The organism is Photorhabdus sp. RM322S (assembly GCF_042879395.1).
Lineage (GTDB): Bacteria > Pseudomonadota > Gammaproteobacteria > Enterobacterales > Enterobacteriaceae > Photorhabdus > Photorhabdus khanii.
This window is the reverse complement of sequence record NZ_JBHFKW010000022.1, coordinates 1-57,671: the sequence shown is the minus strand read 5'-3', so window position 1 is coordinate 57,671 and position 57,671 is coordinate 1. Positions and strand designations below refer to the sequence as shown.

Below are 57,671 nucleotides of genomic sequence, written 5' to 3'. Positions count from 1 at the left end.
CAATGAACGCCGGTATCGGGTATTAGGTGGTAAACCAGTATTGGCGCTGGTATTTGCCTGTGGTGTTGCTGTGATAGCAATTCAGATCGCGCTTGTGAGTGGGGTGCTGCCGAAAGTGGGATGAACATGCTGTTTTGAAGATAAGTTCTTTTTTGACCCAGAATGTATTCTCTGACAAACTGCCATATGAATTATTTGTATGGCAGGCCTATTAGTGGGGGCAGTTATGAATCATACACGTTACGAAACTGATGTAGTCGCCTGGGCAAATGAGCAGGCGGCATTATTGCGTGCCGGTAAATTTTCTGAGATTGACATAGTCAACATTGCTGAGGAAATCGAAGACGTAGGTAAGAGTGAGCAGCGTGAATTGGCTAGCCGCATGGGAGTATTAATTGCTCATTTACTGAAATGGAAATATCAGCCAAGTTATAGAGGAACAAGTTGGGAAAGAACAATTAAAGCGCAAAGAAAAGAAATTCTTTATGGCTTAAAAGAATCACCCAGTTTAAAGACGAAATTAAGCGATTCAGATTGGATTGATGTTGTTTGGTCGAAAGCCGTCGCATCAGCAATGAATGAAACGGGGTTGGATGAGTTTCCTGATGTATGTATTTGGAGTATTTCCCAAATCCTGTCTTCTGAGTTTTACCCTGATTAAGATTTGTGACGCTGAAAGCAAGATAAGCATTTTAAAAACAAAAAAGAAAAATTAAAAGTTATGATAACAATCAGTGTTTGACCTTACGAAAAACGAATGTTGATTATAAGGAGTTGGATCATGGCGAAAGAACTATTTACTGCCACAGCAAAATCTGTAGCTGGATTGAAAGTTGAATGTACATCAAGAGATTTCTCCTTTTGTTTAGATGAGCCACGTAATTTAGGTGGCACTGACCAGGGGATGAATCCTGTTGAGGCTCTGCTCTGTTCCTTGGGGGCCTGTAAATGTATCGTGGCAAAAGCCTTTGCTAAAATGCATAAAATTAATTTAATTGATATTCACATTGATCTGGAAGGTGAGCTTGATACTGATGGTTTCACTGGTAGAAATAAACAAGCGAAATTAGGTTTTTCTAAAATAGTGACAAAATTTTATATTAAAGCTGACAATAGTGAAGAAGAAATTCATGCTTTTGTCGATTTTATTAATAAAACTTGCCCGGTTCATGACACCATTGAGAATACGCCAAGTTTCGCCACTGAAATATATTACGAATAATAGGTGCCGTATTTAAATAATTACATAAAGGAAAGATTGTTTAAGTTAATTTAAAAATCCTCTACTATGAAGTGGAGGATTTTTAACTCTTTATCCTGTTGATAATAATATAATAATTAATTACTGTTGTTTAATAACGTAAACCGTAGTGATATTACAACTTACATTCTCTATGCCAACTTTAATATTTAAACCCTGTGCATAAGCTTGGCTTAATAGTTTATTAACGTTTTCAGAGCTTGATCCTGACCAAATATAACCTGGTCTTCCACAATTACCGACTAAATTTCCGCTGAAGGTATAAAGATAATGTGCAGGATTGTCCCAATCAGCTTTCATTTCTGCAACTTTGACAACGCCACTGTTCGTTTCCGCTGAGAATGCGGGGGCACTCATCATACCAATAAAAATAAATAGCATAGATATCAATTTTTTCATACTCAACTCCTGGTTAATAATAAAGAAAATTTGGTGTTTTGAAGTGTAGAGTATGCGAATAATCTTTGCACCAATTTACTGCCAATATAAAAGATATTTGTTTTAACAAATAATATAAGAATGATTTTTTGTTGACTTTATTGAAATTAACTAATAACCCACTCTTTTTTAGAATAGAGGGGGTTATTATAGAGCAGGGGCGCTAATTATGCCAATAACTTAGCAGGCCGTAATATTAATCTAATAAAAAATATCCCATAGGTTTATAATATTTTGGTGGAACATAAAGATCATAGCCATTTTCTTTACAAAATAATCTTAACTCCATAACTGATCCAACAGAAAGTTTCTCATAGATATCTTCGAAATATTTTTCCACAGTACGGCATGAAATACCCATTTTGACCGATATATCTTTATTACTGAGACCACAACAAAACAGGAAAATAACCACCCATTCTTTCTCTTTCAATATATCGTTTGGTGGCTTAAATTTAACAGGGGAAAATATATGATGTTTAATATAATGAGCCATTGCAAAATATTCTATTTCTCTGGCATGAGAAACCACACCAATACATTGATTATTTTCATCCATTAATGGGAATTTGTTATAAAAATAAGATCTAAATTGTTTACCTTTCCCCTTTGGGTAAATCCCTATGGCTGATATTCTCTGCATATGCTTTAAGACCTGACTGTCGTGTTCTTCAAACAAGTGGGCAAAATGACTAAATAGCGTCAGCAATTCTTTTTCAGAATACCCGATAATATCAAGGTTTTTAGGGAGTTTATTAACTTTAATAAATGCCTCATTTCCATAAATTAAACGGAACTCTGTATCTTTTACAAACCACAGTTCAGAACTTCTATCCCACATATTTGTTAGCTGACGAGTAATCAAAGGAAAATTTTTGCATCTCGGTTGATTCATATATAGGTAGTCCCCTTAAGGCGTTATCTTTCTATGCCAGCCAAACTCATAATTATCTGAAGTTTCAGTATCGTAAGACTTTCTATCGTTGGCGGAGGAGACAATATTATTGAATCCACCGGGTTTGTATCCTTTAGTGGCAGAGAGATAGAAACGGGTATCTGGCGTCAATTGCCAGCCCAAGGCCGCCTTAGGAGTGAATTCATTGCTGGAGACCTAGTTATCAAAAGCTTCGACCGCCATCATGCCAGCACGGCCTGAATAGTCTATCTGCGATTTTTCATGTGATAAACGACCACCAAGGGTAAGATCCCATTGAGAAGCAACCGGTAATTTAACTTCACCAAACAGTGCCAGCGATCTTCCTTTTATTGTGTTAAAGGCATCACCATAGTAACCGGGATAGCTGCTGGTATGATGTTTATTACTTTCATCTGAAAACCAACCACCGAGCACGCTGGTAACCCCATTTGAAAAGTCGGAGTTTAAACGCAGTTCCTGGGTTGTGGCGTGATGTTTCTCTTTCCATTTACCACCGATGAAATCACGGTAAATGTCGCGATCTTGATAAGAAGTCACACTGGTCAATGTGCTGCTGCCGAAATTGTATTCAGCCTTAAGCGCATAACTGTCAACCTGTCGTGTCAGATCAGGAATAGGGCCATCATATTTCTTCTGACGAAATTGCTCGTCAGTTAAATAAATCTCTTCATGGGCAAAGCTAAACTCAGCGCTGAAAGGAGAATCTTCTGGCGCAAATGTCAGTTGCCCTTTACCGAGCCAGGTTTTGCTGGAGTCGATATTTTTACCACCATGATTTAATGCATCAATTTGTCCGGGTTCTTTCACCCAACGCAAGGAGGTACTTCCATAAAGGAGATCTTCAATAAGTGGAATTGAACCACTGAAAGAGCCTCCTTGTTTCAGCTTAGAGTAATTACCGGAGAGGTTAAGCCAGGGACCTGCTTTCGGTGAGCGGGTAATAATATTGATAACACCGGCTTGCGCATTTCCGCCGTATAAAGTGCCTTGAGGACCGCGTAATAATTCTACACGTTCTACGTTGATCAACTCTTGTGTTAAAAACTGGTGATCTTGAGGAACACCATCAACATAAATACGAATATACGATTTATAGCAGAAAATTGAAAATTTTCACTGCTGGTCATTGTATGAATTCACATGAGGAGGAAAATGAAGCAAATTCACCGTTTCAAACAGAAGAATTATCTGACGGAATTCATATAAACCGAATTCATTTTGAGATTAAGCAAGATATTATAGAATACTGTGAGGGACCACCGACCGTATCAATTGCTTTTGTTCTAAGTGGGAAAGGCAAGATGGCAATTGAAAATGGCGATGTTTTAGACATAAATTCAGGAACAATGCTGTTTTTCTATTCTCCTAAGATAACGCGTGGCATGAATTTCTTTGGCTGTGGAGAATGGCATATTCTCGATATTCGTTTTTCATTGAGCGAAATTGCAGCTCAGGAGTTACCGTCTTTCACTCAATTAGCTGCTGGTTTTGAGAAAAACGGTAGTTACAGTGATGTATTGATGATGGCATGCCCTATCTACCCACCATTTATGCAGATAGTCAATCAAATAGAAAAGTGTCAATTAAAGGGTAGTATAAGGAAGATTTATTTAAAGGCGAAAGCATTAGAGATACTCGCTTGTGTAGCGGCTCAAATTTATGATTGTCAATATGATGTGATCAACAGCTTGCAGCGCCGCGCCGTTTACAATGCAATAAAAATAATTAACAGTGATTATCATTATCCCTGGACGATAAAATCGCTATCAAAAGCGGTTGGTTTAAATGAGCGGAAATTAAAAGAGGGATTTCGTGCTGTTGTTTTTTGTACTTTTCATCAATATCTGGAAAATGTCCGTATGACGACCGCAGAAGATTTATTAAAAAAAGGGATGAGTGTCACTGATGTTTCTACCGCCGTGGGTTATGCCAGCCCAAGTCATTTTTCTAAACGCTTCCGGCAACATTACTTGATCAACCCTAAAGCATGGCAGGTGAAATATGCGGTGGTTCACACACCATTTACCGAACATATGGCCGCGGAAATTAAGTAAAAACGCCTGTTTTGCCAAAAGGTGGCCATGAAGAATGGCCACGTTATGGATAGGGATATCGCACGATTTTTGTGTTATGCCAATATTATATTGTCTGCGAACAGGCTATCCATACTGACGCCAACCAACGTGACTGAGTTTTGTCCAAAGGTAAACACCACATTATTGTCCACCATCTTAGCGTGATCCAGATAACTACTTTTTTCGTCACTGCTGCCTTCTGTGCCCAGAAATACCAGTTTGTCGGTTTTATTGTAGCCGTAAACAATATCTTGTCCAAAATCGCCGTTGAACAGGAAGGTATTGTTATTACCCTGACTTTTTAGCACATCGTTACCTTCACCGCCGACAAAGACATTGTTGTTGCCGAAGCCAATCAGAGTATCGTCACCCTCCAGACCGAACAGCCAGGAGCCGGAGGTTTTGGAAGTGAGGGTATCATTCCCATCATTACCGGTTACTGAATTGGCGTACTGCTTCACCCCTTGGTTGGAGTGCAAACCGTCGGCTCTGACCTGCGAATTCACTTCTTTGGTCAGAAACAACCAGGTACTTTCCTTGCTTCTTATCGTGGCGATATCTGTGGCGATAGTGATATCACCGTGTGCATCGCGCAGATACAATGTTCCCGCCTTGTCATAGGCTATTTCCGCGCCTTTTAACGACTTCTGTAAGTCAATAGTATTGTGGCCTTTCCCTCCGGCAATCATGTTAAATCCACCGTCATCGCGGAATATATCATTACCGTCGAGACCTTCCAGATAATCGTTTCCTTTGCCGCCTTTAATCAGATCATTGCTGTTAGTACCGATAATGAAAGTACTGCCGGTATGTTTCTCCGCGTTCCGGTTTAAATCTTCCACCCAGGTATTACCACGGGTGACGTTGGAAAGATTGCTGACGACAATCGTGGAGTCTTTGTAGGTCAGGTCGTAGAACGTTGAATCCATAACCCGTTGCATACCACTCTGATAGAAAGGTGTGACATGAGAAACCCAGGTTGACAGGTTGGCAATAGAGAAGGGAAGCAGATTCCACGCGGTTGATGCGTAGTGATCGTTAAAGTTGACAATATTATTTGTCGCCGAATCCTTTGGAGCATCGTGCACGCCCACTGACGCCGCAGTAGTACTGGTGCCAGTCAGTACACGGAATACCGGGTCATTCTCATATCCCACGTTCAGCACCTTGTTACCTTTCTCATACTGCGATGGCGAGGCGAAGGTTATATAGTTCGACTGAGAGTAAAACCCACCCCATTTCGTCTCGCTGGATCCCGCCATGCTATTCGCCGCTAACCCACCCAAACTATGGCCGCTGACCAGAACATCGCTCCCTGTCAGACCATGAGCTTTGGCGTAGTTGGCTACGTGATCTAACAGTCGGCCAAAAGCGTTTGGTGTATAGTTATTCGAATATTCTGTTTTCCCTAAACCTACCAACACATTATTAATAATATCGCCGAATGTATCGGTGATTATTGATTCCCGGGGGCCACTGGTGCCACGAAATGCAATACCAATTGATGTTAGGTTACCGTCAGCGTCATATTTTCCCATCACTTCAGCTTGAGCAGTGGAATGACTTGATTTTTCGCCATAAAAGGTACCACGAGCATCCGTTTTACCCTTATAGCCTAATTCATCGGCGCTAATAGTAAACCATCCCGCTTCGTTTAGTTTATCTCGTGCTTGTTTTTCCGCATCTGGGTTCCAGGGCAATTTAGTCGAGACGCCCTGTGAGGTCGTACTACCGATAAGTGCAGTCACCAGCGTTAATGGCATTCCCAAACCATAACCATAGTTGTAATACCCTTCGGCAAATCCACTGCCTAGATTATGGTAAGCATACCCGGAAATAGCTTTAGCGTCAGAAAATAACTCTTTAGAAGTCGTGTCATCAAAATCTTTATACTGAAAAACACCCATGATGCATATCCTTGTGAGGTTAAAATAAGGTTAAAAGAGTGTTCTAAAAATATTAACGAACTAGGTAAGTATAGATCTATGTGAGGATTTTAAAGAGTAACCATCTGCTAATTTATAAATTAGTGAGCCATCATGAAAATTTGATATTTTTACAAACTATATATTGCAAAAATATTGTTTATATGATAAATGGCCGCGCGGATGAGAATAAATCTTCTGACATTTTTATCATCAGTGACTAAAAGATAGATAGTGAATAGTCCACGCCATTATAAATAGAGATCTATTAATTCCATTTAATACTTATAATAAAAGTATGGATATGTGAATTCTGGTGGAGAAATTCTATCGCTGATTCACTCAATTGGTTGACGTAAAGTAAACTTCTATTTGTTAGAATAATGAGATTATAGCGTAAATATTATTAATTTAATCAATGTTTTCTTAAAAATAGGTTTATTTAATAGATTTAAATCTGGTTTTAAAACTGTTTTTATTTATTTTTTATCTGGGTTTTTATGGAAAAACATAATGATAAGATTATTATTATGTTTTTGTTTTAATTAAAATTAAATTATCAAAACAAATAATAAATTTTCGTTTTAATATTTGTTGTGCGAATTTTTATACAGTCTTACAGACGAATCTATCATGGATAAGTTGTTGCTGTTAGTGCGATAGATTCTTTTTCTCTCTATAATGTATTTTTCCCACGTAGTTCCACCATTTATCTACGAGATCTAAACATGAAACACTCCCCATTGCGACGTTCGCTGTTATTAGCAGGTATTACTCTTCCTTTGGTCAACTTCACTTTTCCAGCATGGGCTGGTGCGATTCCTTCATCACTGCATCAACAACTTGCTGAGTTGGAAAACAGAACAAAAGGTCGTCTGGGGGTGACATTGATTAATACTGCGAATGGTCAGGAGATCCAGTACCGGGGGAATGAACGTTTCCCTTTCTGTAGTACTTTCAAGCTGATGCTGGTGGCAGCGGTGTTGCATAAAAGCATGTCCCAATCAGAACTGTTAGCAAAACATATCAATTACAGTGAGTCCGACTTACAGTCTTATGCTCCAATTGCCCGCAAGAACCTGAATCAAGGTATGAATATCACACAATTATGTGCCGCAACATTGCAATACAGCGACAATACTGCGGCGAACTTGTTAATTAAAGAATTGGGTGGGTTAGAGGCTGTAAACCGCTTTGCTCAAGGCCTTGATGATAGAGCGTTCCGGCTCGATCGCTGGGAGCCTGATTTGAACAGCGCTATTCCCGATGATCCCAGAGATACCACAACACCAGCGGCAATGGCGACCAGTGTGAAGAAAATCGTGCTTGGGGAGACTCTGGCTACACCACAACGTGAACAATTGGTTGTCTGGCTCAAAGGGAATACCACCGGAGATGCCAGTATTCGAGCCGGAACACCGGACGGTTGGGTCGTTGGCGACAAAACGGGTGGCGGTGATTACGGCACCAGCAATGATGTCGCCGTACTTTGGCCACCAGAGGGGGGATCACCTGTAGTTCTGGCGGTTTATTTTACCCAACATCAGAAAGACGCTGAGTCACGCCGTGATGTACTGGCTTCAACTACGCGGTTGGTGATGGAGCATTTAGCGTGATTTTTTCTGGAATACAGGTAATTGTGCTAAGAGTGTCAGTAACACCAAAGTTGCCCCCTTGATAATTATGTAGTAACGTACCTACATAAATTGATTGTTATATTAGGAGGTACTATGTTAATCACAACCTTATCAAGCCGAGAACTCAACCAGGATGTTAGTAGGGCAAAGAAGGCTGCCAAAAGTGGTCCTGTGTTTATCACAGATCGCGGCAAGCCAGCGCATGTCCTGCTGACTATTGAGGAATATCAACGGATCACGAAGCAACGCAGAAACATCGCTGATGCTTTGGCAATGCCCGGTGTTGAAGATATTGAATTCAATCCGGCGCGAGCTACCATTAATAGCCGTCCGGCTAATTTCTCATGATGTTTGTTCTTGATACCAATGTCGTGTCCGAGCTTCGGAAAGTTCGGGCGGGTAAGGCTAATATAGGGGTTGCCTCATGGGTTGAAGGTGTTGATGCAGCGGAGCTTTTCCTATCGGCCATTACCATTATGGAGCTGGAAACCGGTATCTTACAGATTGAACGGCGAGACATAATCCAAGGGGCATTATTGCGTTCATGGTTTAACCACCATGTCATACCGGAATTTACTGGGCGGATCTTACCGGTAGATACGGCTGTAGCGTTGCGGTGCGCCCGGCTGCATGTACCTGATCCATGCTCAGAGCGTGATGCACTTATCGCGGCAACCGCACTCGTTCATGGTATGACCGTCGTCACACGGAACGTGGCCGATTTTGAGTTGACTGGAGTGCCAATATTGAACCCTTGGATTTAGTTAGTTTTTGTATGTGGACGTTATCTTTCGGGAAAGTAGCCTCTGCCACATAGAAGAAATTTAACATTTCCACCCCAAAATACATTAAAATTATTTATAAATATTATCTGGTATCTTATAATGCCGAGTATGAAATATTTGCCAATATAGAAGAAAGTATCTCAGCTCAAAGATACTTTTTTGCTAAATTAAGACTATTACCCGTGATGAGTTTTGCACTTTTATCGAACTTCTCAAATTGCCAAAAAAAGCCATTAACACTACAAAATATCTGGCCTTTTAGGTGGATAAGGCTCTCTATGAATCTGACAAATTACTCAGTATTTCAAGGTTATTGAAATCATGAAAGTGAGAGTGAGGATAGTCATCGATGAACTCGATTTTCATTATATGATTTACATCACAATGTCAATAAAAAAACAATTAATTTAATTGCAACATTAAAGTAGATTTGTTATTTTATTGTTGCGCAAAAGTTATGGGCGCAAGGTGAGTTTGTTCGGTGGAGGTTATCATGCGCGAAGATAGAAATACGGTAATGGAAAGCAATGGTGATCAGGTAGGGGCTAACGTCGAAGATCTCGGCTTAGAAGTTGTAGAAGACATCCCCCAGATTTCAGAGGCGTGTCCTGTTCGTCAAATTTGTCATGCTTAATTAGGCTAATCTGATGACTGACATGCTTCAATACAATGCCTTGATTTCAGCATTGTCTATGCAACGATTGGAACCGCTTTATCAACACATCTGTGCTCATGAATCATCCAGTGCTGCATATGAATATAATCCCGTCGAGACGCCGTGCAAAATGGCTCCTCTTCTATTGAAGAGGGTTTTCGAACCGGTAATTTTCGATGATGCTCTATTCTTTGATTTGTTTGCCAGCATGTCTACAGAAGCTGAACGGGCTATCAGTGGTTTGTTTCGAGTGTATATTGACGGCATGTTGAGCCCTCAGTACGAGAACGAGGTTTTATTTAATCATCCTCGGGTGGGAGAGGCTTTCAAGGACTATGTATCCAGAGCTACTGCTGGAAACAAGTTTGGCATTATTGTGAATGGTGCTGAACAATGGTCTGATCCACTGGCTCGGATGGGGGCTCGCATTTTCGCGCCGGTCGTCGAAGCTCAAGGCGCTTGGCGGAGTACGGTTGAGGTGACGTTATTTATCGGCAACTACGGCTACACGCCTTTTGGCATTCACATTGATGATCCCTACACCTCAATTGTCCATTTCCATACTGGCCCCACGACCAAGGAGATGACCCTTTTCAGCCGAGAAGAGTTTCATCGACTAAATGGTGAACGGAAGAACTGCTTCCAGCCGGAACGCTTGGTACCTCATGGTAAAACCTTTGTCATCGAAGCGGGTGATGTCTTTTTGCTGCCACCGCATTGGTACCATATTGGCAATACAGAGGGTTTCTCAATTGGTATTGCATTTGCGATATCAAAGTATTCAGCTGCCAAGGTAACTGCGAATACTCTTCAACATGCTATTACCGAAGAACGCCTGCGAGGTTCTATTGATGAAGTCGTAGAACGGGCCGAAAAGGGCGCGTATTCTCAGGCGGGATGGTTGAGACGAATATACGCTGAGAATATGGCAAGAGTCTCAAGTCGCCGACATCTGCGCTATTCTTACGTTCGTTTCCAGGATGACATGATTACGCCGGATACACGCTGGATCCGCGACCCTGACTTTCCGATAACCACTATTGAGGTGGACGAGGATTTGCTGGTCTTTGTCCGCGGGAACCGCATTCGCCTCGCTCGAAATGAAGTGAGTATCAGATTATTGAAGACCATTCCTGAGATACCATTCAGTGCGCGCGATCTGCATGCAGAGCTTGAAGGACGTGTGTCGCTGGATGCACTGCTTGTTACGGTGAAACAGTTGCGCAGGCTGGGAGGATTGCTGCCTGCTACAATCATAGTGGAAAGATCATAACTTAGTGTCAAGTCAACGATCTTCTCGTGTATGCCACAACCGCAGCAAGATGGCAACCGCGGTGATTACATTCTGCAAAACTGGGATGAGAAATCACAGTACCATTGAGTTTATCGGTTTGTGGGAACAGCTACATAATCCCGATTCGCGGCGTTGTTGAATCAGCGCCATATCAGACTCGTTGAAGGTATAAAAACGGATCAAATCATCCTGGTTTTCAGGCATAGCAAGCAAATTGGCTCACTCATTGGCGGAAAGAATTGAGCGGCGCGGCATAGTCAGTTATCCATTTTCAGGTATTGATAGAGTGTTTCGCGGCTGATACAGAACTCCCGCGCCAATTGCGTTTTCTTTTCACCGGCAGCGGCGCGACGCCGTAGTTCGGCACGGCGATCTGGTTCAAGTACTTTCTTACGCCCCCGGTAAGCCCCACGTTGCTTAGCAAGTGCAATACCTTCGCGTTGTCGCTCGCGGATCAACGCACGTTCGAATTCGGCGAACGCTCCCATGACAGACAACATCAAGTTTGCCATCGGTGAATCTTCCCCGGTAAAACAGAGATGTTCTTTGACAAATTCGATGAGTACACCACGCTGTGTCAGTGTTTGTACGATACAACGCAGATCGTCGAGATTACGCGCTAGTCTATCCATACTATGAATCACTACGGTGTCACCCTCACGTACGAAACTGATAAGTGACTCCAATTGCGGGCGTTTCACATCCTTTCCCGACGCCTTATCGGTAAAAATTCGGTCAACCTAAATCCCTTCCAGTTGTCGTTCCGGGTTTTGGTCGAAAGTGCTTACCCGGATGTAGCCAATCCGTTGTCCTTTCATGCAGATTTACCTTACATCGACCAGCATGTTTTCAATCAAACGGGTCATTGTTTCTTTTTGCGTCGGTGCTGACTCCGCGACAAGCAACACCAACGCAGCGAGTCCGATGTCTGTCATTTTCAGAAGGCGACTGCACCAGTTCACAGGGCTGACAGCCCGATGTGCAGCCAACTTCTGAACAGGTTTCGTCAGCCGTCCTGTGCACGAAACGTCATGAAGGGGCTAAGTTGCCCAGAACTCCGGTGCACGATATCTCTTCCTCCGGCTGGTGATCGTTAACTCTCTCTGCTGATCCTCGCTGCCAGTCGTGTCATGAGGTCCATGCGTTCATGAAAAATCGCCACGACCAGTGCGGGCGCACTCCCGCGTGGCAGGCAGAAGACATAGTGATGTTCACAATGCGCCATCCGTAACTCAGGAAAGAGTTCGCTCATATCCTTGAAAGTACCTCGCCCTACGGCAAGGCAGGCAATACCATGTTCCAGCCTGGTGATATAGCGGCGTACTTGCGCTGTGCCCCACTGTTTGCGCGTGTAGCGGATGATGCTGCGTAGATCTGCTTCAGCCTCCGCCGTGAGGATGTAGGTCGTCAAGCGCGATCCCCGCCGAGTTCTTCGTCAAGAATTTCTCCGATGCTCCTGGTGGACACCTTCCCTGCAATCCCGTTATTGATGCGGTTTCCCAGCAGAGTTTTCAGTTCCTGCCATGCCTGATCAGCATCTGCATCGCCGGGGAACAAACGTTCGAGAGCGTATTGTTTGATGGTCTTACCTTGTAGGGCTGCTAGCGCTTTCAGGCTTTGGTGCTGCTGGTCTGTTATGTCGATTGTCAGGCGGCTCATAGAGGGCATCTCCTTTAAAATACACAAACCCACATTAGCACATATGTATAAATAAAGCCATCAGACCGCTCTGTCCATCAAACGAACGTTTGTCGGACATTAAGATAGGCGGACGGAATGACGGACAAATGAGGCAAAATGGCACTGATTGGCTATGCGCGGGTATCGACGGCGGAACAGGACACCGCCTTGCAGACGGATGCGTTGCGCAAGGCGGGTTGCGAGAGAATTTTTAATGAAGTGAGTATCAGATTATTGAAGACCATTCCTGAGATACCATTCAGTGTGCACGATCTGCATTCAGAACTTGAAGGACGCGTGTCACTGGATGCACTGCTTGTTACGGTGAAACAGTTGCGTAGGCTGGGAGGATTGCTGCCTGCTGCAATCATAGTGGAAAGATCATAACCTAGTGTCAAGTTAGCGATCTTCTCGTGTATGCCACAATCGCAGCACGTTGATGGTGAAACCTTGGATTTCGTAGCGCATTTCATAATGCCCCGCAAGGATCCGGCGCACTTCACGTGGCTCAAACTCTTCAAGGCGTTCTCCGATACGTGGGTTGATAAGCAAATCAGTGGGTGCAGCAGAAAGCGCCTGTATTGTTCGTACAGCACAGAAAATCGTATAGGCGAGTTAGGTCGGAGAGCGCCTTGCTGGTCCATTTCAATTCCATCACCATCAGCGCGGTACTGGTAGAGGTTCGTCGGTACTAAGGCTATCGGCCCATGCCATAACGGCCTGATGGTCGATGACATGACCAGCGTCCACATCGGCCAACGCTTCGCGAGTTAGTCGGCTATGTTCTTCCTCCTGGTCGAGCCAGGCTGACAGTGCCTGCTTCATGATCCAGCCACGCGAACGCTCCAGTCGTACTGCCATCTGATCAACCTTCTCGGCCAGCGGAAGTGGAACATGAGTAGTCAACACTTTAGTTGCAGTTTTTGCCATCCTGAATATCTCCTCTCTATAACTATGATTGGTTACGATTAATATTGAATCATAGTGATTAACATTAATTCAATCAAATGAAATGCCAGTTTTTTAAGTACGCCTAATAAACTTCCCTCCATTGCGACTCGTTAGAAACACATTATCTTAATTACATGTATATATATACATGTAATTAACATTATTTTAAAATGATAAGTGCAATGCAATAACAACCTGTTACATGATTGAGTCATACAACAGCTTGTTTTTACTTTCTTATATTAAATCTAACTTACATGAGAATGACATGATGACAGTATCTCCCAAACCCAATCTTCAGCTTGTCTACGTATCTGATATCGAACGTTCGACAGCTTTCTACCAGACACTTTTCAATTCTGAACCCGTGTTTTCTAGCCCCCGCTATGTGGCATTTGCTGCCGACAGCGAAGCACTGTTTGCTATTTGGTCTGGCGGAACCAAGCCAGATGCTGCTGTCCCGCGGTTCTCTGAGATCGGCATTATGTTGCCATCCCACGAAGATGTAGATCGCCTCTTTGAGGAATGGCGGAAGAACCCCGGCATCAAAATCGTGCAAGAACCTTATACTGAAGTTTTTGGTCGTACTTTCCTCGTTGAAGATCCTGACGGTCATATTATTCGAGTATGCCCCCTGGATTAGAAGCTAGGTTAACTTCCCTGGCACGACTGCGGTGAAAATTTTCTTAAAGGAGTTTAATCAGGAGGATTAAATTCCTTTTTCTGAGACACCCTTTATATTCATGAAATTATTAAAAATAAAGCTAAGATAATTGATTGCTTTTCAGAATTGAAAAATAACATTTACCCACTTATTTCTTACCTCCTATTTTTCTCTTTATTCTTTAATAAAAAACTTTAAAATCTAACAAATCGATAATCAATATTACCATTTCAGGTTAATTATGATGAAAACCATAATTAACCCTTTAATTACATCTATATTTTAATTTTTCTGACTAATCAGAATTTCACTTCTAAAAATAGTAGGTAAAAAATAGGACAAGTATGAAAATACATTTTAACCACAATGCTGTGTTTTTAATTTTATCTTTAAATACAAACAATTAAATTAATTTACAAGGTTTACAATATTATATTTAACCCCGTAAGTATTGCATTAAATTAATATACATGAGAACTTATTTACCAGCCGACACACGGTGGGTTTTAAATATCATTAAATGTGTCACAGCATATTAGATTGCTATAAATAGACGTTAATTGATTTCTTCGTCTATCTCATCTTGTTCGGTTATTCAATCAGGTTTGGTGCGGTTTAACGTAAGTTTGCACTTCCTGTCATATATAAAGGTATAAAGGTGCCATGAATACTCAACGTAAGCTTGATAAAGTGAGACCGCCCCGAGTTCAGATTACTTATGATGTTGAATTAGGTGGTGCGGTCGAGAAAAAAGAATTGCCCTTGGTCATTGGTGTCATTGGTCAATTTGCTGAACAATCAATTCCTATGCGTGAACGTCGTTTCATGCATATTGATAAAGATAATTTTAATGCGGTGATGGAAGGTCTGACGCCTTCATTGGAATTACAGGTTGAAAGTGCGCTGCCTGGGCAAAGCGGATTTATTAATGTCGATTTGCAATTTAAATCAATGGCGGACTTTACCCCAGAGAATTTGGCGAAACAGATTGAACCGCTACGTAATTTGCTGGAGGTTCGCAGCAAATTAAGCGATCTGAAAGGCCGTGCATTGAGCAATGAAAAATTGCGCGACCGTCTGGCGGAAATTCTTGCTGAACATGCGGACAAATTACCACAGGTAAATGAAGAGACGGAAACGCCAGCCACAGAAAATACGGCGGATGACGTCACTCCGGAAAATAACAATGCACAGTGAGGAAAACATGGAACAGAGCGTTGTTGAACAGCAAGAATTGAAAACGACGGAAACCAGTGGTGATTTTCTTGATCAGATTATTGATAACACCCAAGCCATTCGCCGGGAAGCCGATCGTGATCGGGTCAAAAGCCAGCTTGACCAGTTTCTGGCCGAAGTAACGTCAGGTTCGCTGGTGGTTTCTGGTGATTTAGTAAACAGCATTGAAGAGCGTATCGCCGCGATTGACGCACTGATGTCCGCTCAACTGAGCAAGGTGTTGCATCACCCAGAATTACAGCGTCTGGAATCGTCTTGGGTAGGGCTTAAGGGATTACTTGACCAGAGTGAAACTAATAATACCCAGATCCGAATGTTGAATGCGACAAAAACCGATTTGATTAAGGACTTTAAATCGGCGTCTGATTTCGATCAGTCAATGTTGTTTAAGAATGTTTACGAGTATGAATACGGTACCTTTGGTGGTGAACCTTATTCAGCGTTTGTCGGTGATTTTGACTTTGATAACAGTCCGGAAGATCTTTATTTACTGGAGCAGATTTCCCATGTGGCAGCGGCAGCCCATGCCCCGTTTATCAGTTCAGCCAACGCAGGTATGTTAGGGCTGAATGATTTTGGTGAACTGCCACGTCCACGTGATTTGTCCAAATTGTTTGAAACATCCGATTATCTGCGCTGGAAGCGTTTTCGGGAATCCGATGACTCCCGCTATGTCGGTTTGACTTTGCCGAGGGTGATTGGCCGTTTACCTTATGGGGCAAAAACCATCCCGGTTGAACAATTCTGTTTCGAGGAGCAGGTAAAAGAAGGGGACAGCAGCAGTTATCTGTGGATTAACGCCGCTTATGCACTGGCGGGCCGTATGGTGGCTGCGTTTGAACAATATGGTTGGTGCGCGGCAATTCGCGGTGTGGAAGGCGGGGGATTGGTAGAGGCATTGCCGACCCATCATTATTCCTCTGTGTCCGGTGAAAAGATGCTGCAATGCCCGACTGAGGTGGCCATTTCTGATCGCCGTGAAAGAGAGTTAGCGGAATTAGGGTTTATTCCTCTGGTTTATTATAAAGGTACTGACTATGCCGCCTTCTTCTCGGTACAGTCGCCTAACAAACCGAGGAAATATAATTCTGACCTGGCAAATGCCAACGCAAAATTATCGACACAATTGCAATACATTATGACGACTTCTCGTTTCGCCCATTATTTGAAAATGATCGTGCGTGACAAAGTGGGTAGTTTTATGTCCCGCGGAGAATGTCAGTCTTATCTGCAAAGTTGGATCAACCAATATATTGTTGGTTCTGATACCGTCGGCGCAGAAATTAAAGCAAGCCACCCATTGCGTGAGGCAAGAGTTGATGTTGTTGAAGTTCCAGGAGCACCTGGAACATATCGAGCGGTAGCTTATTTAAGGCCGCATTTCCAATTGGAAGGATTAAGTATGTCTTTACGGCTGGTTGCTGATTTACCGCCGTCATCGGCAGCTTGATTATTCTATTTATTAAAATTTATCCTATTTGTTATAACGGAGCAGTTAATTATGAGTTCTTCAATTTTTTTACAAATCGATGGTATTAAAGGTGAGAGTACCGACAGCAAGCATAAAGACTGGATTGAGCTGGAGCATGTCAACTTTGGTGCGTTCAACCACGCACGTATCGCAGACAGTGGTAAACGTAAGATTACCGTTGGTGCAGCGGGTTTCCGTACCATTGACTGTGTGAAGGTGATGGACATCAGTTCTATCAAATTGTTGTCCGCAGTGGCGCAGGGTACGGCGATTAAGAAAGTGAAACTGGAAATCTGTACGATTTTCAAAGGGGAAATGCATCCTTACGCGGAAGTTGAAATGGACGAATGTATTATCTCCGACGTCCATGAAACCTGTTCACGTGGTGGTGAATTCCCACAAGAGCAGTTTTCTATCACCTATTCCAAAATTAAATGGACATTCACCCCACTCAGCCCAGACGGAACCAAAGGCAACAAAGCAGGTCCAGAAGGTTGGGATCTTATCGAGAACAAGAAACAGTAATTTTTACTGTTTACTGCCGGCCTTTGGCCGGCGGTTTCTGCCCGGAAAGATATTATGATTCAGCCCTCATTTCTCCATCGTCTGAAAGACGATTATCCACAAGATGAAAAACGTGGTGTAACGCTGAACTGGTCACGTCAGGAAGTCGTACAAAGCCTGATTTCCGATTTGAGCATGCTGTTTTCATCAAGACCGATCTCTGCAATTTCACCATTATTTGGGGAGTTGCCGAAATCAGTTTTAAATTATGGTGTTTACGATGTCATTAATGTGGATATTTCCGATGATGAACGTATTGATGCACTGAGCAATAATATTTACCAAGCTATTTCCTGGTTCGAACCACGCTTGAAAAATGTCGTTATTACATTACAGAAAAATACGCCGGAGAATATTACTTTCTGGGTGAATGGAAATTTTTTCAATGAACAGGTGGTGTTTTCTATTTCATGGAGTAGTACCGCTTATACCTATTCAATTTCATGGGATAAATTACAATAAACAACATGATGCTATTACCACAGAAAATACTGACTTATTACAACCGGGAATTAAATTATTTAAGACAATATGGCGCTGCGTTTTCTCAGCGTTTTCCTAAAATAGCCAAACGTCTTGGGTTCGCGGAGGGCGTTTCGGAAGATCCGCATGTAGAACGTCTGGTGGAGTCTTTTGCTTTTCTGACGGCAAAAATCCACCAACGTATTGATGAAGATATGCCGGAGCTAAGTAACGCCATGTTGGAAGTATTGGCACCGCAGTTTTTGCGTCAGGTACCGTCGGTATCGCTAGTGCAGTTTCAACAGGATCCGCAAACATCCGGCGTTACCGGGATGATGACGGTAGCACGGCATACCTCATTGATTTCTCAGCCGGTAGGTGATGTAGCATGCCGTTTCCGTACAGTATATCCACTGGAAATGTTGCCGTTGGATTTAACGCACGCGGAGCTGACGCCGGACCCTTACGACCGGGATTTTATTTTAACGTTGAATTTTACGTTGTGGCCAGGTGCCAGTTTTCAGGCTCGCCATATTCGTTTGTACTTACATGGTGCACCAGTGCTGACTCACAGCTTGTATGAATTACTGTCGGCACAAGTTAAGCAACTGGAATGCCGGTTGGGTGAGCGCATATTCAGCATGAATAGTCGGGAGATTCAAGTGGTGGGTTTTGATCCACAAGACAACTTGTGTGCCGATGATTTATTGATAAATCCAGCTCACCACCTGTTCCGCGATTATTTCAGTTTTCCGGAAAGATTTTTATTTCTGGATATTCCGCTGCCTAATGCCGGCTTGATCACTAGTTTATCAGGCGAGTTGCAATATCGTTTCCGGCTTAAGGATTGCGTAGCGTTGCGTCGTATTGAACGTATGAGTGATAAAGTCAGCAACGAAACCTTCCGGTTGAATTGTGTACCCATCGTCAATCTGTTTCTTCATCAGGCGGAGCCGATTATTCCGCTGGAAACTGAGCATGAATACTTGGTTCAACCGGATGCGCGTCGTCCACAAAGCATGGAAGTCTATACCATCGATCAGGTTGAGGTTGTCAGCCGTCAGCAGGAGCAATTGAGTTCCAGACGGGTGCCGCCGTTATTCGGTATTGAACATACACAATTTGATGAGCAAATCCCGTTATTCTGGCAGGCGTCACCGCACCCCTCACTAAGACATAACGACACAGGGATAAATATGTTCATCGGTTTTTCTGATAGTCGCGGCGAACAGCTAAAACCAGAAAGCGATGTGGTGATACTGAGTCTGACCTGTACTAACCGTGATGTACCACAGCAGTTGAGTAACGGTCATCCTGACGGGGATTTCGAATCGGAAAGTGCTTTGCCTGGTGTAAAAATTCTGGGATTGATCCGCCCCCGGTTGCCGGTACGTCCACAACCAAGTTGTGCGTTGAACTGGCAGTTGGTGTCGCAACTTAATTTGAACCAAATGTTACTGAGTGGTCCGCAAGGAGTTCAGTGCTTAAAAGAAACGCTGGAACTCTACAACCTGCTCAGTGATCCGGCCATATCGAGGTTGATTGCACAATTACAGCAGATTGCCATTGCGCCGGTAAGTGCGCGCTTAAACCCCGCCGATCCTTATTCTCTGGCGCGAGGGTTGGAGATAACGCTGACCTTTCAAGCACAGGCGGGCGAATTTGTCGATTTTTATCTGTATTGCAGTTTGTTAGAACGTTTTATCGCTATGTATGCGCCAATTAACAGCTTCACGCAAACCGTAACACAGCTGGAGACGGTTAATAATAGTACGCGCCGTTGGCCACGTCGCAGCGGGAAACTGACATGGCTTTAGCAAGCAATAATGTAGAAAACAGAGTGCGTTTGGCGGGTGGTCGTTTTTATCAGAATGTACGCCGGTTGCTTAAACGCTGTCGTCATCGTCAGCGTGAAGAAGCGGTGATTACCCCTGACGATGTAGTGCAGTTCAGCTCCGTATTGACACTGGAGGCGCCGGAAAGGGAAGTGGAATCCCTGATGCCTGCGCAAAAGGAGCACGAACAGTATCGTATGGCGGTGCATCACTTTGGCCTATTAGGAACTTTTGGTGCATTACCGTTGAGCTATACCGAATGGCTGATTGATAGGCGTTATCGCTACGGAGACGAATCAGCCCAGGCGTTTATTGATATTTTTACCCATCGGCTGCTTAGCTTGCGTTTTCAGGCATGGCAGAAATACCGGTTATATGTCAACGCAGAACTGCAAAGCTATCAGGCACTGCCGGCAGTCATTGCGGCGGTAGCCGGACAATTAACCGAAAGTAAAACACAGCGCATTCATCCCGCCTGTGTTGGGTTGCTGGCGACACCGATTCGCACAATGGTGAACTTGCAGCATCTGTTGCAGCGGGAATTTAACATGCCGGTCAGTATTCATCCCTTTAAAGGGCGCTGGCAATATGCTGAACAGGCACATTGTTGTTGCCTGGGTCGCAGCCTGTTGGGCGATAGCCCGATGTTGGGTCATGCTTATTGGGATATTCAGTCAGGGTTTCATATTCAGCTGGGGCCATTTGCCGCCTGGCAGCACGCCGCTTTTATGCCGGGAAATGAAAAACATCGCAGATTGACGCAGTGGGTGTGGCAATTTGCCGGGCCGCTGCTCTCCTTTTCGCTGGAATTACTGGTGCAGCATAGTGGGCAGGGCAATATGTTAAATGGCAGCCGCCGATTGGGGTGGGATGGTTGTTTAGGAGATACCGGAGATAGCCATATTCAGCGTGTGTATTTGGCTGAATGTGCGAGTCCTTACGCGGTTTAAATAAAAAATGCAGGTAAAAATATGCTGTTAGGGCAAAAAAATCGTTTTTTACAGGTTATCGGTAGCCTGTCGGATATTGTGGCGCTGAGTAAAATCGAAGGTGAAGAACATCTGTCTCAGCCTTATTCATTTTCTGTTCAGCTCTATTCCAGCGCAGACTGGGACAAGCTGGAGCCTTATATCGGTAAGCCACTGGCATTTCGTATTGGTGAAGCGCCAAATTACCGTATTGTGCATGGCATATTGACTGAATTACAGCAACAAGGTTTTACCGACGGCCAGTTTTGTTATCAGGCACGCATTGAACCGTGGCTGAAAATGCTGACGTTAACCCGTAATCTGCGCGTTTATCAGCGCATCAGTGTGCCGGATATGGTATGCGATATTTTCCGTAAACGTGGGTTTAACGACGTTGAACTGGTGTTAAAAAGCCGTTATCCGAAGCTTGAATATTGTATGCAATACAAGGAATCAGATTTTGACTTTGTGGCGCGCCAGCTGGAACAGGCGGGTATTTTCTATTTCTTCCGCCATGAAGAGGGGCGTCATGTATTGGTGTTGGCTGATCACCCTTCGACGTTTACTAATGCGCCTTTAGCTGTATTGCCGTATCAATCGAAGATCGGCGATCAGCAAGGATATGGGCTACGTGCCTGGCATATTCATCGCATGATTATCCCAGGTTCAGCGGAAATGAATGGTTATAACGTTAAAAACGCCGCGGCAGTAAGCGCAAGTGCCAAAGCGAACAGCGGCTATTCCGTCAATCCGAAGCTTTCTATCTATGACGACCGACGTCAGGAGGAGCGTAATCAACTGGAGGCACAGGCAGCGCTGTGCATGGAACAGTGGGAATCACAGTCACATTACGCGCGCGCCGTTAACAGTTATCCCGGTTTACAGGTTGGACATCAGTTTACGCTGAAAGGACACGGCAGTGCCGATGGTCGGTATGCGGTGGGCCACCAGCAATTAAAAGCGGAAAGTAACCTGGAAGAAGGCGGATTACTGTTTTCGTCGCAAGTCGCTTTATTTTCGGCGAATAAAGTCTTCCGCCCGCGCCCTTCTGTTATTCGGCCCTATATTTCCGGTGTGTTGTCTGCGCTGGTTGTCGGTCCGTCGTCAGAAGAGATCCATACCGATGCGCAAGGGCGGATTAAAATCCAGTTTCACTGGGATAAAGAACACAAAAAAGATGATGACAGTTCCTGCTGGGTACGAGTGAGCCAATTCTGGAATGGCGCAAAATTTGGGGCGCAATTTGTGCCACGTGTGGGTAGTGAAGTATTGGTGAGTTTTGTTGACGGTGATCCAGATAGTCCGTTGGTAACCGGAACGGTTTATAACGGAGTGAAGACGCCCCCGTTTGCGCTGCCAGGGCAGAAAACACAAAGCGGCATTGCCACGCGCAGTAGCGCAAAAGGTACGGTGCAGCAAGGGCATCAGCTTTGTTTCGAAGATAAAAAAGGTGAAGAATTTGTTTTGCTTCATTCACAAAAAGATATGCGTCTGAAAGTAAAGAATGATTTTTCAGCGCAGATCGATCGCAACGCGCAATGGGAAATCGAAGAAAAACGTGATACCCAAATTAAAAAGGGCAATGACACGTTAATTCTGAGTGAAGGCAGCGCGTTAACCGAGGTGAAAAAAGGCGATAAAAAACAAACGCTGGATCGCGGCAATTTCACCACTACCGTTAGCGCAGGTAATTACGCGCTGGAAGTATCCAGAGGCAACGCTAAAATTAATGTTGGTCAGCAATGCACTATTACCGCAAGTCAGGGAATTGAGCTGACAGTTGGTGCCAGCAAAATATCGATTACCCCGGCGGGGATTACCATCAAAGCGCCGACGGTCACAGTAGAAGGCTCAGGGAAACTGGCGTTGAAGAGCAGCGGTATGGCGGAACTCACCGGAACCACGGTAAAAGTCGAAGGCAGTGCGATGGCACAGTTAAAAGGCGGCATTGTTCAGGTGGATGCTACCGGCATTGCCATGGTGAAAGGGATTTTAACCAAGATTGGTTAATGCAAGATCAACGAATAACAAGAGTTTAGAACAATGGCTAAATTACGACACGGCCGGCTTTCTCCCCAGGCGGAATTGGTATTACGGCAACATGCAGTACATGAACAGAATCTATCGGCGCTTAGTCAGGAAATGTTGTGGCAAGACGCGGTGTTCTACACCGTTTTCATGTTGCCATATGCTCAGGCTTTGGAACTGGCATTGACATTTATCTCCTGCGTTTACGAACGAGATCTGATGCAAGAGCAGCGTTCATTGCTGCAACAAGTACGGCGCTGGCGAGCTAATGGCGGTGATCCGCTGCGTCATGAATTGTTCGAACAGGCACAGATTGTGGGGTTTGATAACCCAATTTCCTGTCTGGTGCTTTCAGTTTTCTGGAGTGAAGGCAGCATGACAACGCCCGATCTGGAAGCAGTCTATCCGCAACCGTGGCAGTCACTTGCCACACTGGCAGATACGTTGTGTCTGATCCTGCATGTATATGGCGAACAACCGGAACAGCAAGCGCTGTACATTGATCAATTTTTTCAACTGGCACACAGTCAACTGAAACAATTGCCGCCGTCACAGGATCAGGGACGCAAAAACTATCTGTACCACGAAGCCACGTTATAAGGAGAACAATGATGCCAATGCCAGCAGCTCGTGTGGGTGATATGCATATTTGTCCAATGATGTCGCCGGCGGTACCCCCCATACCCCATGTGGGCGGACCAATTATGCCGCCAGGCGTACCGACGGTACTGATTGGTGGTCTGCCAGCAGCAACAATGGGATCACTGTTGGTATGCGTCGGTCCGCCGGATACGGTGGTGATGGGCAGCCCGACAGTGTTGATTGGTGGGAGGCCGGCGGCCAGACTCGGTGATCTGTGCGCGCATGGCGGCACAATTACCACCGGTTACCCGTTGGTGATTATTGCCTGAAATGGAAATCACGGTGAATTTAGCACAAACAGATATCGCCCGTTTTTTACATCCAATTTCTGCTGATGAACCGGCAGGATGTGATATCGAATACGAGCCTATTTTTGAACAGATAAATGCGGCACGCGAAACCGATGAAGAGTTTCTCCAGGACGATACATGGGGATGTGAAACCCGTCAGGCTGATTGGATGCAGGTTTCAGCGTTGTGTCAGGCAGTACTGGAAAAACACAGTAAAGACTTGCAGATAGCGTGTTGGTTAACTCAAGCACAAGGGGAGCTGTATGGTTTGGAAGGTATCGCCGGTGGTATCACGTTACTGACCCGCTTGCTGGAAACGTTTTGGCCGGTGCTTTATCCGCCTCTGGATGATGATGGAGAAAACAGTGCGGATGCTCGTCTTGGCCGCCTGAGTTGGCTGGATAAACAGCTGGTGAAACAGTTGGACAATCTGACACTGACTGATGATGACAAATTGAGCCTGAATGTCTGGCAACGAGTGCAATATTTTGAACAACGTATCGCTGTTAATAGTGAATTACGTGCTCCTCTGATCAGTGATGGCTATTTTGGTATCGCTGAATGTGACGACAGTATTCGCACTACACCAGCCGGACAGTTTAACCGTTTACTGGAACAGGCTGAACAGGTCCGTAACGCACTGGGAGCATTGCAGCAGATCATGCTTGGTTTATTGCCAACATCCGGCAACAGTATGAGCGCCAGTACGCAACATCTGCAAAGTTTGGTGGCATTAATCGAACGTTTCCGTGAAATTGTTGCTCCGGGATCAGCTCAGAAATACAGCAATGAAGAAACCGTGCCAGGAGGAAAAGAGTCAAACGGCATTAATACGACTTTTTTGGCGGAAGGTCGGACGCATCATGAAATGCGCGCTATTGCCATTGAGCAAATGATCAACATCGCCAATTATTTTCGACAGAATGAACCTACCAGCCCGGTGCCATATTTAATGGAGCGGGCAGCACGTTGGGCGAATATGGGAATGGCCGAATGGCTGGAGGAAATGATGGAGGATAATACCTCCGCGCTACAAGAAATTATGCGCGTGATAAAAGGGCCGGATAAAAACAGAGGGCAAGATGAATAATATAAATTTTTATAATGTCATTAAACGCAGTTTTTTAATATTAACAGTAATTTTTCTAATCAGTGGTTGCAGTGATTCTATTTCCAATAATGAAAAACGCTTGCAGGCGATTGAACAGGCCAAACCAATTTATGCCAGTAATGCCATTCGTTTAAAAATGACTGCCGATGCGCAACTGAATGTTTTTAATAATATACCGAATAGTTGCACGATATTAATTGCTCAGGCAGAAAAACGCGAACAACTGGATAAATTACTGGCTAATCCGGTGTTGTTACGTAATTTATTTGCCGGCACCGGTGCAACAGAACAGATATTACAGCTTGATAATTATGTGATGATGCCGGGGCAATCTGTCTCTTTACATATTGATAGAGCAGAACAGGCACGTTATATCGCATTGATTGCCGGTTATTACCCTGCACCAAATAGCACTCATGTACGTGTGTTATCGCTACCGTTGCGTCTTGAGCCGCGCGGTTGGTGGAATAAATCCTGGAATGCTGAATTTATTCCCATGAATGTTGAGCTGATGTTGGGGCGTTATGCCATTACCCGCAGTGATTTCTCCGCAGGCAACGCTGGGGATGAGGTGATTTTCCCCGGACAAACAGTCGGATCCGGCAATGACAAAAACCCATTGAGGAAATAACGTCATGTTTGAATATAAACCGATGTATTGGTATTCAGGATTGTATTTACAACCGCAACACTTTCAGGCGCATGAGCTGCAACATGAATACTGGCAAGGGCGTTATCAGTTACTGACTCAACCTTATGCATTTGGTGTGGTGAAGTTGGCGTTCAATCTAGCTGCGCTAAGTGATGAAGAGCTTAGTGTCCATGATGCCGCGTTTATTTTTCCCGAGGGTTGTTATGTGGATTGTGGTGTCAATGGGGTACTCAGTGCCCGATCATTACGTGATTGCTGGCTGGTGCGCGAAAAACCGCAGCGCATTTATGTTGGCTTGCGTATGTTCAGCCACAATCAAAGTAACGTTACCGGTATCACGGATAGCGGAAGTGTCGGTAATATTACCAGCCGTTGGGTAACATGGCCGCAAGAACAGCGTATGCGGGATGCTTTTGGTGAAGGACCGGAAGCAGAAGTACAACAACTTACCTATAACTTACGTTTTTTCCTGCACGATGAGATTGCACAAGCAACGGGTTATACCCTGTTGCCGGTGGGTCAACTGCACTGTACCGGTGACGGCATTGAATTGGATAACCGCTATCTGCCACCATGTTTGACGCTATATGCTGCGCCACAACTGGGGCAACGCATTGAGCAACTGTGCCAGGAGCTGACTGGACGTGTCCATCAATTGGAAGAATTGAAACGTCCACAAACGCTGGAAGGGGAAGTTTATACCCAGGAAAAAAGCACATTATTGCTGACGTTGCGTACTCTGGCGCGTTATGTCGTGCAGTTACATCATTTCCAGGAGGCGCGGGATGTTCATCCCTTACAGATTTTTGGGCTATTGCGCCAACTGATCAGTGAGCTTTCCTGTTTTACTGATCGTTGCTCTTTTTTAGGGGAGTGGAACGGGCAAGAAGAAGTACTGGAAAAATATCAGCATTTGAATCTAGCCCTGACTCTCAATAGTTGTGAACGGACAATTACCGATCTACTCAATGCATTGGTGCTGGAACCGAATACGGTCATCCCTCTGCAACAGGAAAGTCGCGGTTATTATCATGCCATGTTCAATGTCGCGGGAGTGAGTGAACAGCAACGGGTTTATCTGGTGCTGCGTTCTGACAGCTTTACCCATAGCGAACGTGAAATTCCTGATGATCGTTTGATTAAACTGGCCGCGGCGGAACAAATCGACGGCATTATTAATCGCGCTTTGCCTGGTGTGCGTCTGTATTACCAGGAAATTGCCCCGCATGGTTTACCTAACCGGACAAATACGCATTATTTCCGGGTAGAAAATCGTGGTGCGCTGTGGCGGCAGGTAGAAGAGAGTGAGCGTGTGGCGGTGCACTGGGCTGATGCGCCAGACGATTTGCAGATAGAGATCGTTATAGTGAGAGCATCATGATGCATTTGTTAGATTGTTATATTCCGGTATTTACTTGTGTGCTGCGTATGATTCAACAACAGGTGAATCATGCCGAAGAGTTGCGGCAAACACTGTTAGCCGCACTGACGCAGGCACAAAATAAAGCGCGTCTGCATGGTTATGGATTGCAGGATATCGAAGAGGCAAACTTCGCGGTGGTGGTTTGGGCAGATGAAGCCATTTTGTGCGCAGGTCAAAAAGAATTGAATATTTGGCGACAATCATCATTGCAGGCAGAGCTTTATGATGCCGAGCTTGGTGGAAATACGTTTTTTGATCGTCTTGCCGCGTTGGTGCCGGATAATTACCCGGTTCGGCTAGTCTATGTTTTTTGTCTGCTTTCTGGGTTTTATGGTCGTTATGGCAAACGTGATAATCTGGAATTGCATAATATTATCCAGCAGGAATTAGAGAATCTTCCTGATACTTTGCGTCGTTATATTTCTTTAGAAAATCATCGGTTAATGAATACGTGCGATAATCTTATGGAAAATAGACGATCCAATAATAAATGGCGCGTTAAATTAATATTATTAATGTTATCTCTTGCATCAATTTATATTTTCATCAACGTCTATTTATTGAATATTGGCCGATAAATTCGGAAATTAAACATGAAAAAGTTATTTTATGCCATTGGCTGGTTCAGCGTGATGGCTGTCTTTCTGCTACTCAGTTTAGCTATTGCAGTGGCACTTTCATGGCCGACAATAGGTGGCCTGTTATTGTTTCTTTTCCTATTACTGTTGTTATTACTGCTGCGTGGAGCAATGGCATTCTTACCTCAGATAACCAATAAACTGCGCGGGGTAAATAAATTCTGGCGGAAAGGAAGTAATCGCCTGGAATATTTACTGTATCAGCACTGGTGGTGGGGAGGACGTTTACAAAGCTGGCGCCGGTTTCGTTCGCTGTTACACCGTAACAGATCCATGCCGCCGTGGTTTCTGGTGGTGGGAGAGCGTGGTAATGGTAAACAGGGACTATTAGCTCACTGTAATGTGGCGCCAATGACAGGGAAGAATCTGCCGTCGCTTACAGAGAATACCTTTACTTGTCGCTGGTGGTTTTTCCGCCGTGCTATGTACATGGTGGTTTCTGGTCGTTATACCGAAGGACAATCTTTGTACCGGCAAGCATGGATGCGTCTGATACGCTGGATCGCGCAAGTCCGTAAGCCCGCCGGTGTATTGGTTTGCCTGTCAGTGGAGCAGTTGCTAAAAAGCGACAACAGAGCGCTGTATATTGCAGCACGCAATGTGCGGGCGCAGTTGGAGCCATTACAGATACGTCTGGAACGCCGCCTGCCGGTTTGGTTGATCCTCACACATAGTGAAACATTGCCGGGTTTTAACCACTGGTGCGCACAACTATCGGTAGAACAACGTGCTGAATTGCTGGGCAATTTTATTGAGCATCATACGGAGAGTAATGTCACCGATGTGCTGGACAAGAGTATGAGCACTATTGTCAACGCCTTGAAAGCTATGCGCCTTAAACTGCTCAATCAACAACGGCAACAACCGGAAGCTGAAGTGTTGGCGTTGCCGGAAACTGTTGCTCAACTGCAACCGGCACTGGGCTACTACCTGAGCGCATTATTTGATCATGATCATTATCTGGAACATGGTCTGTTGCGTGGCATGTTTTTTACTGCGGAACATCAGGCGGAGGAACCACAGCAAATTGAAGGCGTTTTCAGCCACCGTTTGTTGGGTGAATCTCTGCCCGGGCAGGTTCACCGTAATGATGCCGTCTTACTGACAGGTTGGCGAACACTGACCAAACGCACGTTGGTTATCATATTCAGTTTGATGCTGGTGTATGGAGCAGGTAACGCATTAACCACTACCTGGCGTGGTGTCATGCAGATTGAAAATATCCATGAGGTAAACCCGCTTGAGCGCAGTTACTTGCGTTATCGGCAGGTTGAGTATTGGTTGCAGGAAACCCTGTCACATCTGATTTTTTATCCGGTTACCCATACGATGGAACAACGTATGGCGAGGGACTATCAGCAACAAGCACCGGTTGAGGCATTCAACCCGGAGTCGGTGGTTACACACTTGCTTGCGCGCTTTCATCACGCTGAAGCACCGCAAAAACGACTGCTGGCTTTACATTGGGCGCGTTTTATCAATATTGAACAAGCAATGGCGCATGGCGCTACGCTGGAAACTTTACAGCGTATGCCAGTTTATTCCGCGTCACTGTTAAGCGGTGAAAATGATCCTTTATCGGCAGAACAGCGCGTGGCTCTGCGTCTGGCACAGTATCAGCAGGACAACGCACAGCAGGAATTTGAACAATGGCGGAATGTATTGCAATCCTTACTGGAGGATACCGGTAATTGGCAATGGCTTTTAGCCGATGAACAACCCGTAGGAACACGTTCGCTGACGCTGGTTGATTTCTGGCCGTTGGTCAGCGATGATGCCACCAAAATTAATGCCCGTATTCGCGGTATTTATACCCAGGCAGGTGAGCGTGATATTCAGGCGATTCTGGATGAATTGGCACAAGCGCTTCACAAACCCGCAGTTTTTGTTCCTTTGCAGCGCTCGTTTTATCAACAGTATCAGAATCAGCGCCAGTCAGAATGGTTAGCATTCGCCCAGGTTATGCCACAAGCGGAAGAGTGGGTACGCGGCAAGAGAAACTGGAGAGCGCTGATATTGGCAACAGGTCAATATGATAGCCCCTATATCTCCTTCTTAAAGCAGTTGGAGAGTGATTTATCTACGGTGGCGCAGGAAGATCAGCAGCCCTGGTTGCAGACGCAACAGCGTTTATGGCAACTGCATGGTTATGTGCAAAAAAGCAACGTGATGCAACGCATCTCGCTGGGGAACATCTCCTTGCGCCAGCGCATCATGTCATGGCTTGGCATTTCACCGCAGATCTCTGTGCAGCTGGATGACAACGCGCTGACACGTTATCGCGCCTACCGGCAGGCTGTGCAGTTAAATAGCCAGCGTGAATTGCTTAGTGATATAGAAACCGGATTGTTGGTCAAAAATGCGCTGAGTAACGAGAAAGGGGAGCTGAATGATAACGGTTTACGTACCTTATTTAATCTTTTCACTCTGTGGCGTCATGAAACCGAAAATAAACAGAATGAAGTTGTCAATGAAACCTTGTGGCGACTCTATCAGGGTGATGCACATTTGGTATTGCGTTATGCATTCTTAAGTGCTGCTAGTCAATTGCAGACACAGTGGGAAAGCAAAGTGATCTGGCCGATGGAAAAATTAAGCAGACAGGAACTGTTTGATGGCCGGGAATTAAATTCGCGGCTGTATGAGTACAGCAATGCGTTCGTGCGGGATACCGCAGAGTATGCGCTGGATATTCGTCCTGAAGGCATTCAGCGCCAGGCAATAGAAGATGTGGTCTTTCCGTTTAACGATGATTTCATTTTCTATATCAATAACCTGATCCAGCCGAACGACATGCTTTCATCGACATCTGATATTCGTCGGCGCCTGCAAGAGAAACTCAACTTGCTGGAAAGTGAGCGTGAACTGGCGACTGAACAGCAGGAACCGGAACAAGATCAATCGGCGGAGGTGATGATTACTAGTCAGCCCGCAACGGCCAACCGAGGAGCTCGGGTATTGCCAGTTGGCAGTTCAGTGACGCTGAGTTGTGATGATGGCGTACAACAACTCAAAAGCATGAATTTCAATGACAGCAGGACCTTGCACTGGAGCCCGGGATCATGCAGTAAGGTACAGATTGAAGTGTATTTCCCCGACCTTACGCTAAGTAAAAGCTACGTTGGTACTGATGGTTTACTGAAATTTATCCATGCCTTTTCCAGTGGTGAATTGACGCTAGCGGCACAGACATTCCCGCAGCAACATGATGAATTAAGTGCGCTGGGTATCAATAACATCACCGTGCGCTATCAGATCAGCGGAGGGAAGGAAGTTTCAGCATTGTATCGGCAATGGCAGCAACATCAGCAGCAACAAACGGCGTTGTTGGAACAACGCAGCCGACTGGACAGCCAGTTGTTAAATTTAAGTGAACCGGTAGTGGCGAAAGGAACCCTTTCTACGTTGCCGTTACAGATCACCACATATTGGAATGAATTAAGGAAACCTAAAAGTGAGTAGTTATCTTAAACAGATCGTCAGTAAATTAACGGTGGAAGCGCGTCAATGTCTGGATGAGGCCGCTAATCTGGCAGTACGGCGTACCCATCATGAAGTGGAAATTGAGCATCTGTTGCTGGCTTTGTTTGAAAAACAGATGCCGATGATGGAACAGGTGTGTCACCACGGTGGTATTGATGCTATCGCGTTGCTGAATGCCTGCCAGCGGTCACTGACGTTATTACGCAGCGGTAATCATCGTCCTCCGGTACTGGCGACTAACTTGACAAAATGGATGGAACAGAGCTGGATGTACGCCAGTACCCACTGGGGAGCGTTGCAGATTACCTCGCAGGCGCTGATTGCGGCACTGATAATGAATCCGTCACTGCATCATTCACTCACATTGGAGCTACAGCAAGCGTTACAGTGTAACACCGATGCTATAGAACAGTGGCTGCGTACACAGGTACATACAGAACCGCAGCACATTACCGCTCCCGTTGGAGATAATACCCAATCCGCGCTGGCGCAATACACTCATCACCTGACACAGGCGGCGCGTGATAACAAACTGGATCCGGTTCTGGGCCGTGAACGGGAGATTCGTCAGTTAATTGACGTGTTGCTGCGTCGCCGCCAAAACAACCCGTTATTAACGGGTGAAGCAGGTGTCGGTAAAACAGCACTGATCGAGGGGCTTGCTCAACGTATCGTCGATGGCCGTGTGCCGGAAGTGCTGTCACAGGCCGAATTGTTTACGCTGGATATGGGGCTGTTACAAGCGGGCGCCAGCGTAAAAGGTGAGTTTGAAAGTCGCTTGCAGAAATTATTGGATGAGGTGAAAGGATATCCCACACCCGTGATTTTGTTTATTGATGAAGCCCATACTCTGATTGGCGCGGGTGGTCAGGCCGGACAAAACGATGCGGCCAATCTGTTGAAACCGGCGTTAGCGCGTGGTGAATTGCGTGCTATCGCTGCAACCACGTGGGCAGAATATAAGAAGTACTTTGAGAAAGACGCAGCGTTAGCGCGTCGTTTCCAGGTGATCAAAGTTGAAGAGCCTTCGATCGAGCTGGCGACAGCCATGTTGCGCGCCATGACGCCGGCGATGGAAAAACATCATGGCGTCAACGTGCTTGCCGAGGCGGTGACAGAAGCCGTTGTATTATCCAGCCGTTATATCAACGGACGTCAGTTGCCGGATAAATCAGTTAGTCTGTTGGATAGCGCTTGTGCCCGTGTTGCCGTTTCACAGACTGACGAACCTGCGCCGATTGAAGATTTGCGTGCCATGCTGGCAAACATTGCCACCGAACAGGAAGCATTATTGCGTGAAGGTGGTCATGAAACCCAATTACAAAAGTTGGCACAGCGTCAAACCGAATTGCAGGTATCACTAGAGAAAATTTTGCCGGAATATCACGCGCAACGTCAGTTAGTGAACGATATCCTTACCTGTGAGGAACACAACGAACGGTTAGCTGTGCTGCGTACGGAACTGCGTCAGCGCCACCATCAGCATGCCTATGTATTTGACTGCGTTGATGCTGCCTGTGTCGCGGATATTGTTGCCGGCTGGACGGGGATACCTCTTGGGCGGATGGTGGAAAATGAACGCGATGTGCTACGCCAGTTGGAAACGCGCCTGAGTCAACGGGTAATGGGGCAAGATCATGCGCTTAGTCAGATAGCTCGTCAGATTCGGATTGCTAAAGCACAACTGGCTGATCCGGTAAAGCCGACCGGCGTATTTATGCTTGCCGGTCCTTCTGGTGTGGGGAAAACCGAGACTGCTCTGGCATTGGCTCATGAGTTGTATGGCGGTGAACATCATCTGATCACCATCAACATGTCGGAATATCAGGAAGCACATTCTGTTTCCGGCCTGAAAGGTTCTCCTCCAGGATATGTCGGTTATGGGCAAGGGGGCGTGCTGACTGAGGCGGTTCGCCATCAGCCCTACAGCGTGGTGCTACTTGATGAGGTTGAGAAAGCACACCCTGATGTACTGGAACTCTTCTTCCAAGTGTTCGATAAAGGCATGATGGAAGATGCCGAAGGACAGCAGATTAATTTCCGCAATACGTTGATTATCCTGACCACTAATGCCGCATCGGATTTGGTGATGCGTGCAGCGATGCAAGGCGTGAAAATACAGGGGGAAATTCATCCGGCAACACTTGAAGATATTCAGGAAATTATCCGGCCGGAACTGCAACGTATCTTTACGCCAGCATTTTTAGGTCGTTTGCAGGTCATTCCTTATTTGCCGGTACATGGCGAAGTGCTGCATGCCATTGTGCACCATAAACTGAATAAAGTTGTGATGCGTTATCGTCAAGTAACCCAATGCGAGTTGCACTATAGCAATGCGCTGGTGGATTTTATTGCTGAAGGATGCCAGATCGCAGAAAGTGGTGCCCGTGAAATTGATAACCTGTTAACCCGGTTCGTCTTGCCTCTATTATCAGATCAGTTGCTGTTAGGAGATGCACCGGTGAATGAAGATGTATGGCTGGATGTTATAGAAGGCCAAATACAGTTATCGTAATAACAAGAGAAACTATCACGATCTATCATTATCAATTTACGGTAAGAAGCTGCTTTCTCTGCTATTATTATCTTATGATGTAACATTCAATGTTACGGAATGAGATCCTGATGAAAATGAAAAAGATAGTGGTCTTTTGGTTTATTTTTACGCTAGTTAATTTTGCGCTGGCACTGCTAAGTTTGCAAGTGCGTGATGTCTGGAGTCTGTCGTCATTGGTGTGGTTTCCGGCTGGCCTGTTACAAGGCATTTTTTGCGCCAGGGCACCACGGTACTGGCCTGTTTGGTTAATAACGGGTGCTCTGATTTCACTAACAGCCAGCCAATGGTATGGCAGACCGGTAAATGTCTCACTGATATTTTCGTGTATCAATGTGGCAATGTTGGTCGTGACAGGGTTGGTTTGGCAATTTTTCTACGGTGCAATGTGGGCTCCGAAGCGGACAAGTGAAATCTTAAATCTGACCGTACTCTGCTCGTTAAGCGGAATTACTGAGCGACTTATGGCAAAGTGGGTACTTCATTTATTGGGTTACCCCACCGATATATCCATTTCATTATCGATTGTTGTCGGCTCTGTGTTGAGTTATCTGCCGTTTACGTTTTTTGTTATTTCTTGCATTACCTACAAGAAAAGCCGGGCTGAAGACAGGAAAGCTTATAGTTTATGGTTAGTAGCCGTATTTGCCATGACAGCATTGTTTACCAGCCCGCCACCTGAAACCGGGAAAATACATTGGCAAGGAGTAGCGCTCCTTTTTTCCTTCAGCCTGCCGATGCTACTGGCGTTAAGAGGTGATTTGCTAGTATTAAGCGGCTTTTTATCCTTATGTACGGTAGGGATCGTGAGTGCAACCATCTTTGGTTTTGGGCCATTCGCATCCCCACTAACGAGCCTCCAACAGAACGTGCAAATTGCGGCATGGTACAGTACCGCATTTACCCTACCTGCATTGTTATTCTGTAGTTGTTTGTATAACACAATCAATGCATTACATCGCCGTAAAGCGCATTTTTTGTTAATGAGTGCTATGCTGGAGCAAGAACAGGTTAATTGTTTTCGGTTAAGTGCCGACGGGCACCTGTATTGGCATCATGACGCGGCCTGGATGCGGTGTGGAAAAGCGCCCGTCTGCTGGTCGCAGTTAATGGCCTGGGTGCATACAGAAGATCGGCAGAAAATCGAACAGCTTAAGTGTTCCGTCTCGCGGATACCGCAGACGTTAAAAATTCGGATTGCTGATGGTAAAGGCGAATTTAACCCTGTGATTATCGCCTTGATCGTTCATGTAGGCGAAAATGCCGGTTTTATTGAAGGAACTATGCGTGAAATAGCGGATAGAAAATAATATGGAGAAATAACCAATGCCAAGACAAGTCATTATTGCTGACGATCATCCAGTCTTCTTATTAGGGCTACGCACCATATTGGCAACATTACCCGAGAATTATCAGATTGCGGGGGAAGCGCATGATGTTACAACACTTTTTTCCCTGCTAGAGGAAAAAGAGGCGGATATGCTGATTACGGATTTCAATATGCCAGGTGATAACCAAATCGACGGTTTACGGATGATTAGCCGAATTCGTGAGCAATATCCGAATTTGCCTGTTGTGGTGATCACGATGATCAGTGACCGGAAGATAATAGCGTCATTGATTGATTATAAAGTGAAAGCGATTTTGAACAAAAACAGTCTGTCTCACGAGTTAGTGAAAGGATTGTACAGTACAACGGGGCACGATGAGCCTTATTTGAGTAAGCAGTTTATTGAATCCCCGGACGAGGAAGTTGTAAAGGCGTTAACCGGCAAAGAGCTGGAAGTGATTAAATTATTGGGGCAAGGATTGAGTGTGAATGATATCGCTGCACGTTTATACCGTACTAAGCAGACAATCAGTGCACAAAAAATTAGCGCGATGAAAAAATTGGGGTTAGATAATGAAGCAGCGCTCTATAATTATTTGCATCAGGTTGGATTGGGATTGTAATAGATGAAAGGCGGCCGTAAAGGATCACGATGGTTAGCTGTATTGATACTCCTGTTGCCATTACCTGGCCGGAGTCTCAATCTGTTTGAATACCGTAATGCGCAAGAGCTGCCTTCAGACGGGCTACCGGTGGCGTTTTATTCGAATGTCATCACTCAGGAATTTGTGCCATTACCCGTCAAATTACCTATCAAAGAGCAAGGGATGCTGATCCCACGATTTCCCACCCTGAAAGTCGGCATTCTCTGCTGTATCGGTGCGCCATTGGTGATCCATCGTTGGGATGGCAAATTGGAAGGGATTTATGCTGACTATCTGCGCTTGATTGAAACTGTATTGAAAAGGCCGGTGGAGATCCGGTTGTTTGGTAACTGGGAATCAGCCTATGCCGCATTACAACGTGGAGATATTCAGCTGTTATCACATTCTGCTTCATCCCAGTCGGAAAACAGGAGGGATGACACTTACCCGGTTCTGGTACAGCCGCTTGCCCTGATTGTGCGCAAAGAACAAGCAAATATGCCGTTTGCAGAAATGAATATTATGGCAGCACCAGGCAGTAACCCGAATACCATTGAGCAATTGCGTAAACATTACCGCAGCGTTTTGGTGGCGAAAAACCAACAGGAGGGAATACAAGCGGTGGTGGATGGTGAAGTCGATGCTTATCTGGACGGACAAAGCCAGATTGCCTACTTGCTGGCTTTTCGCCCGTTTACAAAGCTGACTTACCGTCGGGATATTTCTCAGGGAGAGCGGTATGATTTTCTTGCCCACAACGGCGATGGTATCGTTGAAACAATAGATCTCATCCTGACTGCCATTCCTCACGAAATCAGAAATAAGGTTTATCAACGTTGGGTTTCCGGGCTGGCTCTGAGCGGCAATAGCGATACCTCAATCTTTTCGCCGCAAGAAAAAACCTGGATTAAAAAAAATCCTGTAGTCAACGTTGCGATTAGCCGTACTGCGCCGCCTTACTCATTTCTGGATAAAGATGGGCAACTCGCCGGCCTGGATGTGGATATTTTACGTCTGCTGGGAGAAAAAAGTGGCATTACCTTTAATTTTATCCCGGCGGATGGCGCAGTGGGGGTTAAAAAACTGCTTAAAGATGGCGAAGCCCAAATGACTTCTTTGATCAGTACGCCGGAACGTCGTCGTTGGCTCACTTTTAGTCATCCTTACGGTACGGTGGAATGGGTGATGATCACGCGCAATGAGCGTAATGCGCCCTATGAGTTTGAACAACTTAAACACCATCGGGTAGCGATTCAGCGCGGCCATGCTCTCCTGTCAGTATTAAAGCAATATCCGGAGATCTTCATCATGGAAGTTGATAACGTGGCGCAAGGTATTGATATGGTGCTGGCCGGGGCGGCAGATGCAACCTTTGATAGCTTAATAAGTGCTGATTATCTGCAAGCAAGCCGCTATGGCACCAATATTTCTATTCAGTTTTTTGAAGGCTCATTGCAACCGGAACAATACGCCATCATCCCCGATTATCCCCAATTGGTTAACATATTAAATAAAAGCATTGATGCATTGCCGCCAAATGAGCTGCGGGTGTTGCGTCTGAAATGGTTATCTATGGGAAATGTGACCCCCTATGCTGACAGTAAAATTTCTCCCTGGGCGAAATTGTGGGGAGGGGCGTTATTTGTCATTGCATTGAGTTCGGCCTTTTGGGGGAGTTATCTTGCTCATCAGATCAGACGACGTAAAAGAGCGGAAAACAACTTACAGGATTTGCTGACGTATTGGGAAACCCTATTTAATAACATGCCTACGCCAATGTTTGTCTGCGATCCGACCATGTGCGTTACGGCAGCTAACCTCTATTTCCGCCGCGAGATGGATACGCTCGGGTCTGATGTGATTGGCCGTAGTCTCTTTTCTTTGTGCTTTTTAAAGCCTGCCGATGAGCAAGATATCAGTATGATTTTTCTGCGCTGTCTGGAAGGTGCCCCTGCGCATTTTTCCGACCGTAGCATTGCCATCCAAGGGCAGGACAGAGATGTTTATTTGTGGCTTGAGAGTTACAGCAATACCGAAGGCGTTGTTCAGGGAATAATTGGTGGCTGGTTTGATGTGACCGAGCGTAAATTGTTGGCGCAAGAACTGCGCCAGGAGCGCGATAAGGCTGAACTTGCCAGTTTGGAGAAATCAGATTTTCTGGCGCACATGAGCCATGAGATCCGAACGCCCTTGCAAGCAATTATCGGTATTCTCGATCTGGAGGTAAAACAGCAACCTTTGCCACCTACGCCATTACATATCGCATGGCACGCGGCAATGTCTTTACAGGGAATAATCGGCGATGTGCTGGATTTCTCCAAGATAGAATCTGGACGTATGGTGCTGAATTTAAAACCAGAATCATTGCAGGAAGTTCTGGGAAGTTGTGTGGCAGCTTTTAGTCATCGCGCTAAGGAAAAGGGGTTGTTTTTTGCCCGGCAATTCGATTTACCGTCTGAATATTACCATCTGCTGGATGCAACACGTGTAACTCAGGTAGTCAATAACTTACTGGGTAACGCTATTAAATTTACTGAACAGGGTGGTGTGCAGATCAGCGCTGGCTATCGGCATATTCCAAAGAGTAACCAAGATGAAATCACGCTGGTGGTTGCAGATACCGGTTGCGGCATCCCGGAAACCATGTATGAAGCTGTTTTGCTACCCTATGTACAGGTGACGCAAAACAATGGTGGTAAAACCGGCACAGGGTTAGGGTTACCCATCTCAGTACAGTTAGTTGAATTAATGGGCGGCAGCCTGAAAATCACCGGTGTACCCAGTGGCGGCGCACAGGTTACGGTGATGTTACCCCTTATGCGCAGTGTTGTTGAAAAGGAAGCGGTAAGCGAAAAAACTGAAAATATTGAAGGAGAAATCAATGAATCGCTGAATATCTTGGTTGTTGATGACTTACCAGCCAATTTACAAGTGTTGTCGTTACAGTTAGCCCCATCGGGTCATCGTGTTGTATTGGCTGAAAGTGGTGAACAGGCGATGAATCTGATGGAAGAGGGATATTTTGACCTTGTGCTGACGGATTGCCAGATGCCGGTGATGAATGGTTACGAACTGGCTCAGTTATTGAGAAAACATGAGCGACTACGGCAATTACCGTCGTTTATTATTCTGGGATGTACCGCGAACGCGTTTTCTACGGAGCAAGCCCGTTGTCTGGACGCGGGAATGGATGGTGTATTGACCAAGCCGCTGGTACAAAGCAAATTGCTGGCAGAAATCAACCGTTATTACCGACAGGTGAATGACGAAGTCACGTTACAGTTTGATGAGATTCGGGCGCTGGCCCAGCAAGATGTTGTTGTAGAGTACCAATTACTCAGTGCGGTGTGGCAAGGGATGTCGGAAGATATTGCAGAACTGAGACAACCGGAAAATCAACAAGTGCATGAAAAAGTTACGCACCACGCACACCGTATGAAAGGCGCTTTTGCTCTGATGCAATATCAGCAAGGAATACGTATATGTCTGCGTATTGAAAAGGGTGAACGTTATGATGAAAAAACGATTGAAGCGTTGTTGGCTCGTGCGGAATATTTCCAACAGCAGATTAAGCAGCAATTGGAAAAATTGCAAGATGTGAATCAAAGCGAATAATTAGCCGGAATTACACCCGAAAATATTCATGAAAAAATGGATTTTGGTTCTCCAGTGGGTAAGGAATTGATCTGATGGTTTCTCGTTTTGTGCCTGATTCCGGCGATATTATTTGGATTGACTTTGATCCTGTGACTGGACACGAGCAGGGAGGCCATCTCCCCGCAGTAGTGCTGAGTCCATTTGCCTATAACAATAAAGTGGGGTTACTGCTCTTGTGAAATTCCATTTATTACAAACCCTCATATCTTGAATTAAGTCATTTTTATGACTATCAGTTATTTCATAATAAATTACAGTCTGTAATAAAATATTTCCCAATTATTTCTGAATTGTCAGAATTTATATGTAAGACATAAAAATCTATTCTATTGTCATCATATATAGCAAAAACATTGATTAATATTTTTGACAATTTCAATGACTGAATATAAGGTTTATATATCAGTTTGGAATTTAATATAATATATATTTGATTTCGATAGAGTTAAATAATAAATCAACAACATTATTTATTTTAAATGATGTTGTTAATGGTAAATACTATTCAATTTTAAATTTTCACTCTATCGCAATAGAAGGTCAATACAGTTACAACTAAGAAAAGGATTAATCATGAATAAAACCAGAAGAAAATTATTGGCAACGCTTGGTGTTATGAGTATCAGTATGTCTTTTATCACACAAGCGGGAGAGAAAAAAACACAGATCATTAATAACATATTATCAAAACAGGAAATTACCGAACATGAAAAATATATGCGGGAGGCAATAAAAGAGGCCATAAAGAACCCAAAATATCCTTTTGGCGCTGTAATAGTCAACAGAAATAATGGGGAAATATTAAGTTGTGGGGTGAATACAGGTAGAAGTAATCCTATTCTGCATGGGGAAATTCAGGCGATAAATCATTATATTACTCAATATGGTAACCAGGGATGGGAGAATGTTGCGCTGTATACCACGGGAGAACCTTGTTCGATGTGCATGAGCGCCTTAGCCTGGATCGGAATCCGTGAAGTGATATGGGCAACATCTATCAGTGTTATTCGTAATGCAGGGATCCGGCAGATTGATATTTCTGCGCATGAAATTGCAGAAAGAGCATCGTCATTTTACAACCCGATAACTTTAGTCGGTGGGATCTTGGCAAATGAAACAGATAAGTTGTTTCTTGAACGTAAGAGAGGTAAATAATTGAAGCTATTTTTACCCAGGAATGGCGTAATGACTTATTTATCCTCATGTTTAAGTTCTAATTTAACCACATTCAGTACCCGATAGATTGTCGCTTCGCCGAGTTTGAATTTTTTCGCTAACTGACCAATCGTGGTTCCAGACTGACGACGGAGATAAATTTCTTTTCGTATGATCCAAGACGACCAAATCGATATTCTCACACTGAAAGCGGCTGGCGATTTACGATTAAAAGGAATAAGATTTGGCCGTAAGCAGATAATAGACAGGGAAAAAGTGTTGTCGCTACATGGGCAAAACATAGGTGCGACACAAATGATATGTAATTTAATACAGTAAGGAAGGGGTAATGAAACGAAAAACGGGATTTTTCTTTGATGAACATTGTTTTTGGCATAGTACTGGCATGCATATAACAACTCTGCCTGTCGGTGGTTGGGTTCAGCCTGCTTCTGGAACTGCACATGCTGAATCGCCGGAAACAAAAAGGCGGTTAAAAAATTTGATGGATGTATCAGGCTTGAGCCACTCTTTGCATCTTTCTTCGGCATCGCCTATTGATGAGCAAACATTACGTAAAATTCATCCGGAAGAGTACCTGAAGCGGTTTAAGCAAGTCAGTGATAATGGTGGAGGAATGCTTGGTATAGAAGCCTCTCTGGGACCGGGAAGCTATGAAATTGCTAAGCTCTCAGCCAGCCTTGCTTGTGCTGCGGTGGAAGCCGTGCTTAACGGTGAGCTTGATAATGCTTACAGCCTTTCTCGACCACCAGGTCATCACTGTTTGCCTGATAAGTCCATGGGATTTTGTTTTCTAGCAAATATCCCATTGGCAATTGAACAGGCAAAAGCACGTTTTGATTTAAAACGAGTTGCGGTCATTGATTGGGATGTTCATCACGGTAATGGTACTCAGCATATTTATTGGGATCGTTCTGATGTTTTGACCATCTCGATACATCAGGATGGTTGTTTCCCTCCAGGATACAGCGGTGAAGATGATATCGGAGAAGGTGAAGGGACAGGTTATAACCTGAATATCCCATTACTTGCTGGAGCTGGACATAATAGCTATATCTATGCAATGACACAGATAGTACTTCCTGCGCTTGAACGTTTTAAACCGGAACTAATTATTGTTGCCTGTGGCTATGATGCGAATGCGGTGGATCCTTTGGCAAGGATGCAGCTCCATAGTGAAAGTTTTCGCGAGATGACCCGGCTAGTACAACAGACAGCAGAGAGTTTATGCGACGGAAAACTAGTCGTTGTTCATGAAGGCGGGTATGCGGAATCTTATGTACCATTCTGTGGATTGGCTGTACTTGAACAGATGAGCGGCATTCGTACTGAAGTCAAAGATCCAATGTTAGATTCTATACGCTTGCAGCAGCCAAGAGCTGAATTTGAGCTATTTCAACAACAGCAGCTTGATAAACTTAAAGAAAAATTCGGTCTTTAAGCTTTGTTGCGTAGGTTTGCTCCACATAGCTTGGGAGCAAACCTATAAGGCTATCAAGTCACCGGATGCATTCGTGGCACACGTATACCGGAACCGTCCAAAATTTTGTTGTATTAATTAAAGTCTGTTTTTTTAAGCATTAACCCAAATAAAGGGTTATCAACAACAGGGATAACTGCAATATCGAATTTGTCTGGCTCCGGCAAAAAATCAATCTCCATTAATGCGGCAAATCGTGACGTTGTCAAATAGGCTTCTTCAATATCATCGGTGTAAATCACCATCCCAAATTCATTTTTATCCCGCGTTGCAAATCGGCGATTACGCGTGTTAAACAGCACATAACCGGCCACATCAGGATTTTTTTCAACTAGCCCCAATGTATCAAGTTCTTTCTGAAGTTTTTTTAGTTGCTTCTTTTTCATTGTAAATTTCCGTTAGTTAGCGTGAGTCATTTTGCCGTGTGTCAAAATCCGATTTATATGAGACAACTTTATTTACTCAATGTCTTATAAAAAACACAACAATATGATTGAAGAGTATGATTACATTAAAATAATTATATTAATAAATAATTCAGATTACTAATAATTAATATATAAATATAACTATAGTTGACTATAATCCATTGTTATCATTGATGTAATGAAATATAAGCGACAAATATAAGGAAATAGTAATGGATTTTATACCCAACAAAGACTTCACGAATCTGCTCAATATCCTGATCAATAGACAGATCAAGGAGGCGGGTCGTCAGACCGAATGGTTCAACATGAGCCCTGACGAGCGTACCGACTACATCAGGCAGGTAAAAGAGCGGCTACAGGAAATACAGCAGAGCACCCTAAGTGTGTTGGCTGCCCAGCATTTTCAGATGAAAGACAACCCCGTTTCTGTCGGTGACCAGTTGCAGACGTTGCAGCAAAGACGGCAACAGATGAACAATGTACCCAGCACGCCGGCGATCAACGCCTACAAACAGCAACTGGAGCGCGACATCCGGTTATACCGCCGCCAGCAGACGGCCATGACGCACTTTGACAGCACTTGGGGCAAGGTTTTGGTCATGCTCAATTCCGGCGACCCCAAGACCCTGAATGCGACGACCTTAAGGGAGGATGCGGCGGGCAAGCAGGCCAAGCTGGATACTAAGATCAGACATCTGGAACAGCAATTGATCACACAGGTGGCCGACTCCACGTTTAGTCAAAAATACGTGACGCTGTTTTCCGAGCTACAGGCCTACAAGGAGGTCAATGCCCGCTACAACACTTTGCTCAATGCACCTTCTACGGAAGAGGCCACAGCCCTCAACGCGTTGACCAAGGTGCCGAGGGCTTCCGATGATCTACCGGTAAATATTTCACTGTTGATGATGGAGGAGCGTCCCGGCTACATCCGCATGAACGTCGCGCTGGTCAATGCCAGCACCAATGGCCGCTTCAAGGACTTCTTTCTGGAGAACGGTAGGTTGGTTGTGCCGACGGACGGGGTACTCAACTTCTCCTTCGGTACCGCAGCCCGCTCCTTGGCTTGGCAACAACAATACCGGCTCAAAAGTGAGCCGCCATCCTTTCGCTCACCGACCTATGCGCCAATTCGCTCAGTGCTGGTCAAAACCAAATTCGTCGAGAAGTACTTCGCCAACCACTTAGTTTCGGAAAGCACCTTACGCGAAGGTTTCAAGGCGCAGTTGCTGGGTAACGGTCTCAAGATGCTGCTGACCAGCGTTGACCGCAAGGTACCGAACCAGATTGGAATTCAGGTGTCCGGACAGGATCCGAATACCACCATTACCCGTGAGGTACCATTGGCAAGTGCCTTGAGTGACCTGATCAACCAAAATGCTGATATCACCAGCTTCCAGACTATCGGCTTGGAGGGGTTTCGCCAGAGCAATTACCACCCGGACCGTGACGGGCTTTTCGTCAATATCCATGAGCTGGAACGCTCGGTCGGTTTTGCCAGTCGCCAGTACTTGCTGGAAATGCCTCAGGGCAACGACTACCTGTCCGCGACGCCCTTTGGGGTGATGAACGTTGACAACAACAAGGTCAGCAGCAGTCACTTGAACAAAGTGCAGACCGACGCACTGTATCAATACAACGCCGCATTTTTCGAGAAGCTGGAACAACTGCGTGATGGCAGTACGAAGGAAAGTCGCCTGTTCAAAGACAGCAGCGAGCGCATGGCGTTCGAGCAGCAGTTGGTGCGTTTGCTTGAACGCAACCATATCACCCCCGCAGGGATGTTGGCGCCGGAGTACCCCCGTGACAACATACGCGATATCAAGGGCAATAACCTGAACAAGGTGCTGTGGGAACAGGCGTTCGCCGCTTCGGTCTGGCAGAGCACCGATAATGACCGGTTGCTGTTCGGGCTGGCGACGAAACTGGTGAAGAACCTGCCTGTGGACAAGGCCCTGCAAAGTGGCTATGTGCAAAGTGACATCGCCCAGGCCAAGGGGTTGCTGGCACCGCTGTACGAACAATGGCGCACTCGAGCCGTTGAAGAGGAAACCCAGCGGGTCGCCAACGCCAATGCGGCACAACATCCAAACAACCCGAAAGTACAGCTCTTCGATAAGGCTGCGGTTGAGCGCTCGCTGGATGACAAGCTGTTCACCCTGTTGTTGACTGGTCACCAGGGCCTTGATAACGCCGATGCGCAACTGCGTCCGGTGGTTAAGGAAGCACTGTTGAGCAATGAGGGCAGGAGCCTGCGAAAACAGGTCTTGTTTCATGTCTTGCGTCCGGTAGCTGATAGCTTTTCCAAGGCCACAGTCCCGGTCAATCCTCATGCCGTTCTGGGTGCCGACAGGGTCATAATCAATAACCGACTGAATCAACCCGACCCGTATCTGATCCTTAATACCAGCTCTGAGGAGCAGACGTATCACGATGGCTCGTACCTGATCAAGGACGATAAGTATCGCAGCTACAACCAGTTCCGTCCGGACCCCAAGAATGACGCCACTCGCTACATGAATGATCTGGATATCCCGTTCGTGGGGGGGATTTCCGGGACCACCCAGACCGTCAGCAATGCCTTGCCGGAATTGTTCGGTGGCGCATTGAGTATCAAGCAGTACTGGCAGTTCCAGATAGCCAATGCGGCCTTCATGATCCGTAACGGTTATCACTCGTTTTTCGAAACCCTCTACGTCGCTGCGCGTTACGAACCGGAGAGTGTGGGCAGTATCGGCAAGGATCTGTTGCAGATGTTCGACAAGTACCGCGTTGAAGGCAGCAAGAGGGTATTGCAGGGTGAACTGTATGACGGAGTGATGGCACGAGTCTTGCCGATCATCAATCAGGGATTGCCAACGGCTGACGAGTTCCATCCTCCGCGTTTTACCCGATTTGGTCCAAGATCGGCGCTGCTGGGGCAGGCGGTGAAAGATCTCGAACTCAAGGCTGGGCTGGCGTCTATAGGTGATAGACTTAAACCCCGTCAAGGCAGCACCGACATCCAACAGTTTGCCGTCGATCCTGTACTGTTCGCCAAAACCCATACCATCAGTGCCGAGGTGCTGGTCGAATCGGGCCGCCTGCCGGCAGAGGGTCATGCTCAGTTAGTGAAGGTCGCGCCTAACCTGTATGAGTTGGAATACACCGGACAAAATGCCAATGATATATCCGCAAAAGTGCCAGCGTATTTCCTCGGTAACAACGGCCCGAACCAAGCCAATCCGGTGCCTGCCTATGTGGACATACCCAAGCAGGCAGCAAAACCGGGCAACTTCCTTTTCACTGGTACGTTGTCGGGTAGCTCACTGATAGTGACCCGTCTTGACGCCAATACCTACCGGGTTTACCACGACGGCCGGATCAATAGCTCGCTGCTGTACGACAATGTAGTGATGGCGGTCGACTACAAGGATTACCAGGTATCCGGTACCGCTGAGAGCCTTGCTGCGGCGTACATGCAGTTCGTCAATGACGAATGGCAACTGGTGTTCCAGCGCCAGGAATATCAACGAGACGGACAGATGGTTTGGTTGAAACTGCGCGATGGTGCGGAGTCACTCTCGATTCAGGTCGCCGGCAGTCAGGTGGTGGAGCGCAAACAGGCCGAATTCGCCACTTACCGTGAGCAGGTTCATCAACAATTGAAGAAGGTGGCGACGCAGTTTGGGGTATCGGTAGAAGGGGTTGCCGACGGTGTCTATAAAGAGGGAATATTTTCCACAGATCATCCGGCAATCGCCGAATGGACCCAGTTGCGCGAAGCGGTTCAGGCCAAGGTCAAAGCCGACATCGACCAGGTGGCGGGCAAGCGCTACCAGCTCCAAGAAACACGACACACCTCAAGCGACACGGCCTTGATCGACCAGCAGATCAAGCAACTCAATCTTACACAGGATTATTACAGGACACAGTACGATCCGGTATTGCGTGAAGCTGGCTCTGTCGAAAATACCTGGCTCTGGCAGCAGATCAAGGCCAAAGACAAAGAAGGCAGCGCTGCGGTGGTAAGGATTGACGATACGGCCATTCAGGGTGAGGAGCACACCCGCAGTGTGGGCGAACGTTATGCAACCTCCGAGGCCTATCAACGCGGGGGACAGGACACCGGGTTCAGAGATGGCTTGCGCCACTTCCGTGAGATTAAGATCACTGGGGTAGATGACAAAATGTCTGCCCTGGAGATGAAGCGCCTGTTTCTCGATGGAAAACTCACCCACAAGCAACGGGGCGCCTTGAGCGGTCGCATCACCGAAACCAGCCAGGCCGAGTACATCGACAAGGTACTGCGGCAGACCGCAGTGTTCAGCGAGAACTTCCATGACGCAGGCAGTGTCTTCGAGCGTCTGGTGCCACAGGACTTTTATTTGTCGCTGGTTGGTGACCGATCCGGTGGCCGTTGCTACCCCTTGGTCAGGGCAATGGCCGTGGCATTGGCTAGTGGTGGTGAAGTGGGCATCGATAGCTTGGTGCAAAAGCTGTTCTTCGCCTCTGCCGACCCGCAAGCGGGCAGTTCCACGCTGCTTAAGAACAGCTTGCTCAGGCTGCACGCCAATGTCGAAGCCGTTCAAGCCTCCACGGAACTAGGCCAGTTCAATTTGTCCGAAGTGGTGTCGCGACTGGCTGCAACGACCGGCACCTCGATATTCGCACTCAATACCCAGAATCATTCGATGATGGTAGGGAGCGCTGTCACAGCCGAAGGCCGTCGCTACTATTTCTATGACCCGAACGTCGGGATCTTTGCCTTCGACAACACCAAGAGTCTGTCAAAGGCCATGGATCAGCACTTAGTGGGGAGTAATCTGGCCGCACATTACGGCTTGTTCGGCAGTCACTCGGTGCCGGCCTTCAACCTGATTGAGATCGATACCGGCAAGATGGCTGAAGTACCCGTGAGCAATGGCCTGAATGTGGCCGATCTGGCCCGGTTCGAGGAGCTGGCCAGTGTCATCGGGCAACGGCGTCAGATCGAGCAGGCGGTGAGTACACAAGAGCAGATCACGAAAGACTTGCAACTGGGCACGGCGCTGAAGACCTTTGATGCCGAACAATGGGGCGCACGGTTCGAAGCCGCCAGTACCCAGCTGGCGCAAAAATACCAACTGGATAACCGCTGGCTACCAATCATCGCCACAACCGAAGACCTGGGGGAAGGCCGCTACCGGGTCCAATTCATCAACCGTGATCAACCCGAACAGACCCGCAGGCTGGTTACCAACGATAACACCTTTGTCGAATTCCGGCGTTTCGTCGATGAGCACATCAGTGTGCTGAATGAGCACTTTACCCTGGAGCACGGCCGGATTCGGCCTCGCGGTGGGGTTGGCGAGGCTGTGCCGGTAGACGGGTTGAACGCAGGGTTTGCAGTCCAGACGCTGATCCAGTGGTTTTCTGACAAGAACCGTCACGATGCGGCAAGCGGAGTGGCCTCGCCTGATCTAGCCACCGCGCTCAAGGTCCACAGCTACCTCAATTTTGTCCAGATGGCTCACGGTGGCGTGCAGGATGTAGTCAAGGTCACCGCGCTGGTGCGAACGGCGCTGCGCGGCGAAGTGGTGGCCGCCGAAACCTCGCTCAAAGGCTTTGCCTTGAACTTGGGCCACACCGTCAACGAAGGCGCTGGTTTGTTGTTTGGCGGAGCCATGGTCGGTCTGGATGCCTATGAGCTGGCCCACGCCGAGAACGATGTTCAGAAAGCAGTGTTCGGTACCCAGCTGGCGTTCGACTCGGCTAGCTTTGTTACCGGCGTAGCAGGGGTGGGAGCCGGGTTGGTTGGTGCTTCGACAGCCGCGGCAGTACTCGGTGGGGCCGGGGTGATCCTTGGCGGGCTTGCGGTGGGCTTTACGGCACTGGCGCAGGCTTTTGGTGCGGTCGCCGAGGATGCTAAGGCGGTGGGTCGTTACTTCGACACAGTCGATAATGCGTACAAAAACAACGGCTATCGTTATGACGACAAGAACAAGGTACTGGTACCTCTTGCCGGGGCGGTAGTCAAAAGCCTTGACTTGAGCAAGAACCAGATTAGTTTCGACAGCCAGTACATCTACCGAACCCATTCCGGCTCTACCGGTTCGGGTAAAATTAATTACTTCTTCTGGGTCGGTGACTTTCCGCGAATGGTCCACGACCGTGGTCAGGCTATCGAGGTACGCAGCGGCATTGGTTACAAGGACGTCTCCCAGCCCCTCAAGCACAGCGACAGCAATGTGGTGATCTTGCCGGGCACGCCCAAGTCCTACATCAGCTACGAATACATGCTGCTACCCGGTGCTACCACACGCCACGACGCAGGTTTCGACGTGATCCGCAGGCTCGAGAAAGGCAAACGATTTGACTACGACTTCTACATCTTTCCGGGTGAGGAGACGATCCGCAAGATTCGTCATGAGTATATCGACACCTCGGTCGAGGTAGTGCTCGATCAGCGCAACCGGCAACTGGTGGTGCCCGAGCTGCCCAAGGAGCTGCACGGCTTTCTGCGCTACGAGATTAAGGGGGCGGGCGGCAAGTACCTGATCGGCCTCAACAAAGGCACCCAAGTTAAGCTCACGAACGATGTCACCAGTGAGTGGATTATCGACAGTAGCCAACTCGCCAGTGACAGCATCCGCGTGTCGGAGAACCAATTGGTGGTAGGCGGGGTTGTGGTAGAGCTCAACCCGGCTCAGAACGGGCAGATATTGGTGGTCAACGGTAAGGGTGAGGTGCGCAAAGTCGATCTCGCCAGCCTGACAGCTCAGGTGGTAAGCGAAGATGCAAGCAAGTGGCCGATGCCCGGCCAGCAAATCGAGCAGCACCTGAGTGATTTGGCTAAGGCGCATCAGTTGCACGGACAGTACGTGGTAGTGGAGAACTACAGACACAATGGACATGATGTTGGTCGAGCTTTCTACGATGTGGCTAAGGACCGCCTGCTGTTTACCGATACCCGCGAGGAGCAGGCCAGACATGCCCAACTGGGTGCGGTGATGGGCGACCATGCCTATTTCTACGATGCCGACAACGCAGTGGCGTGGCGGGTAGACATCGCCACCGGGCAGGTCGACGCACAGTTTGAGCCGTGGTTCAACCAGAATGCAGGCAAGATCAGTCGGCTATGGCAGGAGGGGGATGCGGTCTACCTAGCACGCCATTATCAGCTAAAGGAGAGGGAGGCTGAGCTGAGCTATCGGATCCTCGGTGACCAAATGGAGTTGGTTAGTGCGGTGGGTGATGATGCGCTGCTCCAGCTTTCGGCCCGCACCGGTCGGCATGGTGATGAGCTTAAGGTCATACTCCAGGGCTACAGGAGCAATAGTACCCAGCGCGAGACTCTGATGTATACGCTGGGAGCACGGCTGATCAAGCCGACCAGTGCGGCGCTGGTCACGGTGTTCGGCGTGGATGCGGCTGGCGTACCGCACCGTTACTGGATACGCACCAGTGACGGGGTACTAATCAAGCCGAATCTGGCACCCCCGTCGGATCAGACCCAGCGCTTCGAAGAGCATGAGCAGACCCGTAGTGCCTGGCAGATCCCGGCCGACCTGGTGTTAGCAGGAAGCATATCGCAGCCCGGTGGCGAGGAAGTGTTTTTCTTCTACAGCAAGGAACAAAAGGCCCTGTTCCGCCAGGAAGGAGCCGGTCAGGTGGTACTCGACGCTAACCAACCGAGCGCATTGCGGGTCACCACTCCGGCCTTGGTCAACGTGATTAACTTGAACAGTCACCTGGTCGCAATAACCGAGGACGGGCGTGTGGCCCAGCTTGATGCACTGGGGCATTTTAATTACGCAGCCGTCAACGAGCATTGGCTCAAGGGACGTACCCACTGGTGGCATGACCTGCACAGCGTCACCGGCAGCAGTGCCATCCTGGCCGTGTTCGGAGTCAAGGGTGCCGATGGCAAGAGCGTGCTACCGGTGTGGTACCACAACGGTCAAGTGGTTGTGGCTTCCCTGCAAGACAAGCATTTGCAGTTCCTGGGTTTTGAAGCGGACGGCTCCAGTGCGCGACTGTTCGAACCCGCCAGCGGCAAGTTGTATCGTCAGCCGCCTATGACTGCCGATGCACTGGCTGCCGCGTTCGGTACCGACGCAGTGCTTGAAGCCTCGACGCAACTTCCCGCTGCCAGTGAGCTAACGCCGGAACTGCACCTCAAGACGGCAGAGCAAGTCGATGCCGGGCTGCGTCTGACCACCGTAAAAGGCGAGATCCTACTGCGAACCAATGATGGCAAATTACAGTTGGTTGCCGTCGACAAAGGTTGGAAACAGGACAACCTTGCTCGTCTGCCACAGGCACTTGCTGAGATAGCTGATCAGTGGCGAGCCAAAGGCGTGCTGACCTTGCAAGGCGATAACACGCAGGGCTGGTTCGATGTCGACAGTGGTCAGGTGTTCTCCAGCGATGGCATCCCTGCCGCAGACAACCTGCGTTTTATCGGAATCGCTGCCGGGAAGAAGGGCGCTTACGTGTACAGCCCGATGGACCAAGTGCTGTACCGGGTCAAGGCCGGCAATGCGCAGAAGCTGAACCATTACACTGGTGTCAAGCGCATTGATTCGTCGCTGTTGCTTCAGGGCGGGGACTATCTGCTCCCACCGCTGATCGCCGGTGTCGACAGCGTGGTGCTGCATGGCAGTGCCAGTGACGACACCTATCGCCTCAGCCAAGAGATATGGTCGCATTACCGCGTGGTCGTCATTGACAACGATGACCCGGGTCAGGGTCTGGATCGCTTGATCATGCCGGTGGCCGATGTAGAGAAAATCCTCGTCAGCCGCCACGAGGATAACCTGATGCTAACCGACTCGACCAATGGCACGGCCCTGATAATGCGCAAGGTGTTCGGTAGCCAAGCGGCGACGCACCGGCACCTGCAAATCGAGCTGGAAGGTTCCTCGTCGGTGATCAACGTTGATTACTTGGTCAAGGTTTTTACTTGGGAAGAAGTGGCCAAAGATGGTTTGTTCGAACTGTCCTGGGCCACCCAGTAGCTTCATTGTTTTGAGCTAGCAGGAGACATGACAGGAGGGGCGTAAAGCTCTTCCTGTCTCTTCGATAAGGGATATATCAAGTCCTGCGGCGCGATATAACCAGCTTATCCTTGGGGCGGTCTACCCAATCGGCAATCTGATTGTTGAAATTATCCGCCAGCAGATAAGATGGTGTTTTAGCTAACCAATCGGATAGTGAGATATCTTGGTAAATACCGTTATCCAGCACAACAAGCACTTTAAGATCCACATTCCCAATATTCTCGATATAGTGACCAAATCCTTGCGGCACATAGCCGACATCGGTCGGTTCATATTTCTCGGTTTGTGCGTGTCCGTGGGAACCAAATACCGTCATACGCCCTTTGCCTGAAATGTAGTATTGCCATTCATTGGCATTAGGATGCCAATGTAACTCACGTACTGCGCCAGGTTTGATGATCTCTATAATGCCGGTAATAGTTGTAGAAATGGGAAACTCCAGTGATGACACCTTATGAATACTCCCTGCGTCGTTTTCGAAGAATGGTTTTTTCTTCATGAGCTCATACCGGTGAGTGAGTGGTGCATTGTTCAACCCTCCATCGTTAACCGGCAGGGGTAGTTTTGGCGGTATAGCACCACCGACTATATAAGCTTCTCCCTGTTTGATTTTAGAAAAAACCTCTATCGGCATATTGACACTTTTTTCCAGCACTTCTTTCGGTATATGTGTCACCCAATCAGTGATACTGAAAGTTCCAAATTCTGAGAAGTGCCCGTCATCGAAAGTCAGCACAAAATGTGCTCCATCCTCAAGTGCCTGAATAGAATGGCCGTGTCCTTTAGGAAAATACCACACATCACCGGGGCCAAAATCCGCCACTTCACATTTGCCTTCCGGATCGATAATAGTAATACGTGCGTGGCCTTCAAGCATAAATGCCCATTCGGCAGCAATAGCATGCCAATGGAGTTCACGTACACCACCAGGTTCAAGCTTCATATCAACACCGGCAATACCTTTGGATATCGGGAATTGCTCCACTGTGGCTTCGCGTGCCCATCCATATTCCAATACACGTTTTTTACTGTTTGTGAATTTATATTTATATAAGCTTTTGGCATTTCCTGGCGGTTTATTGTCAGGTAAGACAAGATTACGTTGGTCATCAGCCACAGCGGATTTAATCATACTTCCCATAACGCTGGCTGCTGCCGCGCTAACTGCGGATGCCTTCAAGATATCACGACGTGAGAACATATTGCTTTCTCCAAAGGATAGATACCTGCAAGAATGGTTGCAAGCTGATGTATATCAATCTGATTTTTTTAAATTAACCGTTGTCACGAGAGGGAAAAATTAAAGGTGACTTATTAATCATAGTAAAAAAATGAATCTTAGAATGAGGAAAAAAAGCTTATTCCTGTAAAAAAATTCACTTGCCGAAAATGTTGACGGAATTCATTATCAAATTTCCATATTAAATTTGTTTAACATTATAATATTACATTTATGAAGTTTATCATTGGGAATGAAATCCATCTCAAATTTTTCACCACAACGCTACCTGATATAGCGGACTCGCTGATGTCTAGAATTAACGACCATTTTCAGGTGCTAAAAGCTGCATCTTGAAGTTTCTTGGGTATAAAATCATTTTTTTGACTCATATATCCCCTAAATTAAATAATGTTTTATTATAATCACTACATTAAATTATTAAAAAACTCACCTTAATTTATACCCATTATTCATAACACAGTGATAAGCTCGTTTTTAGACGAGCTTTTATTAAGTTAAAATTCTGATTAACAAAACCAGCCTTTTATCAATATCTAAAGACAGTAAAAACGTTAACGCTATTATTATTGTGGTTTTTCAGGCCAATTAATATCTAGTGCCAATGAAATATCAATCCGACTCAATAATACTAAATACTTTTTCCAATCCAGTAATAACTCCTTTTCAGCATCTGATGCCATTTCAGTTTCAACCGCATATTGCAATACAGTTATGGCCTCATTGGCTTGTTGGCTTGTTGGCTTGTTGGCTTGTTGGCGAAAAATAGCACATTTCCACTTGCATACCGCAATAATTGGCAAATTGACGGTGAAAGTGATAACGCGAAAAATTCACCACTTCACTCAGTTGCTCAAGTGTAAGCTGATCATCCAGATGGTGCTCAATATAATCAAATATCTTATTGAACCGTTTTGCATAACCATTATTTTTATCATCGTGCATTGCATCCTCCATGGCGATCACTATGCCTGAGCACAAGAAACATTGCCTGACCGATGTTGCTGTAATAATGATGGATTGTTTGACATCAAACTACCATTTTGTCATATTTTCAGTTCTTAACATCATTCCCTGACACACTTACAAATTACTTTTCGCTTTTGGCACTATATAAGGAAATTTTATGTCCTTCGTACCATTTAAACAGGTTGATGTATTCACTCACCAGCCTTTCAAGGGAAATCCTGTTGCCGTTGTCATGGATGCCAGGGAACTCTCACCGATACAGATGCGGGATATTGCCAACTGGACCAATCTTTCTGAGACTACGTTTGTCCTCCCCGCAGAAAACCCATTAGCAGATTACCGTGTACGGATTTTTACACCTGGCAGTGAACTCCCTTTTGCCGGTCATCCTACGATAGGTACTGCATATGCTCTTCTTGAAGCCGGCTTAATTCAGGTGAGCAGGGGACAACTGATTCAAGAATGTGGGGCGGGATTAATTACACTGAACGTGACAGAAACACAAGAAGGTCATACAACAATCACCTTTGAACTACCAGAACCAACTATCACACCGCTCAGCACCGGGCAAACAGATCGCCTCGAAAGTATTCTCGGTTGTCAGCTAGATCGCATGTTGACACCTGCACTTATTGACGTTGGAGCTCGCTGGATTGTCGCCCATACCACAGGAGCAGAAGCCGTTCTGGCAGCGGAACCTGATTATACCAAGCTGCGTGAGCACGACATTCAAATGAACATCACTGGGATTTGTCTCTATGGTGCCTATTGCGAAGGGGCAGATGCCGATATTGAAGTACGCTCTTTTGCGCCTTCATGTGGTGTGAATGAAGATCCTGTATGCGGCAGTGGAAACGGCAGTGTTGCTGCATTCATGCGTTACCAAAAAATTGCTATGATTGACGATAAAATTGTTCATTCATCACAGGGCAAAAGACTTGGCCGTCAGGGAAGTCTACAGCTTAGTCATTCTGACGGTAAGATTTTTGTCGGTGGCAGCGCGGTGACCTGCATTAATGGTACTATCATGATCCAAAGAGTCCCTCATCTTTAGGAAGCGCGCAAAAATGGGCGAACAACACGCCATGCGCGCTAAATATCATTGTGGCATTAGCTTGACTCAGATTCAAAAATTCGATTTTACGGTTTTAAAAATCAACGGATTTTCGCTGGAAATAGTGCAAGCTGATCCTGACCTTAAAGATGCAATTGAATATTTTCAGCAGCTTGGTGCCAGGCTGTATCGAGGTCCAATGGTTATATTGAAAACGGTCTGGGAATGTGTCAAGTAGAAGACCCATTTGGTAACTTAATTGGCTTACGGGGTAACTACATGCTAGACCATGATATATCTACATAACAAATCGGACAATTATTGTTGGCAAAAATAGGAGGTTGAACTAAACTCAAATTCTACTTTTGTGAGAGGAAGTTAACTATGTCTGAGACCCGTTTTTCTGAATCGTTAAACCTGAAATCTCACTGGATGCCATTCAGTGCTAACCGAAATTTTCACCGCGATCCGCGTCTTATCGTTGCTGCCGAAGGACAGTGGCTGAAGGACGATAAAGGGCGCCAGATTTATGACAGCCTGTCTGGTCTTTGGACCTGTGGAGCTGGTCATACCCGGACAGAAATTCAGAAAGCAGTCGCTACTCAATTGAGTACACTTGATTACTCACCAGGCTTTCAGTTCGGTCATCCCTTATCGTTCCAACTAGCAGAAAAAATTGCCAATTTGACACCTGGTGATCTTAATCACGTCTTTTTCACCAGTTCAGGTTCTGAGTCTACAGACACCGCCGTCAAAATGGCGCGCGCCTACTGGCGGGTGAAAGGCCTACCTGCGAAAACCAAACTGATTGGCCGTGTACTTGGCTATCATGGTGTCAATATTGCTGGTACCAGTTTGGGGGGAATTGGTAGCAACCGCAAAATGTTCGGACAATTGATGGATGTAGATCACTTACCCCATACGCTACAAGCCGATATATCGTTTACACCAGGTATGGCGGAAACCGGCGGTGTGGAGTTGGCCAATGAGATGCTCAAGTTGATCGAACTGCATGATGCTTCAAACATCGCGGCGGTTATTATCGAACCACTGTGTGGTTCCGCCGGTGCGATTATTCCGCCTAAAGGGTATCTACAGCGTCTGCGTGAAATTTGCGATCAGCATAATATTTTGTTGATTTTTGACGAGGTTATTACTGGCTTTGGTCGCATGGGGCGCTGGACCGGTGCTGAATATTTTGGTGTGACACCAGATATTCTTAACTTTGCCAAACAAATTACCAATGGTGCCATTCCTCTGGGAGGCGTAGTGGCAAGCAGTGAAATTTATGAAACCTTTATGTCTCAGCCACTGCCGGAACATTTAGTGGAATTTAGTCATGGTCATACCTATTCGGCACACCCTGTAGCCTGTGCCGCCGGGCTAGCAACCTTGGATCTGCTGGATAAAGACCATCTCATCCAGCGTTCCGCTGAGCTTGCCCCTCATTTTGAAACGGCCCTTCATGCTCTCAAAAACTGTCCAAACGTGACTGACATCCGCAGCTGTGGCTTGGTAGGAGCAATTGAGTTGGCTGCCCGTGACGGTGATACTGCCGTACGTCCCTTTGATGCCAGTATAGCACTTTGGAAAGCGGGTTTTTACGTACGCTTTAGCGGAGATACGCTGCAATTCGGGCCTATGTTCAACGCGGAAAGGGCAGATTTGGATCGTCTCTTTGACGCTGTCGGTGAAACATTACATCACATTAAATGATGATAGAACGTGCGTGAATACGGCAGCCAGGTCATAGAAGAAATGGCTATCTAAATCTAAATAAGGAAGAAACTCATGATCGTACTTATCAACGATCATGAGTTTGACAGCGAATGTGCAGCCGATTTTCAGCGGTGATAAGCCCCAGACGGTCGGAGACAAAAGAACGTTTCAGTGTTGGGATTAACATAGTCTGTTGGCGATCATTATTATGCCTTGCTATAATTGTATTACTCAGTAATACATGAAGAGAGACAGATTTATGGCACGAGTAACTAGTGTTACCCTTGGTGAACACTTCAACGGGTTCGTTGGTGATATGATCCAATCTGGTCGTTATGGCAACACATCCGAAGTTGTCCGCGATGCTTTGCGCCTGATGGAGGCGCGCGAGCAGCGTATTCAGAATGTTCGTGAAATGGTGCTGGCTGGCCTGAATTCTCCTGTCAGCAAAAACAGCCTGGATGATATTTTTGTAATGGCAGCGAAGGACTTAAATGTATAAGTTTTCCGAATTGGCTGATGAGGACATATTTCATATTGCCCGTTATACGATACAGCAGTTTGGTCAAAATCAGGCTAGGCGTTATCACGATGAACTGAAAAGAACTTTCGAGCTACTAGCTACATCTCCCTGGATTGGTAGGGAATGTGATTGGGTATGCGCAGGAATGCGCCGCTTCGAGTTCAAGAAACATTCCATCTACTACATGTTGCAGGATGACGACATCTTCATTTCACGCGTCATTCACCAGTCGATGGACGTTGATATACTTGACTTTCCAGAATAAGTCTACGGTTGATTGTTTTCGATTGCTCAGATCAGAACTGGATTCAATCATAGTGCGCCTAATGTATATTATGTTAAATATGCACGGGTAAACCGTCACTGTCCACAGCCAAATGGATCTTGGTTGAACGTCCACCCCGACTTTTTCCTCTCGATTCATTTTCTTTAGAAGCCGCGCCTGCACTGTGTTGATGAGCCCGCACAATACTCCCATCAATGAACAGCCACTCTTCTGTATCAGAATATTCAGATAACAGATGGTAAGGCATGGTTGGTTTTTGGCGAAAGCAATTATACCCAATCATCATGCTGTTCAATAAGTCCTCTCAAAACGTCAACAGCCCCTAATACTTATTTAATCGTTAACTGAACAAAGTGCCCCACATTTTTTTATGCCCTCTTCAGGCACTTAGTTCCTTTTTTCTTTCCTTCCTTAACCAGAGTTCAGGTTTTTAAAAAAAATGTAACTTTGCCAATATCAGTCTGCCTTCCCATCGTGCCG

47 protein-coding genes and 7 pseudogenes (1 of these 54 running past the window's edge) are annotated in these 57,671 nt (G+C 46.2%); 38 read left to right on the top strand and 16 right to left on the bottom strand.

From position 1 onward, the window contains the following. The 3 genes from tyrP to ACGF63_RS14145 all read left to right on the top strand — a co-directional run. On the top strand, positions 1-124 hold the 3' portion of the coding sequence (tyrP, locus tag ACGF63_RS14155) for a tyrosine transporter TyrP (RefSeq protein ID WP_152962060.1). 1,085 nt of this gene lie to the left of the window's left edge; 124 of the gene's 1,209 nt are visible here — the last part of the coding sequence; the start codon falls outside the window, past its left edge; the stop codon is at positions 122-124. A gap of 102 nt (positions 125-226) precedes the next feature. Continuing rightward, positions 227-661, top strand: coding sequence for a DUF29 domain-containing protein (locus tag ACGF63_RS14150; protein WP_387631555.1), 435 nt, complete (start codon positions 227-229; stop codon positions 659-661). Between the two features lie 120 nt (positions 662-781). Further along, entirely contained in the window at positions 782-1,222 is a 441-nt protein-coding gene (locus ACGF63_RS14145; RefSeq protein WP_152962061.1) for an OsmC family protein, read from the top strand. A gap of 120 nt (positions 1,223-1,342) precedes the next feature. On the opposite strand, the gene ACGF63_RS14140 is transcribed toward ACGF63_RS14145, so the two are convergent. The 3 genes and pseudogenes from ACGF63_RS14140 to ACGF63_RS14130 form a co-directional block, all read right to left on the bottom strand. Next, entirely contained in the window at positions 1,343-1,660 is a 318-nt protein-coding gene (locus ACGF63_RS14140; RefSeq protein ID WP_036847166.1) for a hypothetical protein, read from the bottom strand. A gap of 235 nt (positions 1,661-1,895) precedes the next feature. Further along, on the bottom strand, positions 1,896-2,594 hold the full coding sequence (locus tag ACGF63_RS14135; RefSeq protein WP_387631551.1) for a helix-turn-helix transcriptional regulator: 699 nt from the start codon (positions 2,592-2,594) through the stop codon (positions 1,896-1,898). Between the two features lie 15 nt (positions 2,595-2,609). After that, positions 2,610-3,665 (bottom strand): annotated as a pseudogene (locus tag ACGF63_RS14130) (TonB-dependent receptor). A 5-nt stretch (positions 3,666-3,670) separates the two neighbouring features. On the opposite strand from ACGF63_RS14130, the gene ACGF63_RS14125 reads away from it, so the two are divergent. Beyond that, positions 3,671-4,690 (top strand): helix-turn-helix transcriptional regulator, encoded by a 1,020-nt coding sequence (locus ACGF63_RS14125; protein WP_387631548.1) that lies wholly within the window; start codon positions 3,671-3,673, stop codon positions 4,688-4,690. Between the two features lie 74 nt (positions 4,691-4,764). Here the strand turns inward: ACGF63_RS14125 and ACGF63_RS14120 are convergent, their stop codons facing one another. Continuing rightward, complete coding sequence (locus tag ACGF63_RS14120) at positions 4,765-6,618, bottom strand: polyurethanase (RefSeq protein WP_387631545.1); 1,854 nt, start codon at positions 6,616-6,618, stop codon at positions 4,765-4,767. Positions 6,619-7,364: 746 nt separating this feature from the next. Here ACGF63_RS14120 and bla point away from each other — a divergent pair. From bla to ACGF63_RS14095, 5 genes are all read left to right on the top strand, one after another. After that, entirely contained in the window at positions 7,365-8,252 is an 888-nt protein-coding gene (gene bla / locus ACGF63_RS14115) for a class A beta-lactamase (RefSeq protein WP_387631542.1), read from the top strand. Positions 8,253-8,366: 114 nt separating this feature from the next. After that, positions 8,367-8,621, top strand: coding sequence for a type II toxin-antitoxin system Phd/YefM family antitoxin (locus tag ACGF63_RS14110; RefSeq protein WP_387631539.1), 255 nt, complete (start codon positions 8,367-8,369; stop codon positions 8,619-8,621). Beyond that, positions 8,621-9,037 carry a type II toxin-antitoxin system VapC family toxin gene (locus ACGF63_RS14105; protein ID WP_387631592.1) on the top strand — a complete coding sequence of 139 codons (417 nt, stop codon included), beginning with the start codon at positions 8,621-8,623 and terminating at the stop codon, positions 9,035-9,037. The genes ACGF63_RS14110 and ACGF63_RS14105 overlap by 1 nt, the downstream gene beginning before the upstream one ends. A 514-nt stretch (positions 9,038-9,551) precedes the next feature. Next, positions 9,552-9,692, top strand: a complete 141-nt coding sequence (locus ACGF63_RS14100; RefSeq protein WP_387631536.1) for a hypothetical protein — start codon at positions 9,552-9,554, stop codon at positions 9,690-9,692. A gap of 13 nt (positions 9,693-9,705) precedes the next feature. Further along, entirely contained in the window at positions 9,706-10,986 is a 1,281-nt protein-coding gene (locus tag ACGF63_RS14095; RefSeq protein ID WP_387631533.1) for a hypothetical protein, read from the top strand. 278 nt (positions 10,987-11,264) lie between these two features. Here the strand turns inward: ACGF63_RS14095 and ACGF63_RS14090 are convergent. The 4 genes and pseudogenes from ACGF63_RS14090 to ACGF63_RS14075 form a co-directional block, all read right to left on the bottom strand. Next, positions 11,265-11,825: pseudogene (locus ACGF63_RS14090) on the bottom strand (recombinase family protein). 6 nt (positions 11,826-11,831) lie between these two features. Next, positions 11,832-11,996: a hypothetical protein gene (locus ACGF63_RS14085; RefSeq protein ID WP_387631530.1), complete on the bottom strand. Its 165-nt coding sequence runs from the start codon at positions 11,994-11,996 to the stop codon at positions 11,832-11,834. A 104-nt stretch (positions 11,997-12,100) separates the two neighbouring features. Further along, complete coding sequence (locus ACGF63_RS14080) at positions 12,101-12,418, bottom strand: type II toxin-antitoxin system RelE/ParE family toxin (protein WP_088374050.1); 318 nt, start codon at positions 12,416-12,418, stop codon at positions 12,101-12,103. Further along, positions 12,415-12,666 (bottom strand): antitoxin, encoded by a 252-nt coding sequence (locus tag ACGF63_RS14075; RefSeq protein ID WP_036849172.1) that lies wholly within the window; start codon positions 12,664-12,666, stop codon positions 12,415-12,417. The genes ACGF63_RS14080 and ACGF63_RS14075 overlap by 4 nt, the downstream gene beginning before the upstream one ends. A 138-nt stretch (positions 12,667-12,804) precedes the next feature. On the opposite strand from ACGF63_RS14075, the pseudogene ACGF63_RS14070 reads away from it, so the two are divergent. After that, a pseudogene (locus ACGF63_RS14070) lies at positions 12,805-12,901 on the top strand (recombinase family protein); the annotation flags it as partial. A 185-nt stretch (positions 12,902-13,086) separates the two neighbouring features. Here ACGF63_RS14070 and ACGF63_RS14065 read toward each other — a convergent pair. Further along, positions 13,087-13,342, bottom strand: a pseudogene (locus tag ACGF63_RS14065) (type II toxin-antitoxin system RelE/ParE family toxin). Positions 13,343-13,347: 5 nt separating this feature from the next. Continuing rightward, positions 13,348-13,617, bottom strand: a complete 270-nt coding sequence (locus ACGF63_RS14060; protein WP_132355437.1) for a CopG family ribbon-helix-helix protein — start codon at positions 13,615-13,617, stop codon at positions 13,348-13,350. 289 nt (positions 13,618-13,906) lie between these two features. On the opposite strand from ACGF63_RS14060, the gene ACGF63_RS14055 reads away from it, so the two are divergent. From ACGF63_RS14055 to ACGF63_RS13955, 21 genes and pseudogenes are all read left to right on the top strand, one after another. Then, positions 13,907-14,281 carry a VOC family protein gene (locus tag ACGF63_RS14055; protein ID WP_036847182.1) on the top strand — a complete coding sequence of 125 codons (375 nt, stop codon included), beginning with the start codon at positions 13,907-13,909 and terminating at the stop codon, positions 14,279-14,281. A 684-nt stretch (positions 14,282-14,965) separates the two neighbouring features. Then, entirely contained in the window at positions 14,966-15,499 is a 534-nt protein-coding gene (tssB, locus tag ACGF63_RS14050) for a type VI secretion system contractile sheath small subunit (RefSeq protein WP_036847184.1), read from the top strand. Between the two features lie 7 nt (positions 15,500-15,506). Further along, positions 15,507-16,988, top strand: coding sequence for a type VI secretion system contractile sheath large subunit (gene tssC / locus ACGF63_RS14045; protein ID WP_036848332.1), 1,482 nt, complete (start codon positions 15,507-15,509; stop codon positions 16,986-16,988). A gap of 51 nt (positions 16,989-17,039) precedes the next feature. After that, entirely contained in the window at positions 17,040-17,534 is a 495-nt protein-coding gene (locus ACGF63_RS14040; protein ID WP_036847187.1) for a type VI secretion system tube protein Hcp, read from the top strand. A gap of 54 nt (positions 17,535-17,588) precedes the next feature. Next, entirely contained in the window at positions 17,589-18,035 is a 447-nt protein-coding gene (gene tssE / locus ACGF63_RS14035) for a type VI secretion system baseplate subunit TssE (RefSeq protein ID WP_036847190.1), read from the top strand. Positions 18,036-18,040: 5 nt separating this feature from the next. Next, complete coding sequence (tssF, locus tag ACGF63_RS14030; protein ID WP_387631522.1) at positions 18,041-19,852, top strand: type VI secretion system baseplate subunit TssF; 1,812 nt, start codon at positions 18,041-18,043, stop codon at positions 19,850-19,852. After that, entirely contained in the window at positions 19,843-20,820 is a 978-nt protein-coding gene (gene tssG, locus ACGF63_RS14025; RefSeq protein ID WP_387631520.1) for a type VI secretion system baseplate subunit TssG, read from the top strand. The genes tssF and tssG overlap by 10 nt, the downstream gene beginning before the upstream one ends. Before the next feature lie 21 nt (positions 20,821-20,841). After that, complete coding sequence (locus ACGF63_RS14020) at positions 20,842-22,848, top strand: type VI secretion system Vgr family protein (RefSeq protein WP_387631517.1); 2,007 nt, start codon at positions 20,842-20,844, stop codon at positions 22,846-22,848. Positions 22,849-22,881: 33 nt separating this feature from the next. Continuing rightward, positions 22,882-23,466 carry a DUF6931 family protein gene (locus ACGF63_RS14015; protein WP_036847203.1) on the top strand — a complete coding sequence of 195 codons (585 nt, stop codon included), beginning with the start codon at positions 22,882-22,884 and terminating at the stop codon, positions 23,464-23,466. A gap of 11 nt (positions 23,467-23,477) precedes the next feature. Beyond that, positions 23,478-23,777, top strand: coding sequence for a PAAR domain-containing protein (locus tag ACGF63_RS14010; RefSeq protein ID WP_021323682.1), 300 nt, complete (start codon positions 23,478-23,480; stop codon positions 23,775-23,777). 13 nt (positions 23,778-23,790) lie between these two features. Continuing rightward, positions 23,791-24,888, top strand: a complete 1,098-nt coding sequence (gene tssA, locus ACGF63_RS14005; RefSeq protein ID WP_162524078.1) for a type VI secretion system protein TssA — start codon at positions 23,791-23,793, stop codon at positions 24,886-24,888. Next, entirely contained in the window at positions 24,881-25,540 is a 660-nt protein-coding gene (locus ACGF63_RS14000) for a type VI secretion lipoprotein TssJ (RefSeq protein ID WP_036847206.1), read from the top strand. The genes tssA and ACGF63_RS14000 overlap by 8 nt, the downstream gene beginning before the upstream one ends. A gap of 4 nt (positions 25,541-25,544) precedes the next feature. Then, positions 25,545-26,942, top strand: coding sequence for a type VI secretion system baseplate subunit TssK (gene tssK, locus ACGF63_RS13995; RefSeq protein ID WP_387631513.1), 1,398 nt, complete (start codon positions 25,545-25,547; stop codon positions 26,940-26,942). Then, a complete protein-coding gene (locus ACGF63_RS13990; RefSeq protein ID WP_036847212.1) occupies positions 26,939-27,562 on the top strand; it encodes a DotU/TssL family secretion system protein in 624 nt (207 codons plus the stop codon). Before tssK ends, ACGF63_RS13990 begins: the two co-directional genes overlap by 4 nt. A 15-nt stretch (positions 27,563-27,577) precedes the next feature. Continuing rightward, positions 27,578-31,084: a type VI secretion protein IcmF/TssM N-terminal domain-containing protein gene (locus ACGF63_RS13985; RefSeq protein ID WP_387631510.1), complete on the top strand. Its 3,507-nt coding sequence runs from the start codon at positions 27,578-27,580 to the stop codon at positions 31,082-31,084. Further along, positions 31,077-33,620, top strand: coding sequence for a type VI secretion system ATPase TssH (tssH, locus tag ACGF63_RS13980; RefSeq protein WP_387631508.1), 2,544 nt, complete (start codon positions 31,077-31,079; stop codon positions 33,618-33,620). The genes ACGF63_RS13985 and tssH overlap by 8 nt, the downstream gene beginning before the upstream one ends. 110 nt (positions 33,621-33,730) lie before the next feature. Next, complete coding sequence (locus tag ACGF63_RS13975; protein WP_387631504.1) at positions 33,731-34,969, top strand: hypothetical protein; 1,239 nt, start codon at positions 33,731-33,733, stop codon at positions 34,967-34,969. A gap of 16 nt (positions 34,970-34,985) precedes the next feature. Then, on the top strand, positions 34,986-35,612 hold the full coding sequence (locus tag ACGF63_RS13970; RefSeq protein WP_036847224.1) for a response regulator transcription factor: 627 nt from the start codon (positions 34,986-34,988) through the stop codon (positions 35,610-35,612). Between the two features lie 3 nt (positions 35,613-35,615). Next, on the top strand, positions 35,616-39,248 hold the full coding sequence (locus tag ACGF63_RS13965; protein WP_387631501.1) for a transporter substrate-binding domain-containing protein: 3,633 nt from the start codon (positions 35,616-35,618) through the stop codon (positions 39,246-39,248). Between the two features lie 74 nt (positions 39,249-39,322). After that, positions 39,323-39,463, top strand: a pseudogene (locus tag ACGF63_RS13960) (type II toxin-antitoxin system PemK/MazF family toxin); the annotation flags it as partial. A gap of 400 nt (positions 39,464-39,863) precedes the next feature. After that, positions 39,864-40,445: a nucleoside deaminase gene (locus tag ACGF63_RS13955; RefSeq protein ID WP_132355424.1), complete on the top strand. Its 582-nt coding sequence runs from the start codon at positions 39,864-39,866 to the stop codon at positions 40,443-40,445. Between the two features lie 35 nt (positions 40,446-40,480). On the opposite strand, the gene ACGF63_RS13950 is transcribed toward ACGF63_RS13955, so the two are convergent. Next, complete coding sequence (locus ACGF63_RS13950; RefSeq protein WP_387631498.1) at positions 40,481-40,648, bottom strand: helix-turn-helix domain-containing protein; 168 nt, start codon at positions 40,646-40,648, stop codon at positions 40,481-40,483. A gap of 146 nt (positions 40,649-40,794) precedes the next feature. Here ACGF63_RS13950 and ACGF63_RS13945 point away from each other — a divergent pair, with 146 nt between their 5' ends. After that, positions 40,795-41,907, top strand: coding sequence for a class II histone deacetylase (locus ACGF63_RS13945; RefSeq protein WP_132355422.1), 1,113 nt, complete (start codon positions 40,795-40,797; stop codon positions 41,905-41,907). Positions 41,908-42,020: 113 nt separating this feature from the next. Here the strand turns inward: ACGF63_RS13945 and ACGF63_RS13940 are convergent, their stop codons facing one another. Beyond that, positions 42,021-42,332, bottom strand: a complete 312-nt coding sequence (locus ACGF63_RS13940) for a hypothetical protein (RefSeq protein WP_132355421.1) — start codon at positions 42,330-42,332, stop codon at positions 42,021-42,023. A 254-nt stretch (positions 42,333-42,586) separates the two neighbouring features. On the opposite strand from ACGF63_RS13940, the gene mcf reads away from it, so the two are divergent. Beyond that, entirely contained in the window at positions 42,587-51,358 is an 8,772-nt protein-coding gene (gene mcf / locus ACGF63_RS13935) for an insecticidal toxin MCF (RefSeq protein ID WP_387631494.1), read from the top strand. 76 nt (positions 51,359-51,434) lie between these two features. Here mcf and ACGF63_RS13930 read toward each other — a convergent pair whose 3' ends face one another. From ACGF63_RS13930 to ACGF63_RS13920, 3 genes and pseudogenes are all read right to left on the bottom strand, one after another. Continuing rightward, entirely contained in the window at positions 51,435-52,601 is a 1,167-nt protein-coding gene (locus ACGF63_RS13930) for a cupin domain-containing protein (protein WP_036847238.1), read from the bottom strand. A 605-nt stretch (positions 52,602-53,206) separates the two neighbouring features. Beyond that, positions 53,207-53,371: pseudogene (locus ACGF63_RS13925) on the bottom strand (tail fiber assembly protein); the annotation flags it as partial. Further along, positions 53,361-53,585, bottom strand: a complete 225-nt coding sequence (locus tag ACGF63_RS13920) for an AraC family transcriptional regulator (protein WP_152962290.1) — start codon at positions 53,583-53,585, stop codon at positions 53,361-53,363. The gene ACGF63_RS13920 and the pseudogene ACGF63_RS13925, both read right to left, overlap by 11 nt. A 181-nt stretch (positions 53,586-53,766) precedes the next feature. Between ACGF63_RS13920 and ACGF63_RS13915 the strand changes: the two genes are divergently transcribed. The 5 genes from ACGF63_RS13915 (at position 53,767) to ACGF63_RS13895 (ending at position 57,170) form a co-directional block, all read left to right on the top strand. After that, positions 53,767-54,663 carry a PhzF family phenazine biosynthesis protein gene (locus tag ACGF63_RS13915; RefSeq protein ID WP_387631491.1) on the top strand — a complete coding sequence of 299 codons (897 nt, stop codon included), beginning with the start codon at positions 53,767-53,769 and terminating at the stop codon, positions 54,661-54,663. Positions 54,664-54,676: 13 nt separating this feature from the next. Next, positions 54,677-54,901 (top strand): hypothetical protein, encoded by a 225-nt coding sequence (locus tag ACGF63_RS13910; RefSeq protein WP_387631489.1) that lies wholly within the window; start codon positions 54,677-54,679, stop codon positions 54,899-54,901. Between the two features lie 146 nt (positions 54,902-55,047). Further along, positions 55,048-56,379, top strand: a complete 1,332-nt coding sequence (locus tag ACGF63_RS13905; protein ID WP_152962078.1) for an aspartate aminotransferase family protein — start codon at positions 55,048-55,050, stop codon at positions 56,377-56,379. A 262-nt stretch (positions 56,380-56,641) separates the two neighbouring features. Then, positions 56,642-56,884, top strand: a complete 243-nt coding sequence (locus ACGF63_RS13900) for a type II toxin-antitoxin system ParD family antitoxin (protein ID WP_132356004.1) — start codon at positions 56,642-56,644, stop codon at positions 56,882-56,884. Beyond that, positions 56,877-57,170, top strand: a complete 294-nt coding sequence (locus ACGF63_RS13895; protein WP_040150717.1) for a type II toxin-antitoxin system RelE/ParE family toxin — start codon at positions 56,877-56,879, stop codon at positions 57,168-57,170. The genes ACGF63_RS13900 and ACGF63_RS13895 overlap by 8 nt, the downstream gene beginning before the upstream one ends. An 82-nt stretch (positions 57,171-57,252) precedes the next feature. Here the strand turns inward: ACGF63_RS13895 and ACGF63_RS13890 are convergent. Next, positions 57,253-57,399, bottom strand: a pseudogene (locus ACGF63_RS13890) (IS5/IS1182 family transposase); the annotation flags it as partial. Between the last annotated feature and the right edge of the window lie 272 nt (positions 57,400-57,671).

Excerpts from the sequence above, each read along its gene's own strand:
- ACGF63_RS13945 (WP_132355422.1), top strand. The coding sequence starts at position 40,795 with ATGAAACGAAAAACGGGATTTTTCTTTGATGAACATTGTTTTTGGCAT.
- mcf (WP_387631494.1), top strand. The coding sequence starts at position 42,587 with ATGGATTTTATACCCAACAAAGACTTCACGAATCTGCTCAATATCCTG.
- ACGF63_RS14105 (WP_387631592.1), top strand. The coding sequence starts at position 8,621 with ATGTTTGTTCTTGATACCAATGTCGTGTCCGAGCTTCGGAAAGTTCGG.
- tssF (WP_387631522.1), top strand. The coding sequence starts at position 18,041 with ATGATGCTATTACCACAGAAAATACTGACTTATTACAACCGGGAATTA.
- ACGF63_RS13900 (WP_132356004.1), top strand. The coding sequence starts at position 56,642 with ATGGCACGAGTAACTAGTGTTACCCTTGGTGAACACTTCAACGGGTTC.
- tssK (WP_387631513.1), top strand. The coding sequence starts at position 25,545 with ATGTTTGAATATAAACCGATGTATTGGTATTCAGGATTGTATTTACAA.
- ACGF63_RS13915 (WP_387631491.1), top strand. The coding sequence starts at position 53,767 with ATGTCCTTCGTACCATTTAAACAGGTTGATGTATTCACTCACCAGCCT.
- ACGF63_RS13955 (WP_132355424.1), top strand. The coding sequence starts at position 39,864 with ATGAATAAAACCAGAAGAAAATTATTGGCAACGCTTGGTGTTATGAGT.
- ACGF63_RS14120 (WP_387631545.1), bottom strand. The coding sequence starts at position 6,618 with ATGGGTGTTTTTCAGTATAAAGATTTTGATGACACGACTTCTAAAGAG.
- ACGF63_RS14040 (WP_036847187.1), top strand. The coding sequence starts at position 17,040 with ATGAGTTCTTCAATTTTTTTACAAATCGATGGTATTAAAGGTGAGAGT.
- ACGF63_RS14100 (WP_387631536.1), top strand. The coding sequence starts at position 9,552 with ATGCGCGAAGATAGAAATACGGTAATGGAAAGCAATGGTGATCAGGTA.
- ACGF63_RS13930 (WP_036847238.1), bottom strand. The coding sequence starts at position 52,601 with ATGTTCTCACGTCGTGATATCTTGAAGGCATCCGCAGTTAGCGCGGCA.
- ACGF63_RS13920 (WP_152962290.1), bottom strand. The coding sequence starts at position 53,585 with ATGCACGATGATAAAAATAATGGTTATGCAAAACGGTTCAATAAGATA.
- ACGF63_RS14000 (WP_036847206.1), top strand. The coding sequence starts at position 24,881 with ATGAATAATATAAATTTTTATAATGTCATTAAACGCAGTTTTTTAATA.
- ACGF63_RS14010 (WP_021323682.1), top strand. The coding sequence starts at position 23,478 with ATGCCAATGCCAGCAGCTCGTGTGGGTGATATGCATATTTGTCCAATG.
- ACGF63_RS13910 (WP_387631489.1), top strand. The coding sequence starts at position 54,677 with ATGGGCGAACAACACGCCATGCGCGCTAAATATCATTGTGGCATTAGC.
- ACGF63_RS13970 (WP_036847224.1), top strand. The coding sequence starts at position 34,986 with ATGCCAAGACAAGTCATTATTGCTGACGATCATCCAGTCTTCTTATTA.
- ACGF63_RS13940 (WP_132355421.1), bottom strand. The coding sequence starts at position 42,332 with ATGAAAAAGAAGCAACTAAAAAAACTTCAGAAAGAACTTGATACATTG.
- tssC (WP_036848332.1), top strand. The coding sequence starts at position 15,507 with ATGGAACAGAGCGTTGTTGAACAGCAAGAATTGAAAACGACGGAAACC.
- ACGF63_RS13975 (WP_387631504.1), top strand. The coding sequence starts at position 33,731 with ATGAAAATGAAAAAGATAGTGGTCTTTTGGTTTATTTTTACGCTAGTT.
- bla (WP_387631542.1), top strand. The coding sequence starts at position 7,365 with ATGAAACACTCCCCATTGCGACGTTCGCTGTTATTAGCAGGTATTACT.
- ACGF63_RS14095 (WP_387631533.1), top strand. The coding sequence starts at position 9,706 with ATGACTGACATGCTTCAATACAATGCCTTGATTTCAGCATTGTCTATG.
- ACGF63_RS14075 (WP_036849172.1), bottom strand. The coding sequence starts at position 12,666 with ATGAGCCGCCTGACAATCGACATAACAGACCAGCAGCACCAAAGCCTG.
- ACGF63_RS13895 (WP_040150717.1), top strand. The coding sequence starts at position 56,877 with ATGTATAAGTTTTCCGAATTGGCTGATGAGGACATATTTCATATTGCC.
- ACGF63_RS13905 (WP_152962078.1), top strand. The coding sequence starts at position 55,048 with ATGTCTGAGACCCGTTTTTCTGAATCGTTAAACCTGAAATCTCACTGG.
- ACGF63_RS14150 (WP_387631555.1), top strand. The coding sequence starts at position 227 with ATGAATCATACACGTTACGAAACTGATGTAGTCGCCTGGGCAAATGAG.
- ACGF63_RS14055 (WP_036847182.1), top strand. The coding sequence starts at position 13,907 with ATGATGACAGTATCTCCCAAACCCAATCTTCAGCTTGTCTACGTATCT.
- ACGF63_RS14140 (WP_036847166.1), bottom strand. The coding sequence starts at position 1,660 with ATGAAAAAATTGATATCTATGCTATTTATTTTTATTGGTATGATGAGT.
- tssB (WP_036847184.1), top strand. The coding sequence starts at position 14,966 with ATGAATACTCAACGTAAGCTTGATAAAGTGAGACCGCCCCGAGTTCAG.
- tssG (WP_387631520.1), top strand. The coding sequence starts at position 19,843 with ATGGCTTTAGCAAGCAATAATGTAGAAAACAGAGTGCGTTTGGCGGGT.
- ACGF63_RS13990 (WP_036847212.1), top strand. The coding sequence starts at position 26,939 with ATGATGCATTTGTTAGATTGTTATATTCCGGTATTTACTTGTGTGCTG.
- ACGF63_RS14060 (WP_132355437.1), bottom strand. The coding sequence starts at position 13,617 with ATGGCAAAAACTGCAACTAAAGTGTTGACTACTCATGTTCCACTTCCG.
- ACGF63_RS14015 (WP_036847203.1), top strand. The coding sequence starts at position 22,882 with ATGGCTAAATTACGACACGGCCGGCTTTCTCCCCAGGCGGAATTGGTA.
- ACGF63_RS14020 (WP_387631517.1), top strand. The coding sequence starts at position 20,842 with ATGCTGTTAGGGCAAAAAAATCGTTTTTTACAGGTTATCGGTAGCCTG.
- ACGF63_RS14110 (WP_387631539.1), top strand. The coding sequence starts at position 8,367 with ATGTTAATCACAACCTTATCAAGCCGAGAACTCAACCAGGATGTTAGT.
- ACGF63_RS14145 (WP_152962061.1), top strand. The coding sequence starts at position 782 with ATGGCGAAAGAACTATTTACTGCCACAGCAAAATCTGTAGCTGGATTG.
- ACGF63_RS13965 (WP_387631501.1), top strand. The coding sequence starts at position 35,616 with ATGAAAGGCGGCCGTAAAGGATCACGATGGTTAGCTGTATTGATACTC.
- ACGF63_RS13985 (WP_387631510.1), top strand. The coding sequence starts at position 27,578 with ATGAAAAAGTTATTTTATGCCATTGGCTGGTTCAGCGTGATGGCTGTC.
- tssE (WP_036847190.1), top strand. The coding sequence starts at position 17,589 with ATGATTCAGCCCTCATTTCTCCATCGTCTGAAAGACGATTATCCACAA.
- ACGF63_RS14135 (WP_387631551.1), bottom strand. The coding sequence starts at position 2,594 with ATGAATCAACCGAGATGCAAAAATTTTCCTTTGATTACTCGTCAGCTA.